This window comes from Rubricella aquisinus (assembly GCF_014199445.1).
In the GTDB taxonomy this organism is placed as follows: domain Bacteria; phylum Pseudomonadota; class Alphaproteobacteria; order Rhodobacterales; family Rhodobacteraceae; genus Rubricella; species Rubricella aquisinus.
Genome location: NZ_JACIJS010000010.1, coordinates 1 through 55,420, shown reverse-complemented (window position 1 = coordinate 55,420; position 55,420 = coordinate 1). Strand labels below are relative to the sequence as shown.

Sequence of the window (55,420 nt, the reverse complement as noted above, 5' to 3'; positions counted from 1 at the left end):
TTTCCAGATTTTCCTGCACGGTCAGGGAGGTGAACACATTCTGCGTCTGCGGGACAAAAGCCATGCCCTTGGCGACCCGCGCCTGAGGCGTCAGCGCCGTGATATCCTCGCCCTCCAGCCGCACGTGTCCGAGCCGCAAGGGCAGCATCCCGAACACGGCCTTCATCGCGGTGGATTTCCCGGCCCCGTTCGGCCCGACGATCACCGCGATCTCTCCCTTCTCCACTGCGATGGTGCAGTCATGCAGAATATCGGCACTGCCATAGCCGCCGGTCATGCCGTCGCCGATGAGGAAACTCATGCCCAATTCACTTTCTTCAAATATACCCCGCCGGAGGCATGTTTTGCCCGCAGGGGAAAACCAAGAATAATCATGCCGTAGGCTCCTTATTCTTCAATCCGGTCCCGAGATAGGCTTCGATCACGCGCTCGTCGGATTTCACGGCCTCTGCCGTGCCTTCGGCCAGAACCGCGCCTTCCGCCATCACGATCACCGGGTCACACAGTCGAGAGATGAAATCCATGTCATGCTCGATCATGCAGAACGTGTAGCCGCGCTCCTTGTTAAGCCGCAGGATCGCATCGCCGATGGTGTTTAACAGCGTCCGGTTCACACCCGCGCCGACCTCATCAAGAAACACGATCTTGGCGTCCACCATCATTGTGCGGCCAAGCTCCAGCAGCTTTTTCTGCCCGCCCGACAGGTTCCCGGCCAATTCGTCGGCCACATGGGAAATCTCCAGAAATTCGATCACCTCATCGGCTTTGCGCCGCAGATCAGCCTCTTGAGCGGCGACCTGACCGGGGCGCAGCCATGCGTTGAGCAGGCCCTCGCCCATCTGCCCGCCGGGCACCATCATCAGGTTGTCGCGTACCGTCAGGGTCGAAAACTCATGGGCGATCTGAAAGGTCCGCAACAGCCCCCGGTGGAACAGTTCATGCGGCGGCAGGCCGGTGATCTCCTGCCCGTCCAGATATACATGCCCGGATGTCGGCTGATAGTGACCGGCAATCACGTTGAACAATGTCGTCTTGCCCGCGCCATTCGGGCCGATCAGCCCGGTGATGGAGCCGCTCGCGATTTCGATGCTCGCACCGTTCACGGCACGGATCCCACCAAAATGCATATGCAGGTTTTCAACGCGGATCATGGGCACCCCCTTGCAAAGCGGCCCGGGAATTATCCCGGGCCGCCTGATTGGTAAAGTTGAAAACGGATCAGCGGTTGCCGATGGGCGTCAGAACGCCACCGATCACCTCATACTCGATATAGGCGCCAGCCGCTTCGCCCGGGCCGATCAGTTCCACGCCGGTCGCGCCCTGATAGTTGATGTTCACACCCGCTTCGAGCAGTTGCAGTGCAACACCAAGCTGGCCGGGGCCAATCGGAACACCCGGCGCGTTCGCGACGTTGAGGAGGTTCTGCGCCACGGCCTCACGGGTTGCTTCGCCACCCGCCTGCATCGCCAGAATGATCAATGCTGCCGCGTCATAGCTTTCACCACGATAGGGGCCATCGCCTTCGATCCCGTTCGCTTTTGCCATCGCGTCAAAGAAGGTGAACGCATCGCCCGTCGCACCTGGCGCGGTGCCATAGGTTCCGTCGATGTCGGAGCCAAGCGCCTCGGTCAGGCTGTCCCCGATCATGCCGTCGCCCAGCACGAACGTGTCGAACGCGCCGCTGTCGAGGGAGGATTGGATGATCCCGCGACCACCCTGATCGACATAGCCGAACACGGCCAACGTGTCGGACCCGGCGGCGGACAATGCACCCACTTCAGCGGAATAGTCGCCCTTGCCGTCCTCATGCGCCGCCGTGATCGACACGGAGCCGCCCGCAGCGGTGAACGCCGCCTCGAACGCATCGGCAAGACCCTTGCCGTAGTCATTGTTGGTGTAGGTCACCGCGATGTCGGTCACGCCACGCTCGCCCAGAATTTCCGCGATTACCTGACCCTGACGCGCGTCAGACGGTGCGGTGCGGAAGAAAAGGCCGTTATCGTCAATCTCCGACAGGGCAGGCGAAGTCGCGGATGGCGACACCATCACGACGCCATTCGGGATCGCCACGTTGTTCGCCACTGCCGTGGTCACGCCGGAGCAATCCGCGCCCATGATCGCCACAACTTCGCTCGCGGTGATCAGACGCTCTGCCGCGGCGGTCGCAGCGGAAGCATCGACGCAGGTGCTGTCCGCACGCTCGGTCAGGATTTCCTTGCCCATCAGGAAGTTGCCGGAGGCGTTCGCCTCAGCCACGGCAAGCTCTGCGCCTGCGGCCATGTCGGGGGTCAGCGATTCAATCGGGCCCGTGAACCCAAGGATCACACCGATCGTGACCGGTGCGCCATGGCCCATGCCGAATGCAGATGTCGCGGTGAGCGCGCTGATCGCGGCCCCTGCCAAAAGCTTCTTCATTGTCTTCTCCCATGTTGGTGCGGGTTGTCCGCACGAATTTGTCTGGCCGTATCAAATCCCTAAGACATTGACGGTTGCAAGCGCAAAACTGTGGGAAAACGCCCCATTTCGTTGCGTCATGCGACCAATCGGCGGCTCTTTCCACAGAATGGAGCAGGGTCGGGTTAGAGTGCCGCACCGCCCGCATAAAACGCCTCTGTCGGGCGGATATGGCCGGTCAGGATGCCGCGCCGGTTGCGTTCTTCTGCCGCCAGATAGCGTTGGATCACCGGATCATCCGCATGGGCAACACCGAGCCGCACCAGAAGGGCCGCGATAACACATTCGGAGGCACGGGTGGCACCATCCTCAATCTTGATCGCGATCCCGAAGCCATGCTCCGGCAGAATGGCAGAGAACACTGCCTCCGCCCCCGTTTTGATCGCGGCGCGCCCGGGCATCGCGCGCATCATCTGGGTGCAGGCGCGCCCTTCTCCGGCGACAAGCTCGGGATGCGCCATCATCGCCTCCACCAGCCGGGACGCCGCGCGCCCTCGGGTGGGGCCAAGGGTTTCGGGCCGCGCCATCTTGGCCAAGGCGGTCGCAAACCCTTTCATCGTCGTGGCGAAATTCGGGGCCGAGCATCCGTCGATCCCGTAACCGGGGGAGGTATCCTCCGTCATCTCATCATGGGCGGCGCGCACGGACTGCTGCACTGGGTGGTCCGCCTCGACATACTCCGCCCCGCCGCCAAGATGACGGTTGAGCGTCAAAAAGCCGGAATGCTTGCCCGAACAGTTGTTGTGAAACTGACACGGCTCCTCCCCGTCGATCCGCATCTCGGTCGCGCGGTCCGTGTCATAGGGATAATGGGCGCCACAGCGAAAATCCGCTTCCCGCAGGCCAAGGCTGCTGGTCCACTTCTCGACGCGTTCGGTATGGATCGCGCTGCCCTGATGGGACGCACAGGCCAAGGCCAACTGCTCTGACCCGAGCCCCGCCGCATCCGCCGCCCCACTTTCGACAAGGGGCAGGGCCTGAAGCATCTTGCAGGCGGATCGGGGCAGCATCACCGCGTTCTCATCACCCCATGACGCGACGACCTGCCCGGTCTCATCCACGATGACCGCATGGCCGCGATGGCTCGATTCAGGAAACTCCCCGCGCCATGTCTGCACCAACTCAACCGCGCGATCAGAACTCTCAGTCATCCCATAACTCCTCGACGATTCCATCGCCGAGGGTATCGCGTAGTTTGGCAAATGCCAGTCTGATCCGGGATTTCACGGTGCCAAGCGGCAGGGAAAGCCGCTCTGCGCATTCGCCATGGCTCAGCCCCTCATAGAAGGAGAGGCGCAAAAGATCGGCCTGTGCTGCGGGCAATTCATTGAGGGCCGCACGCACAAGGGCCGCGCGCTGCTCCACGCTCAGTATTTCGGCGCTGTCTGGCTCCGGGTCACGCTCCCAAAGGGGATCATCCGGGTCTAGCTCCCGGCGGGAGGCTTTGCGGATCATGTCGATCCGGCGGTTCCGGGCGATGGCAAAGATCCATGTGCTGACCGCTGCCTTGTCTGCGTCAAAGCTGCCCGCGCGGCGCCAGACGGACACCATGACCTCTTGCGCGGCTTCCTCGGCCTGATCGGCGGCCATGCCCCAGCGCATCAGGAATCCCTTCACCCGCCCGGCATATCGCCCGAACAGATCAGCAAAGGCCGCACGATCCTGCGCCGCCGCGATCCGCTGGATCAGGGCCGCATCGGACAGGTCCGCCCCATCGGGGCGTTCGTCCTGTGCATCTGTCATTTCGACCTGATCCAATTCGACACTCGCAGCTTCGCCAAATTCGCGCCAATCGCGCTGCGAAAGGGGGTAGCGAACACCCCTTAAGATTGGCTACATTATCAGGGTAAAATGAAAACAGAACAAGTCACAGCTTGGCTAAAATAGTTGTGATTCAAAATGTTAGCCGCGTGAGGCGGGCGATCCGAGCGGAGAGGCAAATGCAAACCAATATCTTGAAATCGCTTTATATGGCTGTGGGCATGGGTGTTGCGACACTCAGCCTGCCTTCAGCAGCCATCGCGCAACAGACCGTGCCGAGCGTGGCCGGTTTTGACGACTGGAGCGTTTTTGAAACCACAAGCGGCGCGAAAGAGTGCTGGATCGCGTCCGCACCCACCGAATCGACCGCATCCCGCGGCGGGCAAACGGTGACCGTGCGCCGGGGGGAGATTCGCATGATGGTGACCTTCCGCCCCGGCTCCAATGTCGAGGGTGAGGTGAGCTATACCGGCGGGTACACCTTTCAGGAGGACAGCCGCGTGCGCGTCGCCATTGGGGATACCAATTTCGATCTGTTCACAGAGGGCGAATGGGCATGGCCCGCCCGCCCCGCTGACGATCAGGCGCTGGTTGCCGCGATGCGCGCCGGCGCGCGGGCAATCGTGACCGGCACATCGAACCGCGGCACCCAGACCCGCGACGTAATCTCAGCCATCGGTTTCACCAACGCGTTCAACGACGCCCGGCGGCGCTGTAGCTAAGCACGCAGACCAAATGAAAAGGAGAGCGACCATGACCCGGACAAAGAGAACACAACTCGCAGCGGGGCTTGGGAGCGCCATGGTCGCCCTCTGCGCCACGGGTGCGGCTGCGCAGGATGCCGTGCCGCTTGGTGTTTGCGGTGTGACGAACGGTGCGATTGGCTGGGTTGGCGGCACCCGCGCGGCGTCTGATCCGGGGATGGTGGGCGATTATGTCGATACGATCCAAACCGTGTCAGAGCAGCGCACCTATACCGCCATTTTCGAGCTGTCCAATGCGGGCCTTGTCCGGCTCGAAGCCGCCGCGACCAATTTCGACGGCGATCCGGTGATCACTCTTTTTGATGAGGCCGGCGCCTTTCTGAACAGCGATGATGACGGCGGCGGGGCGCTCAATTCGCGGTTGGAGATGGACCTTGCCCCCGGCACCTATTGCGTTGAGGCCAGCGGCTTTGGCACGGAAGTGTTTGACGCAACCATCCGGGTCGGGCTGGCGGATATGGGCCATGCGGCCCTGACCGAAGGCACCTTCTTTGAGGATGAGGTGACCTGCACGCCAGAGACAGACGCGCTTTCCATCGGGGCGATTGGCAGCGATCTGTCGGATGCGCCCGTTATCCTGACGGCCAGTGCCGCGGACACGCCCTTTTATCGGTTCTCCTTGATGGAGCCGATGCCGATCACGCTGACCGCGCAGAATGAAGATGCCGATCCGGTATTGCGCGTGTTTGACAACACCGGTGCGCAATTGGCGGAGAATGACGATTCTGACGGGTTGAACTCCCGCATTGACCTTGCTGATCCGCTGCCAGCAGGCACCTATTGCGTCAATGTCGCGGCCCTCAGCGATACCAACGCACCGATCACCGTGTCCCTGAGCGCCTATGACGAGCAGGCTTATCTCAACAGCCTCTATGCGCGCGGCGAAACGACCCCGCCGCTTGATGGCAGCTATCCGGTGGCCGATCTTGGCCTCTTGGAGACGCGCCAGCGCAGCGAATTGCGGGTCACCAGTGACGCGCAATGGGTGGTGTTCGAAGTACCCGAGCCGGGACTTGTTCTGATCGAGGCCGTGTCGGTCACTGGCGGCGATCCCTATATCCGCCTGTTCGACGATTTCGGCCGCTCGGTCGGGGAGGATGATGACAGCGGTGGCGATCTGAATTCGCAACTCGCGGCCAAGGTTGGCGCGGGTCAGTACCTTCTGGCTGTCACCGACCTCAACAGCGACAGCCCCCAGCGCACGCGCATCGCCGTGCAACGGTACGTCGCCGCCCGCTGACCCATGACAGCCTGATCTGGCGCGTTGCCCGATCATCTGCTATAGGCTCCAAAAAACGCCCCTCGCATTCCGGGGGGCGTCTTTATTCGTGAGGAAGATGCCCATGACCGCGACCGCACCCGTGACGCAAGACATGCTGACCATTCCGCGCAAATTGCCGGAGGGGCTGAAACCGAACCTGATCGGCATGACCCGAGAAAAGCTCGCAGAGGCGCTGCGCGCTGCTGGCACGCCCGACAAACAGGTGAAGATGCGCACGGGCCAAGTCTGGGGCTGGCTCTATCAAAAGGGCGTGCAGGATTTCGAGGCGATGACGAACCTCGCCAAACCCTACCGTTCCATGCTGGAGGAGCATTTCCGCATCGCCCGGCCAGAGGTCGTGACCCGCCAAATCTCTGAGGATGGCACCCGCAAGTATCTGCTGCGCATTGATGGCGGGCATGAGGTGGAAACGGTCTATATCCCTGAAACGGATCGCGGCACGCTCTGTATCTCCTCCCAGGTGGGGTGCACGCTGACCTGCTCTTTCTGCCACACGGGCACGCAAAAACTGGTGCGCAACCTGACCCCGGCGGAGATCGTGGGCCAAATCCTCGTTGCCCGCGACGACCTTGAGGAATGGGGCAAACCCGCAGATGACAAGCGGCTGGTGTCCAATATCGTGCTGATGGGCATGGGGGAGCCGCTCTACAACACCGACAATGTGCGCGACGCGATGAAGATCGCGATGGACGGCGAAGGCATCTCCCTCAGCCGCCGCCGCATCACCCTGTCCACCTCCGGTGTCGTGCCAGAGATCATCCGCGCAGGTGAAGAGATCGGCTGTATGCTCGCTATTTCCTTCCACGCGACGACGGATGAGGTGCGCGACAAACTCGTCCCGATCAACAAGAAATGGAATATCGAGGCGTTGTTGCAGGCCTGCCGCGATTACCCGCGCCTGAGCAATTCGGAACGGATCACGTTTGAGTATGTGATGCTGAAAGATGTGAACGACAGCGATGAGGACGCCCGCCGCCTTGTGAAACTGATCGAAGGCATCCCGGCCAAGATCAACCTCATCCCGTTCAACCCATGGCCCGGCTCCCCCTATGAGCGGTCCACCCGCAAACGGATCGAGGCGTTTGGCGATATCGTGAACAATGCCGGCTATGCCAGCCCCGTGCGCCGCCCCCGTGGGGAGGACATCATGGCCGCCTGCGGACAGCTCAAATCGGCAACCGAGCGCGCCCGCAAATCCCGCGCCCAGATCGCGGCGGAAACCGGCAGCGCATGAATCCCGAAGTCTATGGCGTGAAATCTGACCTCACGGCATGGATCGTGAACGAAAAGGTCGCGATCACGGTTGGCTTTGTGCTGCTGGTTCTGCTGGTCCGCTGGGTGTCACTGCGGGTGATCCGGGGCAAGGGCGGCTATCTCAGCGACGCGCAGCGGCAGCGCATGTCCATCGCGCGCTCGTCGACGACGATTGCCATCGCGCTGGGATTGATCGGCTATTGGCTTCCTGAAATCGAGAATTTCGCTTTCTCCATCGCGGCCTTCGCCGTGGCCATCGTGATCGCGACAAAGGAACTGATCCTTTGCCTTGGCGGCGGGCTGGTGCGCGGCCTGTCGGGCGCGTTCGCCACGGGTGACTGGATCGAGATTGGTCCCCACACCGGGGAGGTCGTCGACCGCGATGCCTTCACCACCAAATTACAGGAATTCGACCGCGTCGAGTTTCAATATACCGGGCGGCTGATCACACTGCCCAATTCCCTGTTTCTGACCACGCCGGTGGTCAATCACACGTTCCGCAAACGCTATATCTATCACGAATTCACCATCCATTCCGAACCGGTGCCACGGGCGCTGGAGGCACAAGAAGTGATCCAATCCGCGATGGATGTCGCATGGGCTGATCTGAAGGACGTGGCCGAACGCTATGCCGCGATGATCGGGCAAAGGTCCGGCATCGTCCTGCCCGACCCCGCGCCAGAGGTGCACTTGCGCACCGCCGAATTCGGGAAGTTTCGTTACACGGTCAAGGTGTTCTGCCCGCGCGAGAAAGCGGCAGAAATGGAGCAGATCGCCATCGCCGCATGGATCGGCTGGGTGGAAGCCCAGCCTTGGCAATTCGCGGGCACCAACCCGGTGACGCCTGAATGACCCGCAAGGATCGGATTGATGCGACCGGCGCGGCCTTCCTGATCGGGATATCGGCGCTGCTCGGCCTGAACCAAGTGCTGATGAAGCTGATCAACGCGGGCATGTCGCCCGTATTTCAGGCCGGGATGCGGTCGGCCTGCGCGTTTCTGCCCGTGCTGCTCTTTGCGTGGATCATGCGCCGCCCGCTGACGCTCAAGGATGGCAGCCTGCCCGCCGGGATCATCGCAGGCGTGATTTTCGCGCTGGAGTTTATCCTTTTGTTTCAGGCGGTGGAGTTTACCAGCGTCGCGCGCGTGTCCGTCCTGTTCTACACCATGCCGGTGATCGTCGCCCTTGCCGCCCACTGGCTGATCCCGGGTGAGCGGCTGACGCCTCTGCGTGTCATGGGCCTTGTGATGGCGGTGCTTGGCGTCGGCGTCGCACTTCTGTCCCGCGACCCAGCAACCGGCAGCCTTAGGGGGGATATGATGGCCCTTGGCGCTGCGGCCTGCTGGGCAGCGATTGCGCTCTTGGCCCGCACGACCAAGCTTAGCCGCGCCTGCCCGGAGATGCAGCTTCTCTACCAGCTTGCGGTCTCCGCCCCGATCATGCTGGTCTTGGCCCCTCTTTTCGGCCCCCTGATCCGGGAAATGACCGGCACCATCGCCGCACTCTTTGCATTTCAGGTGCTCGTGGTGGTCGCTTTCGGCTTTGTCACATGGTTTTGGGTGCTGTCGATCTATCCCGCGTCAGATATGGCGAGCTTTAGCTTCCTCGCACCGGTCTTTGGCGTGATCTTTGCTTGGGCGATCCTGAATGAGCCGATTACGGCGGACATCCTGATCGCCCTCGCACTTGTCGGCACGGGCATCTATTGCGTGAACCGGCGCCGTAAGGCACGGCCCAAACCCGTTTCACTTTCCTGAAATATCCCCGCCGGAGGCATAAAAGTCAGCGCGCCCAGCGCGCCTCCGCCGCGTCATCCTCTTCGCGCGCATCGACCCATGCACCGCCATCGGCACCCGTTTCCTTCTTCCAGAACGGCGCGCGGGTCTTGAGGTAATCCATGATGAATTCCGCCGCCTCAAACGCCGCCTGACGGTGGGGGGAAGCGGTCAGCACCAGTACGATCTGCGCGCCGGGGGCAAGCGGGCCAAAGCGGTGGATGACCCGCACGCCCTGTAGCGGCCAGCGCGCTTCTGCCTCAGCTACGATTGCGCTCAACGCCCGCTCGGTCATGCCGGGATAATGTTCCAGCTCCATCGCCGTGATCGGCCGTCCGCCCCCCATATCGCGCACAAGCCCGGTGAAGCTGACCACCGCACCGATATCCGTTCGTCCGTGGGTCAACGCGGCCATCTCCGCGCCAATGTCAAAATCCTCTGTCTGAACGGAGACGGACATTCAGCCCCCTGTCATCGGCGGGAAAAACGCGATTTCGCGCGCGCCGGTGATATCGGCGTCGAAATCCGTGACATCCTGATCTACCGCCACTTTCAGCGCGCGCAGATCGGCAAAGGCCGCGGCGTAGCGTTCCTCGCGCGCGCGCAATTCCTCGATCAGGTCCATCACCGTTTTGGCGGAGGTTTCGACCTCCTCGCGCGGTATCCCGATCCGCTCCCGCACCCATGCGAAATAGAGCACTTGCATCGCCTTACCCCTTGTCACGCTCGGTCAGCACCGGCAGCGCCTTGGCGAAATAGTCCCAGCCGGTCACTGCCGTCAGCACAGCGGCGAGCCACAAAAGCGCCAGACCGCCGCCCATGACCATCCCCGCCAGATCAGATCCCCCGGCATCAAGCGCCGATGCGCCAAGCAGCACCGACAGCGCCACCATCTGCGCGGTGGTTTTCCACTTGGCCAATTGTGTGACGTCGAGTTTCACCTCACCCAGAAATTCACGCAACCCGCTCACCAGTACTTCGCGCAGGAGGATGATCATCAGCGGCAGCACGATCCAGACCGTCAGGCCAAACAGGCCGAGCACCACAGCGCAGGTGATGATCACCATCGCCTTATCCGCAATCGGGTCGAGCATCTTGCCAAAAGCCGATCCCTGATTGAACCGGCGCGCGATATAGCCATCCACGAAGTCCGTCAGCGATGCCCCGATGAACAGCGCCAGCGCAATCCAGTCCGCAGCAGGGCGGTCGAACAGCACATAGATCAGCCCGATCATCGGGGCCGCGATCACTCGCGCGATGGTCAGGATATTCGGGATGGTCCAGCGCATCAGCTTCTCCGCTCTCACGTTGGGCTGCGCCCAACAGCGTCGGGTGAGGTGCTCCCGCATTAGCGGGGGCCCGATCCGACGCTTCCTCCTACACTGTCACCGCTCCCCATGGAAGAAGGCGTAGATCGTTTCCGCGAGCGCCTGCGATATGCCCGGCACGGCCTTCAGGTCGGCGAGCCCCGCGCGGCTCACCGCCTTGGCCGAGCCGAAATGCGCCAGCAGCGCGCGTTTGCGCCCTGCCCCCACGCCCGGTATCTCGTCAAGCGGCGTGCGCGTCGTGGCCTTCGCGCGTTTCGCACGGTGGGTGCCAATGGCAAATCGGTGCGCCTCGTCCCGCAGGCGTTGCAGGAAATAGAGCACCGGATCGCGGAACGGCAGCGCCTTTGGCGGCATACCGGGGCGGTGGAAAATTTCCTTGCCCGCGTCCCGCTGTTCCCCTTTCGCGACGCCGATGATCTCCACATCCTCGACGCCCAATTCACCAAGTGCTGCGACGGTCGCAGACACCTGCCCCGCACCACCGTCGATCAGGATCACGTCGGGCCATTGGTCGGTCTTGCGATCCGGGTCTTCCTTCATCAGCCGGGAAAAGCGGCGATCCAGCACTTCTTTCATCATCCCGAAATCATCGCCGGGCGTGATGCTGTCACCCTTGATGTTGAACTTGCGATAGCTCGATTTCAGAAACCCGTCCGGCCCCGCCACGATCATGCCGCCCACCGCATCGGTGCCCTGAATATGCGAGTTGTCATAGACCTCGATCCGCTGTGGCGGACCATCAAGGTCGAACGCATCGGCCAGCCCCTGCAACAGCTTGGCCTGTGTCGCACTTTCCGACATCCGCCGCGCCAGCGCCTCCCGCGCGTTGCGGGCCGCCTGCTCGACCAGAAAATGCCGCTCCCCGCGCAAGGGAACGGCGATATCGACCTTGCGGCCCAGCTTTTCCGTCAAAGCCTCGGCCATCAGCTCTGGCGTTTCCAAGGGATGAGACATCAGGATCAGGCGCGCAGGCTCCTTCGTGCCGTAAAACTGGCCCATGAATGCCTCCAGCACCTCCGCCGGATCCTCCGCCCCGCCGGTGCGCGGGAAATAGGCGCGGTTGCCCCAGTTCTGGTTCGCGCGAATGAAGAACACCTCGACGCAGGCCTGCCCGTCCTGCTGGTGGAGCGCGATCACGTCCGCCTCCGTCACCGTGCGCGGGTTGATGTTCTGCGTGCCCTGCACATGGGCCATGGCGCGGATGCGGTCGCGCAGGGCGGCGGCGCGTTCAAACTCCATCGCGGCGGATGCCTCGGCCATCTGCTGCTGTAACTGCTCCTGCACCTTGGTGGATTTGCCGGTCAGAAAGCGCGTCGCGTCCTTGACCAGCGCGCCATACTCCTCCTCGCTGATCTTGCCGACACAGGGCGCGCTGCACCGTTTGATCTGGTGCAACAGGCAGGGGCGCGTCCGGCTGTCAAACATCGCGTCAGAGCAGTTGCGCAGCAAAAACGCCTTTTGCAACTGATTGAGCGTGCGGTTCACCGCCCCGGCACTCGCGAAGGGGCCGAAATAGAGCGCCTTATCCTTGCGCGCCCCGCGATGTTTCTTGATCTGGGGGAAGCCATGCGCGGTCGTGACCATGATGTCGGGGAAACTTTTGTCGTCCCTCAGCAGCACGTTGTATTTCGGCTTGAGCTGTTTGATGAGGTTCTGCTCTAGCAGAAGCGCCTCTGTCTCCGTCTCCGTTGTCAGGAACATCATCGAGGCGGTTGCGTCGATCATCCGGGCGATCCGGCCCGAATGCCCGGTCAGCTTCGCGTAATTCGCCACCCGTTTGCGCAGCGACCGCGCCTTCCCGACATAGAGCACCTCCGACTTCTCATTGAGCATCCGGTAGACGCCGGGCCGATCATCCAAAGATTTCAGATAGCTACGGATCACCTCCACGCCTGTCGGGACGGCCTGCGCTGTGGCGGCACTTTTGCCCTCTTCATCATAGGTCGGTGGTGATGGCGTTTCGGTCATTGTGACAGTCTCGTGATTCTCTGTCTTGGCTGCAACGGTGTGCTGTGGTGTTCAAGGAAAAAGGCATCCACGGAATCTGTGGATAACTCTGTGAGGAAAACCGCGCCCCTTGGAAAAAAGCCTTATCGACAAAGGGTTCATACGGATTGCCTATTTTTTGAACAGCACTAGCAGGGCATTGATTTTATTGGATAAAAAAGTTTTCCGGGGCTAGGCGATTGGAATCCTTAAGAGAATCTTAACAGGAATGTGAAGGAAAAGTGTCAAGTGGAAAAGTGTTGGTTGGACTCGTAATTTTCTTACTCAACGCCCAACACATCAGGGGTTTCCCAGCCCAGATGCTGGCCTCCATCCATACATAAGAGTTGCCCTGTAAAACCATCAACAGACAGGATAAATCGCAGCGCCGCGCAGATCTCAGACGGGTCGGATCCACGCTCCAAAATGGTCGCGGCACGTTGCTTTTTGAAGTGTTCAGCGGTCTGGCGTTCACCTTGCATCGTCGGGCCGGGGCCAATGGCATTCACGCGGATATGGGGCGCGAGACCCTGCGCCGTCATCTCTGTCAGGGCCCAAAGTCCGCGTTTCGCCACAGAATAGGTCAGGAATTCCGGCGTTGGCTTTTTGACACGCATGTCGATCAGATTGACGATTGCGGCTTGCGCCACCGGCTCTCCCGCGTCGTCGATCCGCGCCTGCGGTGCCTGCGCGGCGAAGGCTTGGGTCAATTGCAGCGGCGCGCGCAGGTTGGAGCCGATATGCCGATCCCAGCTTTCCTGTGTCGCGGTGTCGATCCGGTCATATTCGAAAATGGAGGCGTTGTTGATCAGCAGTGTCAGCGGGCCGAGGGAGGCCGTCACCTTTGGGATCAGCGCCTCCGTCTCTGCCCAGTCGAGCAGATTGGCCCCGACCGCAATCGCCTGCACGCCATGGGTGCGGGCCTCTGCCGCGACGGCCTGCGCCTCATCCTCACTGGAGTTGTAGTGGATCGCGACGTTCCACCCCTGAGCCGCAAGGTCGAGCGCCATGGCGCGGCCAACCCGCCGCCCTGCCCCGGTGATCAGCGCGTTTCCCGGTGTCATACGATATTCCTTTGATCAGACCAGCAACCAGACATACCCGGCATATAGCGCGACAAATCCAATTCCCCACAGCCGGGTCACATTCGTCCAGTGCAACACAAATGGGATCAGGATCAACGAGGCCGCCAACATCACCCACAGATCGAAAGTGAGGAATTCGAGCGGCACATCCAGCGGGCCGAAAAAGGAGGCCACGCCCATGATTGCCAACAGGTTAAAGAGGTTGGAGCCGACGACATTGCCCAACACCACATCCGCCTTGCCCCGGATCGTGGCCATCACGGTCGTTGCAAGCTCCGGCAAGGACGTGCCAATCGCCACCAGCGTCAGCCCGATCACCGCATCCGACACGCCAAAGGCCACCGCCACACCCCGCGCGCCATCAATAAGCAGGTTCGCACCCAGCGGCAGACCAATGAGGCCCAGCACAAGGAACAGCGCGATCTTCCAAACCGGCATGTCGGGATCGGCATCGTCCAACTCGTCGATGCTGTCCCCCTCCCCACTCAGGCGCGCCTTGCGATACGCGTCAAACAGGATCAGGCACAGCACGACGAGCATCAGCACGCCATGCCAATAGGTGAGCGGGCCAAGGAAACAAAGCGCGATAAACAGGACGGAGGCGCCAATCATCAGCGCATAATTGCGCCCGATGTGACACTCCTTGGTGCGGATCGTGGCAATCAGCGCGGGCAACCCGATCACCAAAAGCACATTGGCGATGTTGGACCCAACAACATTCCCGAACGCAATGCCATCGGCATCGGCAAGGGCCGCCTCAATCGCGATCAAAAGCTCAGGGGCGGAGGTTCCAAAGGCCACGACCGTCAGGCTGACGACAAGCGCGGAAATCCCGAGCTTCAGCGCAAGTGCCACAGCGCCGCGCACCAGCACGTCACCCGCAAAGACAAGCAGCAAAAGGCCCGCGCCAGCCAATATCAAATCCATGGACCTGCCTTTTCCTGCCCTGTCACAGCTTCGCCATATAGGGATGCGCCCGCGATTTCAAAAGGGGATACGTTTTCACCTGTCGGAACACGCGCAGGGCGTATCGCCAATCAGATAGGCTTGGCAGTGGGGGCATTTGCGCGCCTCGGCAACGCGGGTGCGCTTCCAGCGCGGCAGCTTGCCAAAGCCACCCACGCGCAATTTGCCAAACATGCCCAGCACGAGCATTCCGATCAGGAAAAGGCTGATAATCTTGAGGATCATTTACAGTCCGTATCGTTGCCAAAGGGCGCGCTCTTCCACCGCGCTCACCACCGCATCCGCCCCCGGCAATCCGAGTTTCTGGAACAACCCTTTCTTTGGGGCCGACGTGATGATGCGCACCTTGTCGCCATAGCGGTCTTTTAGCACGGGAACGAGATGGCCGATACCATCCGCGATGCCATTATCCACCGCCGCCTGTCCGATCCAGACCTGCGCGTTGAACAGATCCTCCTCATCGCCCTTGAGCCGATCACCCCGCCGGGCGCGAACATGGGCCTTGAAATTCTCATGGATGGTGGACTGCATACCAAGGAGCCAGTCCACATCCTCCGCCTGTTCAGGCAGGAACGGGTCCAGCTTGTTCTTTTGCTTGCCCGATGTGTGCACCCGCCGTTCGATCCCGTATTGCGCGATCAATTCCTGAAACCCAAAGCCGGAGGAGATCACCCCGATGGAGCCGATCATCGTGCTTGGGTCCACATGAATGTCATCCCCCGCACAGGCGAGCCAATACCCGCCCGAGGCCGCAATATCTTCGCAAAAGGCATGGACCGGCATGTCCAGCTCATCAGCCAGCCTGCGAATACGCGCTGCGATCAGCGCGCTTTGCACCGGGGAGCCGCCGGGCGAGTTGATGTTGAGCGCCACTGCGGCAGGTTTTCCCTTGCGAAAGGCCCGCTCGATCACGGGGGCCAATCGCGCATCACTCAGCCCCGCACGCCCCATGGCACCGATCGCGCCTTGCAGTCGGATCACGGGAACAACGGGTTTGCGCACATGGCGCAGGCGGGCAGGTATCGGAAACTGTTTCATGCCTGCACAGGTAGGGTTTCACATACCATAGAACAAGCACGCGGCTTCCGCTGGCCCAACGGATTTGCTAGCATCCCCCCGTCACAGGCGGAGAGGACACCCCATGAACGATATGAGCCGGATGGAACGTCGGGAAATCCTGCGCGTGAAACGGGATGCGCTCATGCAAGATCACCGCGATCTGGACGAAGCGATTGCCGCCCTTGAGGAAAAAGGCACCGCCGATCCCTTCACCATCCGCCGCCTGAAAAAGCAGAAACTCGCGCTGAAGGACCGGATTTCAGCGCTTGAGGATCAGATGACCCCGGACATCATCGCCTGACCTTGCCTGAGGGGCGCGCGTGGCTATAGTGCGCGCCAAATGACCCCAGCGCTCGGAGGGCCGCGCATGACATCTCCTCTCGTCGGTATCATCATGGGCAGCCAGTCTGATTGGCCCACGATGAAAGAGGCCGCAGCGATCCTTGACGAATTGGGCGTGCCCCATGAGGCCAAGATCGTATCGGCGCATCGCACGCCGGATCGGCTCTGGGAATATGGCCGCGCTGCTGCCGGGCGGGGCCTGAAAGCGATCATCGCGGGCGCGGGCGGGGCGGCACATCTGCCCGGCATGATGGCCTCGAAAACTCGCGTGCCGGTGATCGGCGTGCCGGTGCAGACAAAGGCGCTCTCTGGTGTTGATAGCCTCTATTCCATCGTGCAGATGCCCAAAGGCTTCCCTGTGGCGACCATGGCCATCGGGGCGGCGGGGGCGGCGAATGCGGGCCTGATGGCCGTCGCGATCCTCGCCAATGAGGACGCAGCCCTAGCCGCCCGGCTGGACGCATGGCGCGCGGCCCTGTCCGTGTCGATCCCTGATGAGCCGTCCGATGCTTAAACCCGGCGCCACGATTGGCATTCTCGGCGGGGGGCAGTTGGGCCGGATGCTGTCTGTCGCCGCCGCGCGCCTTGGCTTCAAGACCTGCGTGTATGAGCCGGGCGGCGATTGCCCGGCCTCCCATGTCGCGAATTTCCACCTGCAAGCGGCTTATGACGACGCGGACGCGCTCCGCCGGTTTGCCCAGAGCGTGGATGTCATCACCTATGAGTTCGAGAATATCCCGACCGACGCGCTCGATATCCTTGAGGCGATCCGCCCCGTCCGCCCGGGGCGAGAGGCGTTGCGGATCAGTCAGGACCGGATGACGGAAAAGGATTTCCTGTCTGGCCTTGGCCTTACCCCTGCGCCCTATGCACAGATCGACACGCTCGACGATCTTACCGCGGCATTGGCACAGATCGGCACGCCCGCGATCCTCAAAACCCGCCGCTTTGGCTATGACGGCAAAGGACAGGCCCGGATCACTGATCCAGCACAGGCGGAGGAGGCATTCGCCGCGATGGCGGGCGCGCCTGCCGTGCTTGAGGGCTTCGTGACCTTCACCCATGAGGTGAGCGTGATCGCCGCGCGTGGGCCCGATGGCCAGATCGCCTGTTTCGACCCGGGCGAGAACGTCCATAAGGACGGCATCCTGCACACGACCACGATCCCTGCCCGCATCCCGCGTAGCCGCCAGACGGATGCTGTTCTGCTCGCGGGCCGGATCCTCAACGCGCTCGACTATGTTGGCGTGATGGGGGTGGAATTATTTGTCACACCGCAGGGCCTGATCGTGAACGAGATCGCGCCGCGCGTGCACAATTCCGGCCACTGGACCCAGAACGCCTGCCCCGTCGATCAGTTTGAGCAGCATATCCGCGCCGTCGCCGGATGGCCGCTCGGGGATGGGCAGCGGCATTCGGATGTGGTGATGGAAAACCTGATCGGCACGGATGCGGATACCTGGGAAGCCCTTGCGAAAGAACCCGGCACCGCGATCCACCTCTATGGCAAGGCTGACGCCAAACCGGGCCGCAAAATGGGCCATGTGAACCGGATCACCCCGCGCGCCTGATCGTTTCTTTTTTCCCTAAATACCTCCCGCCGGAGGCAAAAACGCCCGGCGCAGGCCGGGCGTCTCTCTGCGTTTGGTCTTGATTAGCCCGTATATCCCTGACGCGCGGCATTGGCCTCTGCGTCGGATTTCTTCTTGTAGCCTTCGGAGGATGCGCCGACGATCTGGCCATTGCTGGCCTTCCGCCGCCAGCGGTATTCGCCGCGCTTATCCTCGTAGAATTCCCATTTGTCGCTGTCTTTCGGGCCACGGTTCATGTTGGCCTCGCAATCGGATTTGGATTTGTATCCTTCGGACGCCGCACCGACGATCTGCCCATTGGACGCCTTGCGCCGCCAGCGCCATTCGCCCTTTTTATCCTGATAGACTTCAAACTTGTCGTTCTCGCCTGCCATCTGCTCCACCCCTCTTGGTTGATTGTGCACAGTAATCCCGCGAAATACTGCACAAGGTGGGCCAAGCTGGCAACAGTTTTAGGACGGCTGGCGAAGCTCATTCGTGCGCCAGATACGCAAATTGAGCGCAGCCGCATAGCTGACCCACACAAGATATGGCGCAAGCAGCCATGCCGCGATGCTGTCGATCATCACTGCCAGCAGCAGGGTGAGCGCAACGCTGATCCAGAGCCCAACGATAACGCCAAAAGCAGCCCCGAGCCTCTGCAATCCGAAAAACACTGGCGACCAGAGCGCGTTGAATGTCATTTGTGCCGCCCACAGCGCCACACCAAGCGGGGCCAAAGGATGCCCGGACAGGGCCATGCGCCACGCCGCCACCACCATCGCGATATAGAGGACCATCCACGCCACCGGGAACAGCCAGTTCGGGGGCGTCCAGCTTGGCTTATCGAGCGCCTCATACCAATCGCCGGGCTGAAACAGCGCACCGGTCGATGCCGCCGCCATCGCAGCCGCGCCAAATCCAGCCATTACAAGCCATTCAAACATCATTCACCCGTCGCTTGGTCCACCCCATCAAGTGGGGTCTGCGCAAGGAAGGTCAATGGCAGCGGGTGGGGGCCTATTCAGCGGGCGTCTGCTCGCGCGGGTCGGGATAGCCCCGGTCGCGGCGTTCGAGTTCCGCAAACAGGTCCATCATCCGGTCCACCCGGTCGGCAACGGTTTGGCGATCCGCGCGCCGCGCGGCCGCTTCGACCAGGAAGGCGACTTCGGGCAGGGGATTGGCATAAAGCGTGGCCTGCCGACCAAGCAGCACAGTCGCCCCCGCATTCACCCCCGATTGCGCGAGCAACGCAAGTTTGCGCCCCGTAGAGGTATGAGCGCGGGTCGAAATACTGTCATATCCTGCCCGCGCGACCTCCGCCCCGATGGCAGCATAGATGTGGCGGCAGGCATAAATCGCGGGGCGGCAGCGCACGGGAAGGGCCGCAATCCCAGCCTCCGACCGCAGATAAAGCCGCTCTGCCTCCCGCAAAAGGCGGGCAACGAGGCGGCGAATGGCGGGTGTTGCCACGGGATCGGCAAGAAAGGCCGCCTTGTCGATCCCCTCCTCCGCAAGCCAGTCAAGCGGCAGATAAACCCGGCCCATGCGCGCATCCTCCCCCACATCGCGGGCGATATTGGTCAGTTGCATCGCGACACCCATGTCGCAGGCCCGCGCAAGCGCATCGCCATTGCGCACCTTCATGATCACGCACATCATCGCCCCAACGGCAGAGGCCACGCGCGCGGAATAGGCGCGTAGATCGGACAGGGTTTCATATTCACGCTCGGTCGCGTCCCAAGCGAGCCCTTCGATCAGGGCATCGGGAAGCGCCTTTGGCATTTCATATTGATGCACCACGCGGGAAAACGCCCGATCCGCCGCCGCATCAATCGGCGTGCCGTCATAAATATGATCCAACCGGTCACGCAGGCGCAGGACAGCCGCCGCCTTGTCATCGCGCAGGTCCACCGCGTCATCCGCGAGGCGGCAGAACGCATAAAGTGCAAGGGCTGCTTCGCGCACATCTTTTGGCAAGAGATGCGAGGCCGCGTGGAAACTGCGTGAGCCATGGCGGATCGCCTCCCGGCACTCGGCGATGTCACGATGCGGCATGGGTGGCTCCTAGAATGTGCTGCGCACAAACCGCGCGGGGCGCGGTGCCTCCGGCGGGAGGTATTTTTAGAAAAAAGAAATCAGGGGCGCACATGGGCGGCCTCTGGCACGAGTTTGTCGAGAACCTCAGCACTCGATACGACACCGGGAAGGCCCGCGCCGGGATGGCTGCCAGCGCCCACTTGGTAGAGGTTTTTGACCGTTTCATTCACGTTATGGGGGCGGAACCACGCGGATTGCAGGATGCGCGGCTCAATGGAGAAGCCCGCGCCATAAGGCGAATGGTAGCGATCCCGGAAATCCTCCGGCGTCATCACATGGGACTGCTCCACCTGATTTGCGAAACCGGGGATGTGTTCCTCAAGCGCTGCGATCATCTTGGCATGGTAGGCCGGTGCCTCTGCCGCCCAATCGACCGGACTGTCATGCCCCAGATGCGGCACCGGGCTGAGCGCATACCACGCATCGCACCCATCCGGCGCGCAGCTTGGATCGGTCTGGCTCGGGCGGTGGAGGTAGATCGACATATCATCGGCAAGTTTGCCATTGATGAAGATATCCTTCACCAACCCCTCATAGCGCGGGCCGTTGATGATCGTATGGTGGCCGATATCGGGCCACATGTCGGCTGTGCCCTTGGTTCCGAAATACCAGACATAAAGGCTCATGGACCAGCGTGCGCGTTTGAGCTTTGCGTCCGTCCAGCGTTTCTTGTGATGGTTGCGCAAAAGGTGCGAGTGGGTGAAACCAGCGTCAGCATTGGACACGACAATAGCGGCGGGAATGCTGCTGCTATCGGAGAGTTTCACGCCCGTGGCCGTGTCGTTCTCAACGATGATCTGATCCACATCCGTTTTGTAGCGGATGAGGCCGCCCTGTCCTTCGATCACGTCCGCCATGCCCTGCGCGATCGCGGCTGCCCCGCCCATCGCGTAATGAACGCCAAACGCCTTCTCAAGGTAGCTGACCAGCGCGTAAATCGACGTCACGTTGAACGGATCGCCCCCGATAAACAGCGGATGGAAGCTGAACGCCATGCGTAACCGCTCATCCTTGAACCGTTTTGCCGCGCGCTGATAGATGGACGTATCCGCCCGGAACCACGCGAAAGTTGGCAGCACCTTGATCAGTTCCCACAACTGATGCATCGGGCGGCGGCCTAGATTTTCGAACCCGAACCAATAGCGTTTCTCGCTATCGGCCATGAATTTGTCATAGCCCGCCACATCGCCGGGGGAGAGTTTCGCGACCTCCGCCCGCATCTGATCCTGATCGCCCGTGACCGTGAAATCGGACCCATCGGGAAAGCGGATCGTGTAATAGTCTTTCAGGTGGCGCAGATCGACATCAGCGTGAAAGTCGCGGCCCGCGGCGCGCCAAAGCTCCTCAAACGCTTGCGGGACCGTCACAATTGTCGGCCCCAGATCGAATCGATAGCCGCCCTGATGATGCGCCGTGCCGCGCCCGCCGGGGCTGTCGAGCTTATCGAGCACAACGCAGCGATACCCCTTTGCGCCAAGGCGAATCGCTGAAGCAAGGCCGCCAAAGCCTGCCCCGATGATGATCGCGACCGGGCGGGTATCCCCATCCTCAGCGATCAAAGTGGCTATATCTGTGCGTGTCAGCATGTCCTGACCATCATATGTCAGATTTTTCTGACAACAAGCGTTACATTTCACAATGGACACTGTAAGTTGTTTGAAAGGACTGCCGAAGGAACGACCATGTCTATCGTGAGCCTCAGTTATTTCAGGTTTGAGCCGGGGACGGCGCGGGTCTGGGCGTTTGCACAGATGGCATTGGCCCGCCGGCCGTTGCGGGAAACGACCTCTATCGGGTTTCACAAAATGTTCGGCACTGGCACGGGCGAGGGGTTCACCTTAAAGCCCAATCCGGGGCTTTGGGCGCTGCTGGCCACATGGCCCGATCTGGAAACGGCGCGCGCCCAGGTGAATGGATCAAAAGTGTTTGTGGGATACAGGCGGCGCGCGGCGGAGGATTTCTCACTGTTCCTGCGGCCCTATTCCAGCCGCGGGGAATGGGACGGGCAATCGCCCTTCACTGTGACCGCAGAGGACGCAAGCCCCACCCCCATCGCCGTGCTCACCCGTGCCACGATCAAGCCGCGCCGGGCGCGCGCGTTCTGGCGGCACGCGCCCCATGTGTCCAACACAATCGGGGAGAATGAGGACGTCCTGTTCAAAGCGGGCATGGGCGAATTGCCGGGCCTGCAACAGGTTACCTTCTCCGTCTGGCCGGACATGCAATCCATGAGCCGCTTCGCCTATCGCTCTGCTGATCATAGCAACGCGATCCGCAATGTCCGGGACGGGGGCTTCTTCAAGGAGGAGCTATATGCCCGGTTCCGCGTTATGGGGACCGAAGGCACATGGCAGGGCGGCGATCCGATCGCCATGCACCTGTTGACGACCGCAGCCCTGAACGGCGCGGACAAATCCCATATGGAAGGAGCCTGACCATGGCCCATGCCTTTCCGTTTTCCGCCATCGTCGGACAGGAAGAGATGAAGCGCGCGCTGATGATCACGGCGATTGATCCCAGCATTGGCGGTGTTCTCGCGTTTGGTGACCGGGGCACCGGCAAAAGCACCGCCGTGCGGGCATTGGCCGGGTTGTTGCCGGAGATCGCCGTGGTTGACGGCTGCCCCTATAATTGCGCGCCCGACCGGATCAATCCCGACTGCCCCCATTGCAAAGCGCAGGACCACCACACGGTGGCCCAGCGCCCGACACCCGTGATCGACCTGCCCCTTGGTGCGACGGAGGATCGCGTCGTTGGCGCGCTCGATCTGGAACGCGCGTTGACCAAGGGCGAAAAGGCGTTTGAGCCGGGGCTGCTTGCGCGCGCGCATCGCGGATTTCTCTACATTGATGAGGTGAACCTGCTGGAGGATTACCTCGTGGATTTGCTGCTGGATGTCGCGGCCTCTGGTGAGAATGTGGTGGAGCGGGAGGGGCTCTCTGTGCGGCATCCCGCGCGCTTCGTGCTTGTCGGCTCCGGCAACCCGGAGGAGGGCGAATTGCGCCCGCAGCTCTTGGATCGGTTCGGCCTGTCGGTCGAGATTGCATCGCCCAAAGTGGTCGCGGACCGGATCGAAGTGATCCGCCGACGCGACGCGTATGAGCGGGACCGCGCGGCCTTCCTTGCCACCTGGGCGGAGGCCGAAGCGGCAGAGCAGGCGCGCATCACCACCGCGCGCGATCTGTTGCCGGAGGTCATCGTGCCCGACGCGCTGTTGGTGCATGTGGCCGAACTCTGCCTTGCGCTGGGGGCCGATGGTTTGCGCGGGGAATTGACGCTGATGCGGGCGGCCCGTGCGCTTGCCGCCCTTGATGGCGCGCGCGAAGTGACCGACCACCACCTGCGCGAGGTTGCCCCAAGCGCGCTGCGCCACCGTTTGCGCCGCGATCCGCTGGATGAGGCGGGCAGCACCACGCGTGTCACCCGCGCGATGGATACGGTTCTGGCATGACCCATGCCGCCCGCCATGCCTGATGGAAGCCGGATAGAGGGCCTCACCCGCCCCCCGGCGGAGGTCTGGGAGGAAGCGGGGTTGGCTGCCGCGCTTCTGGCCGTCGATCCTGTTGGTTTGGGAGGTGCGATGCTGCGCGCGCGCCCCGGCCCAGCCCGTGACAGGTGGCTCAGCGATTATCGGACCCTGATCGGGGACCAGCCCGCGCCATTGCGGATGCCTCCGGCGATTGGGGATGAGCGGCTGCTTGGCGGGCTGGACCTGTCCGCGACCCTGACCGCTGGCCGCCCGGTGCATCTGCCCGGATTGCTGGAAATGGCTGCCGGGCGTGGCCTGATCCTGCCAATGGCCGAGCGCGCGACAGCCGGGCTTGCCGCCCGGATCGGGGCTGCATGGGATGGGCCATGGCCGGGCTATCTGATCGGGCTGGATGAGGGTGCCTCGACCGAGGAAGCCCCCCCTGCCGCCCTGATGGACCGCATGGCCTTTCGCCCGATGCTGGACGGGATCGCGATGGCAGCCCTTGCCCCATCGGCCTTCACGCCGGAGGAGGTTACGGCCGCCCGCGCGCGCTTGCCCGATGTGACGGTGCCGCCAGATGTGGTCGATGCGCTGATCGCGACGGCAGCGGCCCTTGGCATCCCATCGCTGCGCGCGCCACTGCTCGCCGTCCGGGCGGCACGGGCCGCAACCGCGCTGTCAGAGAGCGACACGGCAGGGGAGATTGAGGCGCGCTTGGCCACGCAATTGGTGCTCGCATGGCGCGCCCGGCAGATGCCCGAACAGGTGGAGGAGGACACGCCGGATGACCGGGCGCAGGACGATCCGCCCCCCCCCGATCCCGACACACCGCCGCAAGACAGTCCCGAGACCGACACCGAAACCCCGACAGAGGCCGACATCCCGCCCGATCTGCTGTTAGAGGCCGCGCGCGCCGTTCTGCCACCGGACCTGCTGGCGAAGCTGCTGGCCGGGAACAGCCGCGCGACGTCCCAGGGCAGCACCGGCGCTGGGGAGGAAAGTGTCAGCCTGCGGCGCGGGCGGCCCCTTGCCTCACGCCCCGGAAGGCTGGGCGGGGAAGCGCGGCTCGACCTGATCGCCACCTTGCGCGCGGCGGCCCCGTGGCAGCCGCTCCGCCGTCGTCAGACGGGTAAGGCGGGCCTCCTGATCCGGCCTGACGATTTCCGCATCCGCCGGTTCCGCCGCACGAAGGAAAGCGCGCTGATCTTTGTGGTCGATGCCTCCGGCTCTTCTGCAATGGCCCGGCTGGCGGAGGCGAAGGGCGCGGTCGAGTTGATGCTCGCGGATGCCTATAAGCGACGTGAACAGGTGGGCCTGATCGCGTTTCGGGGCGACGGGGCAGAGGTGATCCTGCCGCTCACCAAATCGCTGGTGCAGGCCAAGCGGCGGCTGGGCGGATTGCCGGGTGGCGGGGGCACGCCGCTGGCTTCCGGCCTGTTGATGGGGGCGGAAATGGCGCTGTCCGCGCGGCGCGCGGGGCTGACGCCCTTCCTTGCCGTGCTCACAGATGGCCGCGCGAATATCGGGCGGGACGGCCAGCCCGGTCGCCCGCAGGCGATGGAGGATGCGACCGCCGCCGCCCGCGCCCTGCGCGCGACGGGTATCCCGGCGGTGCTGATCGACACGGCAAACCGCCCGCAACGCAGCGCCGAAAGCCTGAGCGCGGAGATGGGCGCGCGCTATGTCGCCCTGCCGCGCGCGGGTGCGCAGGAACTCTCCGCCCTCGTGCAGAACGTTTCCAAGGACAGCGCGCCATGACAGGGGCCACACCCGGTTTGACGGAGTGGCGCCGGATGACCGGCGGAAGCACGCTTGACTGGGATCGGGACGGCGCGGATTGGCCAAACCGGACAGCGAGCCGGTTCGTTGAGGCCGCTCACCTGCGCTGGCATGTGCAACGGGCGGGGACAGGCCCGGCGATCCTGCTGATCCATGGCACCGGTGCGTCCGGGCATAGCTGGCGCGATGTCTTTCCGCTGCTGGCCGCGCGGGCAGATGTGATCTCGGTTGATCTGCCGGGGCATGGGTTTACCGCCCGCCCGGCCTCTGCCCGGTTGACGCTCCCGGCGATTGCGGCGGATCTGGCTCGGCTCATGGAAGCGCTGGAGGCGCGCCCGGCGCTGATCGTGGGCCATTCAGCAGGCGCGGCGATTGCGCTGCGCATGGCGCTTGACGGTGCAGCCGAAGGGGCGGGTCTGATCGGGATCAATGGCGCGCTGACCCCGTTTCGCGGGCTGGCGGGCATGCTGTTTCCGCAGATGGCGCGGCTTTTGGCGCTCAACCCGCTGACACCGCATCTCGTCGCGCGCACGGCGAGCGATCCGGCCTCCGTCGCGCGGATCATCGGCAGCACCGGCAGTCAGATTGATCCTTTGGGTTTGGACCTCTACCAGCGGCTGGTCGCCAGCCCGACCCATGTGGCCGCAACACTCGACATGATGGCGCGTTGGCAGTTGGAGCCTTTGTTGGCCGCGCTGCCCCGGATTGCCCATGACGTGACCCTCATGCGAGGGTTGCGCGATCGCGCGGTCCCCCCCGATGAGACGGCCCGAGCCGCGCGCCGCCTGCCCGCCGCGACGCTGGAGGATTATCCCGAGGGCGGCCACCTCCTGCACGAAGAAATGCCGCAGCAGATCAGCGCCGCGATCCTTGATCGCCTTCCCGCGTCCAGCCCGGTTCAGAGCACATAGCGACTGATATCGACCGACGCGGCCAAATCCGACAGCCGCTCCTCCACATAAGCGGCATCGACACTGACGGTCACGCCACCCTGATCGGGCGCGGTAAAGCTCAGATCCTCAAACACCTTTTCCATCACGGTATAAAGCCGCCGCGCGCCGATATTCTCGACACTGCGGTTCACCTCCGCCGCGAGGCGCGCAAGGGCGGCGATGCCGTCCTCCGTGAAGGTGACGGTCACGTCCTCCGTTCCCATGAGGGCGGTGTATTGCAAGGTCAGCGCGTTGTCCGTCTCCGTCAGGATACGCACGAAATCGCCCTCCGTCAGGGCGTCTAACTCCACCCGGATCGGCAACCGCCCCTGCAATTCCGGCAACAGATCGGACGGTTTCGCAACATGGAACGCGCCCGAAGCGATGAACAGGATATGGTCGGTTTTGATCGGCCCATGCTTCGTGGATACGGTGGTGCCTTCGATCAGGGGCAGCAAATCGCGCTGCACCCCTTCCCGGCTGACATCGCCGCCCCGGTCGTTGGATTTCGCCACCTTGTCGATCTCATCGAGAAACACGATCCCGGCCTGCTCCACCGCTTCAACAGCTTCTTTGGTCACGGTGTCCTGATCGACGAGCTTATCGGCCTCCTCCGCCAAAAGGACTGCATAGCTGTCGGCCACTTTCATCCGGCGGCGCACAGTACGCCCGGAGAACGCCTTGCCAAACAGATCGCCCAGATTGGCCATGCCCATATTGCCCTGCATCCCCGGCAGATCGAGCATCGGCATTTGCGGCGGGGTGTCCGCAACCTCCAACTCAATCTCTGTGTCATCGAGCAGACCATCGCGGAGTTTCTTGCGGAACATCTCCCGAGTCTGTTCGCGCGCGCCCTCCCCGGCGAGAGCCTCGATCACGCGCTCTTCAGCCATTTCATGCGCCTTGGCTTCCACATCCTCGCGTTTATGTTCGCGCACCATGACGATGGCGGCATCCACGAGATCACGGATGATCTGCTCCACATCGCGCCCGACATAGCCGACTTCGGTGAATTTCGTGGCCTCCACCTTGATGAAGGGCGCGCGGGCGAGTTTCGCAAGGCGGCGGGAGATTTCGGTCTTACCCACGCCGGTCGGGCCGATCATCAGGATGTTTTTGGGATACACTTCCTCAGCCATGGCGGCATCCAACCGCTGCCGCCGCCAACGATTGCGCAGGGCCACGGCCACGGCCCGCTTTGCCTTGGCCTGTCCGATGATGAAGCGATCCAGTTCGGAGACGATTTCGCGGGGGGTGAGGTCGGTCATAACATATCCTTCGTCGGAGGAAGTTTGTCGGCAAGAGCGCCAAGCGGCAGGAGGCCCATCAGGCCCCTGCGTAAATCGGCCCATTTCGCGCCAAGGAGCGTCAGAACGATCCCCAGCAGGAGCACGAAGTACGGCGCGCCGTCGTCGGAAAAAAGAGTGAAACTCAATGCGATCACATACCCGATCCCGGCCATTATGAAGCTGCGGCGGTCAACAACGATTGCCACGGTCGCCATGAAAACCAGAAAAAGCGCGAGCAGGCCGTACGCAACCCAACCCCCCGATTGCATCAGACTGACGGCAATTGTGCTCACAATGAATGTGGCGGCCACGGTATGCAGCCAGAACGCGTTTGCGGTGTTGCGCGTCACCCGAAACCGGTCTTTCAAGTCAAATCGCATAGCCATTGCAAACGTGCCGATCCCAAACAACAAGGTCAGGACGCCGACATAGCTGCGCCCGGTAAGCAGGAACAAGCCGCCTGGATCGTTCAGGACATCCCATCCGGGGGACAGGATCGCGACAGCAAAGCCATATAGCAGCAGCGCAATTGCACCCAATGCGATCGGCACGCGGAATTGCCACCAATGAATACCTGACACGGCAAGCCCAATCCCAAAGAGCAGCAACAGATCACGCTGACCCAGCGGGTCCTCCATATCGTTCCAGATGTAGATGACGCTTGATGACAGGAGCAGGCCCGACACAACAACGCTGACAGTCAACAAGAGGGCAGGCCCGACCATGCGGCGGCGTTTGATGAAGTAATGCGAAAGCACAAAGAGGACAGCGACGCTAAGAATGGTCGAAAACACAGCAAGCAAAGGCTCATCATCCACTGAAAAGGCACCAAGTGCCAGCGCCAGCCAGCCACCGAGCAAGACGCAAAGCCCCACCACAACGAACACTTCGTTAAAGCCACGAAATAGCTCAAAGGGTTCTTCCGCATCCCGCAAACCGCTGCGCGCACCGGATCGTGCCTGTGCGAGGGCTATAAGCGACGCGGCCTGCGCTTCACTGATCCGGCCTGCCTCAACGGCAGCGCGCAGGTCATCTTGGCTGATATCGGTCACGCTTTGATCGTCTCCACGGTCATGTTGCCGTTGGTATAGACGCAGATTTCTGCGGCGATGGTCAGCGCGCGGCGGGCGATGGTTTCGGCGTCAAGATCGGTCTCTGCCAATGCGCGGGCAGCAGCGAGCGCATAATTGCCCCCCGATCCGACTGCCGCGATGTCATGCTCTGGCTCCAGCACGTCGCCAGCACCTGTGACGATGAACAGATCCGCGCCATCGGTGACGATCAGCATCGCCTCAAGGTTTTTGAGGTATTTGTCGGTGCGCCAATCCTTCGCCAGATCGACGCAGGCACGGGCAAGCTGACCGGGGGCGGATTCGAGCTTTGCCTCCAACCGCTCCAGCAGGGTGAACGCGTCCGCAGTGGAGCCGGCAAAGCCGCAGACCACATCGCGCCCGCCGGGGCTGAGCCGCCGAACCTTCTTGGCGGAGCCCTTGATGACCGTCTGGCCAAGGCTAACCTGCCCGTCACCCGCGACGGTCACCTGCCCGCCCTTGCGAACGGCAACGATGGTTGTCCCGTGCCAGCCGGGGAATTGCGTGCTCTCGCTCATAAGAAACCCTTTATCTGTGTTGAGGGCGATATAGGAACCCACCCTGCGATGCGCAAATTATCGGCGCAAGGTCGGGGCAAGGAGCCAGCCAAGGACAAAGCCGCCCAGATGCGCCTCCCATGCGATCGACGGCATAAAAATCACCAACGCGATGTTGATCGCGAGAAAACCTAGCAGGAACCGATATTGCGGCGTGAGACTCAGACCGCGCGCGCGCACCATATCCCATTCCCACCGCTTCCACGCGGCAATCAGCCCAAACAATCCGCCCGACGCACCCACCATCGGCACCGGATCGGACGGGCCAAGGAAAACAAACGCGACAGCACCCGCAAGGACCGACAGGAAAAACAGGATGAGCGTGCGCCGCTCGCCAACAGCCAAAACCCCTAGCCTGCCAAGACTCAACAGGATCGTAACATTCATCGCCAGATGCAAAAGCCCGCCATGAAGGAAGGCGTGGCTGAGGAACATGACGTATTTCTGCCCCTGATAAAGCGGCACGACATCCCCCAGAAGCGGGGACCAGAACGCGCCATAAGCAAATGCCATGCGATGCCCAACCGGCCCAAGGCCGATATCGCCGAGGTAAAGCACCCCTTCAACAATCGCCATCAGGATGGCTAGGCCCCAGATAACAGGCATGCGAACAAGCGCCGGACGGGGACGAGACGTTTCCATATTTTGGGACATAATACGCCTAGCGCCCCGCGAACAGGGCAGATCGCCTATATTCACAATGGGGAGCTCTCCCGCCCGTCGTTCCGTCGCTTGCGCTCCGTCCTCCCGTTTGGCTGGGCGCCACGCCTGTCGGCGCGGCGGTGCCTCCGGCGGGGTATATTTGAAGAAAGTGAATTGGACTTGGTGTTGCCAGAGAAGCTCCCGCGATTCGGCCGTGGGTCAAGGTCCGAGGCACGAGCGGCCTTGACGCGCGGGCGAACCGTAGCCGCACAATCGGAAGCGTGATTTGAGGAACACACCTGTTCCTCAAACACCTCAGCGCAATCTTTCCCCCTCGCGGCGCAGCCGCGCCACGCCAAACGGGAGGAAGGAGCGTCAGCGACGGAACGACGGGCGGGAGGGCTACCCTTGATCTGTCAGCAACCTTGTCAGTGTCAGGGCCATCACCTGCGCGCTGTCCAGCATATCCTGCACGCCGATCCATTCATCGGGTTGGTGGGCAAGGTCCAGCACGCCCGGCCCGTACGCGATACAGTTCTTCAGCCGGCCAATCCGGTCGATATGTTTCTGGTCATAAGTCCCGGGGGAGGCCACATATTCCGGCGCGGCCCCCAGCACATCACTGATCGCGCCTGACACCGCCTGCACGACCGGCGCGTCCTTGGCCGTCATCGACGGCAGGACTTCGAACAGGTCTTTCACCGCGTAGTCAAAGCCCACCCGGTCTTTTTTGACCCGCTCCAGCAGGGCGTGGAACTCGGCCTTCACCTCATCCAGTGGCTCTTCCGCGATGAAGCGGCGGTCGATCACCATGCGGGCGCGGTCAGGCACGCAGGCAGAAGGCAAGCCGGTGTAATCCGCCTCCTGCACCGGCTCCCCGCCATGGATCGCGTTGATGTTGAGCGTGGGATTGCGCGCGCCCTCGGGGATCACTGGCATCGCGGTCTCTCGGGTTGCAAGCGCGGGCCAAAGGCTCTCTTCCATCTCCGTGATCAGGGCGGACATATGGCGCACCGCGCAATCGCCCAGAAACGGCATCGAGCCATGAGCGATATGGCCTTTCGTCTCGACCTCCGCCCACCAGACACCGCGATGGCCCAAACAGATGCGATCCTTGTGCAACGGCTCTGGGATGATGACGTGCTGCACCCGGTCCGGTGCGAAAACGCCCTGTTCCGCCAGATAGGCCACACCGCCATAGCCGCCCGATTCCTCATCCGCCGTGGCGCTGATTTCCACAGCCCCGCTGAAATCGGGAAACGTGTCGATAAACGCCTCTGCCGCGATGATGCTGGCGGCGATCCCGCCTTTCATGTCGCAGGTGCCGCGGCCATAGATGCGCCCGTCGCGCAATTCCGCGCCGAATGGATCGACTGTCCAGCCTTGCCCTACCTCCACCACATCATGATGCCCGTTGAAATGCACGCACTCCCCCGGATGCGCGCCCTCGCGCCGCGCGACGACATTCCAGCGCGGATATTTGTCGCTATCCCCCGGCGCGCCCTTGGCCCGTATCAGCTGCACGTCGAAGCCACGTTTGGCCAACCGATTGCCGAGATATTCGCAAATCTCCAGATAGCCCCGACCCGGCGGGTTGAGCGTTGGCATCCGCACCATGTCCTGTGTCAGCGCGATCAGATCGGCCTCCCGCGCTGAGATTTCGGCCATAAGTCTTGCGATGGTCATCCGCACGCCTCCCCTGTTGCGCGCAGCATGCCGGGAAAGGGCGCGGGGCGGAAGGGGGCCATGGCCTACTTTCGCAGTACCCACCGCATCGCGGCGGGAAAGAGCCGATGGGCCATGATCGTCGCGGTCAGCATCGGGGGATGACTGATCTGATGGCGCGGATTGATCATCGCCGCGTGCAACACCTCAGCCGCCTCATCCACCGTCAACACGCGGATCAGGCGACCAGCCTTGGGCAAGCGGGCCACATCCACCGCGTTGGTCTCAAAATAGGGGCTGTCGATCTGGCCCATATAAACATTGGTCGTGGTCACCCCGGTGCCGACCAAATCCTGCGCCAAGGCTTCATGAAAGGACCGCAGCGCGCCCCGCGCCGCTGCATATCCCGCACTTGATGGCCACGCGGCGATGGCCGCGGGGGAGTTCATGTGAATGAGCGTGCCGCTGCCGCGCGCAAGCATCTCCGCCAAAAAGGCTTGGGTGACATTGAACGCCGCGAAATAAGGCGCGCCCATCATCTCCACGGCCTCAATGGGCGTGGTGTCCTGCACCGGTTTCCAATGCCCGGCCCCTGCGGAATTGATGATCACATCCGGAACGCCCATCGCGGCGCGGACCTGATCGGCCATAAGGGCCACGGCCTCGCCATCCGACGCATCGCAGGGAAAAGGAAGCGCTTGGGCACCAAGCTCATCCGCCAGCGTTTGCAAGACATCGCCGGATCGGGCGACGAGTGCTACCCGGTGCCCGGCTTTCACAAACCGCCGCGCGGCAGCCATGCCGACACCGCTTGAAGCGCCAGTGATGAGTATGCGTTTCATGCGTGCGGCTCCCTTTTGCCTGAGCGTTGCGCAGGAGCCGCCCCATGGTCAAGCATCGGGTGCGACAGCCGAATTGCACTTTGCAACAAGATCGGGCCAAGTGAGCGGCATGATACGGATCTTGGAATGGGTGGGCGCGCGGGCGCGGTGGGTGCTGGCGGTGGGTGTGCTGCTGGCCTTTCTGCTGCCAGACGCATCGCGGGTGCTGCGCCCCGTTCTGCCCGCGCTGGTTGCTGGCATCCTTGCTTTGGCGATGATGCGGATCGACATGATGGCCACCGCGCGACAGGCGCTGCGCCCGCGCCAGATGGCCGGATCGCTGGTGCTGCTGGCGCTGCTGATGCCCGGCATGATGGGTCTGATGCTGGGGTTGCACGCGCTTCTCGGCCTGCCGACGGGGGACCGGGCGTTTCTGATCGCATTTTGCGTGGCCCCGCCGATTGCGTCCTCTGGCGCGCTCGCGCTGATCTTGCGGTTTGACGCGGCCCGCGCGGTGCAGATCACGGTGATTGCCACGCTCCTGACCCCGGTGATCGGGCCAGTGACCGTGGCCATGCTTGCGCCCGGCGCGCTCGACATTCCGGCGCTGGATATGGCGCAGCGACTGGCCGCGATCATCCTTGGCGCGGTGGGGCTGGCGCTGATCCTGCGCCGCGTGATCGGGACAGAGCGGATCCAGAGGCGGGCAAAGGCGCTTGATGGGATTGCGGCGCTGGCACTTTTAACCTTCGTGATCCCGCTCTTTGACGGGGTGACAGACACGATCCGCACCGACCCGGCAGAGGCCGCGCGCGTCATGCTGCTGGTCACCTGCGTGAACCTCGGTACGCTATTCGCGGTGCGCCCACTGGCCGGTCGGATCACCGCGCCCGAAACCGCCGGGACGCTCGGCTTGATCTGGGGCAATCGCAACGTGGCGCTTTATTTCGCGGCCCTTCCCTATGATCCGGCCTTTAGCCTTGCTGTGGCGCTCTACCAGATACCGATGCTGGCCACGCCCCTGATCCTGAGCGCATTGCCCCTTGCGCGCCGCTGAGCGCATGTCATCCTGCCCGCCAAAACGAGGGAGGATAAGATGCGCGTTCTGATCACCGGAGCACAGGGATTTCTGGGGCGTTTGATCGTGGGCCGACTGGTCGCGACAGGCTCCATATCGGGCCAATCCATCACCGCGATGACCCTGATCGACATGGTGGAGCCGACACCCCCCGACGCCCCGTTTCCCGTCACCTGCCACGCGGGCGATCTGATGGCCGCATCGTTGGAGCCGCATGACGCGGTGATCCACCTCGCCGCTGTGGTGAGCGCGGAGGCGGAGGCCGATCTCGACAAGGGGCTCGCCGTGAACCTTGACGCGACGCGCCGCCTTTTGATGGCCGCGCGCGATTGGGGGACGGTGCCGATTTTCCTGTTCGCCAGTTCCGTCGCCGTGTTCGCCGCCCAATCGAATGAGCGGCTGACCGACCGGACGGAGCCGACGCCCCGCTCCTCCTATGGTGCGCAAAAGCTGATCGGGGAAATCCTCGTCCGCGATCTGTCGCGCAAGGGGATCATCCGGGGGCGGTCGCTGCGCTTTCCAACCATCGCGATCCGGCCGGGCAAACCGAACAAGGCGGCAAGCTCTTTCGCCTCGTCCATCATTCGCGAACCGCTGAATGGGGAGGAGGCGATCCTGCCGGTCTCCCCCGATCTGCGGCTGCATCTGATGTCCCCCGATGGGGCGGTGGCGGCGATGGCTCATGCGCTTGATCTGCCGCAGGACGCGCTCGATGGAGCCACGACGATCACCCTGCCGGGGATCAGTGTTGCGGTGTCTGACATGCTCGCCGCCCTCACGCCCGATCAGCGCGCCCTGGTCAAGGAGGTGCCGGATGCCGCGATCGCGAAGGTCGTGGAAAGCTGGCCCGGCGGGATCGACACGCCCCGGGCAGAGGCGCTCGGCTTTACCGCCGATGCGGATTTTGCCGAGTTGCTCACCCTCTCGAAAGCGCATCTTTGATGGGATGGGAGGCATTCCGCGCGGGCTTTCCCATGCTGGCGGAGGGCGCTTACCTCGCCACGGCTGGGGGCGCACCGATATCGGATCGCGCGGCCGCAGCGGGCCGTGCCTATTTCGACGACACGCTGCGGGAAGGCGACGCGCCTTTCGCCCGCTGGCTGGGGGAGGTGGACGCGGTGCGCGCTCAGGTCGCAAAACTGATCCACGCAAGCCCCAATGACATCGCCTTTGTCGGCTCCGCCTCGGCGGGGATGAACATCCTTGCGGGCTATGTCGCGCCGGGGGCGCATATCGTGAGCGTGGTGGACGAGTTTCCTTCCGTCACCCAGCCGTTTCTGACGCGCCGGGATGAGGTGACATTCGCGGAGCCTACGCCTGACGCGATTGCCGATGCGATGCGCGCCAACACTGGCGCGATTGTCGTCAGCCATGTGCAATTCCGCTCCGGTCGGCGGCTGGACCTTGCCGCTTTGGCCCGGATCGCCCATGCGCGCGGCGCGCTTCTTTTGGTCGATGCGACGCAAAGCATGGGGGCCGTGCCGCTGGATGTGGGCTGCGGGGCGGATGCGGTTGTGGCGAGTTGCTACAAATGGTTATGCGCGGGATATGGCGCGGGGGTGGTGTACCTCTCGCCCCGGCTGCGCGACCGCCCCTCCCCCGTGTTCGGCTGGCGCAGCGCGGTGGAGCCATACGGGCTGGACGAAACCCGCGTAGACGCAACGCCCAGTGCCGTCCGGCTAGAGATGGGGCATCCGCCCTTCGCGCCGATCCTGTGCCTTGGCGGTGCCTTGACGCATCTGGAGGAGACGCTGGGTTTTGACGGCGTGTGGCCCCGGATCGCGGCCCTTGATGCGCATTTGCGGGCCGAAATAGCACGGCTTGACCTGCCCGCGCCCATCACACCGCCGGGCCAGTCCGGCATCGCGGTATTCCCGCGCGCTGATGCAGCGGACGTTAAGGCCGCCCTTGCCGCGCAGGGCATCCGCGTGACGGCTTCGGGAGGATACCTGCGGCTTTCCTTTCACGCCTATTGCAGTGAGGCGGACATCACAGCCGCGCTCACGGCATTGGCCCAGCTAGATATGTGAGGATGACACCCATGGATGACCTCTGGTTCGACCCATCGCAGACCTTCATCGCGGGCGCATGGCACCCTGCCCCCGCCACGCTGCCGCTGATCGACCCGTCTGATGGCACGGAGATTTGCCAGATCGCCCGCGGCGGACGGGCGGAGATTGACGCGGCAGTGACAGCGGCGGAGGACGCGCTGAGTGGCCCATGGGGCGATATGCCCGCATTCGAGCGGGGCCGCATCCTCAACCGGATCGGTGCATTGGTGATGGAGCGGGTGGAGCTGCTCGCCCGGATCGAAGCGCGCGATGTGGGCAAACCCCTCACCCAAGCCCGCGCGGATGCCATCGCACTGGCCCGCTACATGGAGTTCTACGCAGGTGCCGCGGATAAACTGCATGGGGAGACGATCCCGTTTCTGGCTGGATACACCGTTTATACCTTGCGGGAACCGCATGGCGTGACCGGGCATATCATCCCATGGAATTATCCGATGCAGATCATCGGGCGGTCCGTGGGCGCGGCGCTCGCCACCGGAAACGCCTGCGTCCTGAAACCGGCGGAGGAAGCGTGCCTGACTGCGCTCGCCTTTGCCGATATCGCGCGGGAGGCGGGATTGCCGCCGGGTGCGCTGAACGTCGTGCCGGGGCTTGGGGCGGAGGCAGGCGCGGCGCTGACCGCCCATCCCGGGGTTCATCATGTCAGCTTCACCGGTTCTGTCGGAACCGGCAAGCTGGTGCAATCGGCGGCGGCGGACAACACGATCCCGGTGACATTGGAATTGGGCGGAAAATCCCCGCAGCTTGTGTTTGAGGATGCGGATGTGGACGCCGCCCTGCCATTTTTGGTCAATGCGGGCATCCAGAACGCGGGGCAGACCTGCTCCGCCGCGTCGCGCATACTTGTGCACCGCTCCCGCCTTGCCGAGGTGACAGACAGGATGGCAGACCGCTACGCCGCGCTGCGCGTTGGCCCGGCGATGGCCGATTTGAATGTCGGGCCGCTGATTTCTGCCCGGCAGAAAGAGATCGTGGAGGGCTTCCTCGCCAAGGCTGATGGGCTTGAGATGGTGCGCGGGCAGATCGTGGCGGACGCCCCGGCGGGCGGCGCCTATGTCGCCCCAGCGCTGATTTCGGGGGCGACGCCCGATCATACACTGGCGCAGGACGAAATTTTCGGGCCGGTTCAGGTAATCCTGCCCTTTGACGATGACGCAGAGGCTGTGCGGATCGCCAATGGCACAGCTTACGGCCTTGTCGCCGGGGTCTGGACCCGCGATGCGGGCCGACAGATGCGGATGGTCCGGCGGCTACGCGCGGGGCAGGTGTTTCTTAACAATTACGGCGCTGCGGGCGGGGTCGAATTGCCCTTTGGCGGGGTTGGTGCCTCTGGTCACGGGCGGGAGAAAGGCTTTGAAGCCATGTATGGCTTCACCACCCTAAAGACTGTTGCGGCACTGCATGGCTGACAAGACGGCGTTCATCCGGCTCACATCTGACGCGGACCACTCTCGTGTGCGTGACCTGATGGACCGGGCGGCGGATTATGTGCGGCTTGAAACCGGGCGCGCGCCGGATGATGCCTATGTCACCGAAACGCTGACGGATCGCCCGCCACAGATACCCGCTGATCAGGTCCACCTGATCGGGATAGAGCGGAGGGGCGGCACGCTTGCCGGGATCATCTGTGCGCTGGACGGGTATTATGACGCTGGTGAGTGGTATATCGGCCTTCTGCTGATTGACCCTTTGGCGCGCGGGCGCGGGCTGGGTGCACGGGCGGTGGATCATATCCGCCGCCTTGCCCGCAAGGAGGGCGGTCATACCCTGCGCATCGCGGTGCTGGAGGCGAACCCGGCAGGCCGCCGATTTTGGGCGCGCGAAGGCTTTGCCCTTGAAAAAACCGTGCCATCCCCGCCTGATGGGGACGGGCATACCCGCCATGTGATGCGGCACGATTTGAACGGGAGGACAGCATGAGGCTTGAGGGCAAAACGGCGATTGTCACGGGGGGCGCGTCGGGCTTCGGCCTTGGCATCGCGCGCAAATTCGCGGCCGAGGGCGCGCGCGTCATGGTGGCCGATATCAATGGCGATGCGGCTACGACAGCGGCAAGTGACCTAAACGCCATGGCCTGTCAGGTCGATGTGTCAAACGGTGACAGCGTGACCGCGATGGCGCATGCGGCCATCGATACCTTCGGGCAAGTCGATATCCTGATCAACAACGCGGGCATCACCCATCTGCCGAGCCTGATGGAGGACGTGTCGGAGGAGGATTTCGACCGGGTGCTTGCCGTGAATGTGAAGTCCGTCTACCTCACCGCCCGGGCGCTGGTCCCGCATATGAAGGGGCGCGGCACCGGGGCGATCCTGAACGTCGCCTCCACCGCTGGGGTCAGCCCCCGGCCCCGGCTCAATTGGTACAATGCCTCCAAAGGCTGGATGATCACCGCGACCAAGGCGATGGCGGTGGAACTCGCCCCGTTCGGCATCCGCGTCAACGCGATCAACCCCGTGGCAGGGGAGACCCCGCTTCTCAAAAGCTTCATGGGGGAGGACACGCCGGAAATCCGCGCGAAATTCCTGTCCACAATCCCGCTGGGCCGTTTCTCCACGCCCGAGGATATGGGCAACGCGGCCTGTTTCCTATGCTCGGACGAGGCGAGCATGGTTACGGGTGTCGCGATGGAGGTCGATGGCGGGCGGTGTATCTAAAGACGGGGAGCCGGTCCAGCGGTCGCCCGAGGGGGCCGCACGACCGGGCGACGCTATGCGATTTATCTCAGCGCATCATCCCCCGCAGCCCGCGGCTTGAAACGTCAAAAAGCGGCCGCCTGGGGGCGGGCGGCCGCTGGACCGGCGGCTTCGCCTTGATTCCGGTCCAAAGTCTTGGACAGTATCTGTTGCAACTGGAAAGGACGCGACAATGACCGCCATCAACCTAGCGGAAAAGCTAAGCAGCTTCACCGAACATTGGTCGCCCCGCATCATCGGGCGGTATAACGACAACGATATCATGGTGGTGAAGGTTGAGGGCGAATTCGTCTGGCATGACCACCCGGAAACGGATGATTTCTTTTTGTGCCTCGCTGGCTCCGTCGATATCGAATTGCGCGATGAGGTGATCCATCTAGACGCGGGGGAGCTTTACGTCGTGCCCGCGGGCGTCGAGCATCGGCCCGTCGCACGCGGGGAGGCGCATCTTTTGCTGATTGAGCCGCGCGGCACACCCAACACGGGCGATGCGGATACCGCCGTGCATAAGCCGGAGATTTGAGATGACACCGGGCGCGCGCAACCTCATCACCGATGTCGCCGGGCTGCGTGTCGGCAATGCGGAGGACCATGCCATCAAGACGGGCGTCACCGTCCTGACCGCAGACAGCCCGCTGACCTGCGGCGCGCATGTGATGGGCGGCGCGCCCGGCACGCGGGAGACGGACCTTTTGGCACCGGACAAAAGCGTGCAGGCAGTGGATGCGCTGGTGCTGTCGGGCGGGTCTGCCTTTGGGCTGGATGCCGCGTCAGGCGTGATGGATGCGCTCGCGGCACAGGGGCGCGGGTTTCAGGTCGGCCCGCACCGGGTGCCGATTGTGCCTGCGGCGATCCTGTTCGATCTCATCAATGGCGGGGACAAGGCATGGGGCGTGAACCCCTACCGCGCCTTGGGGGTAGAGGCGGTTGCCGCCGCCGGAGAGGTGTTCGCGCTTGGCACTGCCGGGGCGGGGACGGGCGCGATTGCGGGGCGGCTGAAGGGCGGGCTTGGCTCTGCCTCTTTGGTCGTTGGCGGCATCACGGTCGGGGCGCTTGTCGCGGTCAACAGCCTTGGCAACACCACGATGGGGGACGGGCCGGAATTCTGGGCCAATCCCTTTGAGGTGGACGGCGAGTTCGGCCATTGCGGGGCGGGCCACGCGACCCTGAGTGACACGTTCCAGACCAAACTTGACGCGATGGAGCGGGGCAACACCACCATCGCCATTGTCGCCACCGACGCCAAACTCGACAAAGCGGGCTGCACCCGTCTGGCCACCGCCGCGCATGACGGGTTGGCGCGCGCGATTGTGCCGAGCCATACGCCAATGGATGGCGATCTGACCTTTGCCATCAGCACCGGCACAGGCGAAGCGGGGCCGGAGGCCCTCATGACCCTGGGCCACGCCGCCGCGATCTGCCTTGCGCGGGCCACCGCGCGAGCGGTCTATCTGGCGGACAGCGCGCCGGGCGATCTGGTGCCGACATGGAAAGGACAGTTCGATGCCAACGCATAAAGCCTCCTGCCTCTGCGGTGCGGTGCAGATCACGGTGGAGGGCGATTTGCCCCGGCCATCCGTCTGCCATTGCCGGGAATGCCGTAAACACTCGGGCCATCTGGAAGCCTCCGTCGATGTGCCAGAAAGCTGGGTGACGGTGACGGGCGCGGAGGCCGTCGGCTGGTTCCAATCGTCAGAAAAAGTCCGGCGTGGGTTCTGCAAAACATGCGGCTCGACCCTGTTCTGGGATCCGATCTTTCGCGACTGGACGGCGATTGCGATGGGAGCGTTCGACACGCCCACCGGCACCCAGATTGCCGGGCATATCTTCGTCGAGGAAAAGGGCGATTATTACGAGATCAATGACGGGCTGCCGCAGAACGCCCGGTGAGCAAGGCAAAGCGCGGAGGTTCCGGCCCGCGCCGGAACAGCGCGCGGTCGGGCGACCGTTTTTGGGCCAAGGCTCATGTTGGTCGGCAAATGACAGGTGCAGCACCTCCCGCGCATGCAAATGGCCCGGAGCAAAGGAAAGCAATTCAGGCGGAACAACGCCATCCTTTACCGGGCCGGATTCAAGCCGAAGGCGCCGGCCCAGCGGCCGCCCGCCCCCAGGCGGCCGCTTTACGCCGGTTACGCTGAGCACGGCAGGTCTCATATATTGAACCATAAACCGCGATAGCACATGCCGGTCCGCGGCCCCCTCGGGCGACCGCTGGGTCGGCTCAGGTCGGGCCAAGCGGGGCCGCGCCGATAAACTCACCACATCCCTTTACACCGCGCGCGCCACATCGCTAAATCACCGCGAGTTATGGGGAGGCGGCGATGCAGGGGATTTTGCCCGGGGCGGAGGCCCGCGCAGGCGCAATTCTGAAAACCGGGGCAAAATTGTTGGCGCTGTTTGGCGGCGTTCTGCTCGCCGCGATCGCGCTGGTCACGGTCGTGTCGGTGGTGGGCCGCGCGCTGGTCGCCTATGGCTTTAGCCCCGTGAAGGGTGATTTTGAGTTGGTCCAATTGGGCTGCGCCATTGCGGTGTTCAGCTTTCTGCCATGGTGTCAGATCAACCGTGGCCATGTGACGGTGGACCTGCTGGCCGATCAATTCTCCCCCCGTGTGAAATCCGCCCTTGGCTTTTTGGGCAATGTCCTTTTGGCCATCGTATCCGTGATCGTGGCGCGAATGCTGTGGTTCGGGATGCTCGACAAATTTTGCGCCGATCCGAAAGACCCGGTTGTGGGCTGGCTTTGGTCCGCACTCGGGATCGCGGATCAGTATTGCTGGGTCGAGGCGACCTATGAATTGCAAATCCCTGCATGGTGGGGCTATGCGCTCGCTACCGTGGGGGCGTGGGTGTTCGCGCTCGTATGCCTCTACACCGTGTGGCGCAGCCTGAACGAGACGATCCGGGGGGATGGCCTGTGAGTGGAATTGAACTGACCCTCTACGGTTTTGCCGGGATGCTAACGATGATCGCGCTGCGCGTGCCGATCGCGGTGGCGATGGCCGTCACAGGGTTCATTGGTGTCTGGGTCACGCTGGGGCGACCCGATCCGGCGCTCAACCAACTGAAATCCGTAACCTTCGACACATTCTCCAGCTATTCGCTGTCGATCATTCCGCTGTTCCTGCTGATGGGGCAATTCGCATCGAAATCGGGCATGTCGGCCAAGCTGTTTCGCGCGGCGGCTGACTGGATGGGCCACCGCAAGGGTGGCATCGCGATGGCGTCCGTGGGGGCCTGCGCCGGGTTTGGCGCTGTCTCCGGCTCATCGCTGGCCACCGCATCGACGATGGGTCAGGTCGCCCTGCCGGAGATGAAGAAATATGGCTATTCTGATGCGCTCTCCACCGGTGCGCTGGCGGCAGGCGGGACGCTGGGCATCCTCATCCCGCCTTCGGTGATCCTTGTGATCTATGCGATCCAGACCGAGCAGAATATCGAAAAGATGTTCGCCGCCGCGATCATCCCCGGCATTATTGCAGCCCTTGGTTATATGCTTGTCGTGGCGCTGTATGTCCGGCTCAAGCCCGATGCCGCGACCGCGCAGCCCAAGGTCGCCCTTGCCCAGCGGATGCGCAGCCTTGGCGGGGTGTGGCCGGTTGTGATGATCTTTGTCCTTGTGATTGGCGGGATCGCGGGGGACTGGAACTGGTTTCGTGATGGGCGTCAGGCCCTGTTCACCCCGATTGAGGGCGCGGCTGTCGGGGCCGTTGCCACCGGGCTCTACGGGCTTGCGACCCGGAGCCTCGGGCGCCGGGCCATTGTCGATTGCGTGCTGGAAACCGCCAAGGCGACGGCGATGATCTATTTCATCCTGTTTGGGGCCGCATTGTTCAACATGTTCCTTGCCTTCACCCAGACGCCGCAATTGCTGGCGGATTGGGTCACGACCCAAGGTTTTGCGCCGATGACGGTGCTTTTGCTGATGCTGGTCACTTATCTGATTTTCGGCTGCGTGATGGACAGCCTGTCGATGATCCTTTTGACCATTCCCATCTTCTTTCCCATCGTCATGGCGCTCGATTTCGGGCTAACGCCTGAGGAAACCGCGATTTGGTTCGGGATCATTGTCCTGATCGTGGTCGAAGTGGGGCTGATCACGCCGCCCGTGGGAATGAACCTTTTTATCATCAACGCGTTAGCCAAAGGGGTGCCGATCCAGACGACCTATCGCGGGGTGGCCCCTTTCGTGCTGAGCGATCTGGTGCGGGTGATCGTTCTGATCGCCGCGCCCGGTTTGTCACTGTGGCTGGTGCGGGTAACGTTTTGAGCGGAGGTGGCGGATAGCCGCCGATCTCTTGGTTGGATCATGACACCCGATGCTCCGGCGGCTTGGAAACCGGTGATCCGGTTGATGCAGAGGATGGGCCATGCGATCAAGAGTGGCACCACATGTGGGACGTATGATGTCACTTAGGAAACCTGCCGCGATCTGTGCGCTCTTCATGCTTGCGGCATGTGGGGAGGAGGCCGCGTTTCTGACCGTGCCCGACGTGACCACCCCCGTCCGCTATGACATTGAGATCGTCGGTGCCCCGGATGAACGCGTCGAGGAGGTGGCAGAGGATAGCCTCGCCCTATTTGTCGAGCAGGAAGATGGCGCGCCGTCGCTTGCCTTCTTGCGGCGGCGGGCGGAAGGTGACGTGGACGTGCTGGAAAGCGTGCTGCGCGCCGATGGTTATATCCTGCCCGAGATCACGGTTCTGGTGACACCTCCGACCGAGGATGACCCTGACAGCCGCGCGAATGTGCGGCTCCAGATCGAACCGGGGCGGCAGTTCATCCTAGAAACGCATCAGATCGAATTGCTCAATTCATCGCCCGTGCGGGATGATATCAGCGGGGCGGTTTATGGCTCGCCCGTGGGGAAGGCCGCACTTGCCAGCCCGATCATCTCAGCCGAAGACGCGGCCGTCGCGTCACTTCAGCGGGACGGCTATGCTTATGCCCGCTTTTTGCGGCGCGATGTGCTGGCCAATCCTGAACAGGCCACGCTGACGGTCACATCGCAGATTGATGCAGGCACCCAATACACATTCGGAGAAACTCTGTTCGAGGGGGTGGAAACGGTCGAGTTGGATTACCTGCGCACCTATATCGACTGGGACCGGGGGGAGATTTTCGACGGGGCCAAAATCCGCGCGCTCCAGCAGGATCTGGCGCGGACGGAGCTTTTCACCTCCGTCTCCGTTGACCGCCCGGAGGACGCGCCCGAGGGCGGCGAATTGCCCGTTCTGGTCCGGGTTGAAGAGCGCAAACCGCGTACGTTCTCCGTCGGTGTGCGGCTCAATACCGACCTTGGGCTTGAGGTCGGCTCATCGGTCGTTCACCGCAACCTTCTGGGACAAAACGAGACGGTGGGCATTCGTGGTGAGGTGAATGAGCGCAACACCGTCGTTGGCTTTGACGGAAAAATCCCGCAATACCGCCGCTCCGGTCAGGATCTGGTGGCCTCCATCGAATTTCGGGACACGTCGGAGGACGCGTTTGACGGCCAAACCGCCTCTGCCGAGATCGGGTTGGAACGGCAGATTGACGACCGCTGGCGCGGCGGGGTTGGCCTGTCACTGGAAACGGCAAATCTGGTGGACAGTGGCGTCACCCAAAACTCACTGGTTTATGGCCTGCCCATCACCGCAAGCTATGACAGCGTGCGGGACAAGTTCGACCCGCGCAATGGCGCGCGCCTGACGGCTGAGGTCACGCCCTATATCGGGGAGGTCAACAATCGCGACGTGCAGTTCCTGCGCTCGGATGCCAAGATTTCGTTCTACCGGCGGCTGGATGATGATGGCGGGTTTATCTTTGCCACCCGGTTCCGCGTCGGCTCCATCCTTGCCGATGACGTGAACAATGTGCCAGCGCCCTTGCGCCTGTTTGCGGGGGGCGGCGGGTCCGTGCGCGGCTTTGTCAGTGATGGGATCGGCCCTCGGGACGCACAGGGTGATCCGCGCGGCGGCCTTTCGGTCCTGGAGGCGGGCGCGGAAGTCCGCCTGCGCTTTACCGACACAATCGGTGGCGTCGGATTTGCCGAAGCGGGCATCGTGAACGATTCGCCCATTCCGGACGCTGTTGGCGATGTGCGGGAGGCTGCGGGCCTTGGCCTGCGGTATTTCTCCCCCGTGGGGCCGATCCGCGCGGATATCGCCGTGCCGCTGGACCGTCGCCCCAATGAGGACCGCTATCAATTCTACCTTTCTATCGGTCAGGCCTTTTGATGCGTGCTCTGGCACTCATAACGCTGATCCTGACGCTGTTGGCAGGACCATCGCAGGCGCAAACGTCGATTTTCAATCTGCGCAGCGGGATTGTTCAATTCGCGTTGGAGCAAGTCTCCACCCCCGGCTCGTTTGAAGTGACCGCCGATGAGGTGGATGAACCGACCGAAGGGGAAACCCGCCTTCGCGGCGTGCGCGTGTCCGATGGGCGTGGCACTTGGATCGAGATTGACGCGCTCTCCGTCAGATGGAACGCAGCGCGGCTTTTGCGCGGTCAGTTGGAGATCGAGGCGCTGCAAATCACCGGGATGCGCATGACGCGCCTGCCCGATCCTGCCGCCGAAGCGCCAGAGATCGCGGATGATGCGGCTGTGTCCGGCTCCTTTTCGCCCTTCGCATGGCCACGCAGCCCCATTGGGCTGATCGTCAACGATCTGACGCTGCGCGATATTTTCATCGCGGATACGGTGCTGGCGCAGGCCATTCGCTTTGACGCTACGGGGCAGGTGCGGGACGAGGGCGATGTGCAGCGGGTTTCCCTTCAAATCAACCGCCGCGACGGGGTGGAGGGCAATATCGCGCTATTCCTTGAACGGCTGTTCGACAGCAACACCCTGACGCTCGACATTGACGCGGCAGAGGCACCCGGCGGGATGGTTGCGGCCTATACTGGCCTGCCGGAGGACAGCCCCGTGCGGCTGGACCTTTCCGGGCGCGGGCCACAGGACGACTGGCTTTTGGAACTGGAGGCCGAGGCGGAAAACGTCGTGCTGGCCCAAGGCTCCGCCGGGATTTCCTATGTCGCGCCGCTCTCCGTTCAGGCGGATTTCGCGCTCTTTCCCGGCGCGCAGATGGGAGAGGCCGCGCGCACCGTGTTGGGGGACGCAGCCATTCTGGAGGTCGCGATCAGCGAAAATGCCGATGGCCTGATTGCGATTGACGCGGCAGAACTGACCTCCCCCGCGTTGCAGATGACCGCCGATGGCACGGTGGATCGGGCCAGCGGGGCGCTTGACCTGCGGCTGAACCTGAATGGGGAGGCGACCCTTGCCGCGCTCTCGCCTGCGGTGGATTTCGACGGCTTTTCCTTTGATGCGACGATGCGCGGTGCGACCCGAGATTTCGAACTGGACGGGTTCGGCACCCTGCGCGCGCTTGAGACCGCATTCGTGGGAGCGGAGGCGTTCAACCTCACGCTCGAAGGCGGATATGACGGCACCACCGGGCGCGGCGTGATACAAGGCGCGGCCACGGACCTGCGGCTTGACCGGTTTTTGATCCCCAACGCGACCCTGTCGCTTGACGGATCAGCCACGGCGGAGCGGCTGACGCTTGATCGGCTGGCGTTGCGGTCGAATATCCTTGTCGCGGATGCGTCCGGCTCTGTCGCGATGGATTTCCAGAACGGCACCATGACGGCAGAGGCCGCTGTCGCTGATCTGGGCCAATTGGCGCGCACCTACGGACAGGAGGCCGATGGGGCCGCACGGCTGACCCTGAATGCCACATTGGACGCTGGTTTTCTGGACGCCACGGCGGAGACGACGCTTCAGGGCATCGAAACCCCGCTTGCCGATGTTGGACGTGCCGTTCTGTCGGGCCGCATGACCCGCGATCCCGAAACCCAACAGATCGAAGTGACCGCCGGGGGCCGCGCGGATCGCCTGCGGCTGGACCGGATCGGGCCGGAGATATTGGATCAGGTCGATCTGCGCATCGCGCTGATGCAAGAGCCGGGTCGGCTGTTGCTGCGTGAGGTGTTCCTCGACGCGCCCCTGCTGACCCTTGAAGCGAGCGGTGAGATCGGCGCGGGCGCGGATGACCTTGTCTACCGGGTGGAGACGCCGGGACTGCGCCCGGTGGCGCGCGCCTATGGGCTTGACCTGTCGGGCCGCTTGTTCGCCGAAGGACGGCTAGAGACCACCGGCCCGGAGGAGCGGCGCCTGACGGGCTATGCCCAGCTTGCGAATGCAGCGGGCTTTGGCCAGACTTTCGGCACGGTGACGGTGGATCATACCGTCCTGCTGGCGGAAGAGATCACGGGCCGAGTGCGCGTCGATGGCGAGGGCGGGCTGCTCAATAACAGCAATTTCGCGCTTGGCTTTGGGTTCGGGAATGAGCGTGGGCGGATCACCGGGCTTACGGGCAATATCCTCGGGCTGGAATTGAGCGGTGATGCGGATATCGCACTGCCTGCGGGCGGGCAGCCCTTGGCCACCGGTCAGTTTCAGGTTTCCCAATCCAACCTTGCGCCATTGGGCCGACAATTCATCCCGGCGGCCGGCCTACAGGGTGGGGCGAATGGCGTTCTGAGCTTTGACGCGCGGACGGGCCAACAGGGCGTGCGGCTTGATTTCGACGTGCGCGACCTGACCGCGTCAGGGGTTTATGTGGAAAGCGGCGTGCTTGATCTGGTGATTGAGGATGCGTTCGGCGCGCGGGGCGTGACGCTTGATCTGGGGATGGACACGGTGGCGATTGCCAATGGCACCGAGCTTGACCGGCTTGACCTCTCCGCCAATGGCCCGCTCACGGCGCTGCGGTTCACGACCAATGCGCAAGGCACGGTGCTGCGCGATCCGTTGGTGTTCAACGCAGGCGGGGTGATGGCGCTCCAGAATGGTGTTGAGGTGCAAATGAGCTCCCTTGATGCGGTGGTGTCGGGAGAGGTGTTCGCCATTGCGCAGCCCTTCACGCTGCGCTCTGGCGCGGGGGGGCAGGCGGTATCGGGCCTGTCGCTCAACCTGCCGCGCGACGGGCAACTGACGGCGGATGCTACGGTCACTGAACGTGGCGCGCAGGGTCAGGTGGCTGTAACGGGTCTGGACCTCGCTTTTGTTGGCGAACTGGCCGATATTCCGTTCCGTGCGGGCCGGATCACCACGGTCGCGGATTTCGACACGACCCCCGGCAGCGCATCGGCGCGTGTGGATTTTGTCGGCAGTGGCATCGTGGCGCAGAATGTCCCGCCAGAGACGGGCGCGCTCGACATCACCGCCAGCAGCCTCTGGGACGGGACCAACCTGCGCACAGAGGCAACCGTGCTGGGCGGGTTCGAGCGCCCATTGCGCGCGCGCGTCGTCCTGCCCCTGCGGCCAAACCGCAATGGTCCCATTCCCCTGATCGAGCAGGGCGCCCCGATCGACGGGGAAATCAACTGGGACGGCGATATCGGGCGCATCTGGGAGGCCCTACCGATCCCCGATCAAGTATTGTCCGGTGAAACAGTCATCGCGCTGCGGGTCGCGGGCACGGTTGGCGCACCCGAATTTTCGGGGGCCGCAACGCTGGAGAATGGCCGATACGAAAACCTGCCCGCCGGTGTGATCCTGCGGGATGTGAGCCTGCGCGCCTCTGCCGAGAGCCTGACGGAGCTAAGCATCGTCGCGAACAGCAGCGATGGTGGGGCGGGCACGGTCGCCGCGCGCGTTTCCCTCAGGGCGGGGGATGGCGCGCTCAATATTGATGGCACGATCACGGCGCGGGATGCGGTGCTGATCCGGCGGGATGACATCACGGCCCAAATCTCTGCCGATCTGGTGTTGGACGGCACGCAGGCCGATCTGTTGGCCTCTGGCGACATCACGATTGACCGGGCCGAAGTGCGGCTCGTCACGGCAGGCGCGGCGGATGTGGAAACGCTTGGGCCCATTCGCATCGTGGGGCAGCCCACCATCGTGCAGGCGCGCGATGATCCGTCTAACATCACGCTGGATATTCGGGTGACGGCACCGGGGCGGATTTATGCGCGCGGACGCGGGTTGGATTCCGAATGGGGCGCGGATTTGCAAATCTCCGGCACCACGCGCACGCCGCGTGTGCTTGGCACCGTGACGGAGCAGCGCGGCAGCTTCACCCTGATCGGTAAGCGGTTCGAGATCACCGAAGGGGTCGCCACGTTCAACGGTGGGCTGGTCATTGATCCGATCATCCGGGTCGTCCTGCAACGCGAAACCAATGACCTGACCGGTCTTATCATCATCGAAGGCACGGCATCAGCCCCGACCATCAGCCTGTCCTCGGTCCCGGTTTTGCCGGAAGAAGAAGTGCTGCCGCAGCTGTTATTCGGGCGCTCGCAGCAATCACTGACCGCCGGGCAGACACTGACGCTTGCCTCTGGTCTTGCGACGCTGTTATCGGGCAATGCCGGGCCGCTGGATGTGGCCCGCTCGGCCCTTGGCGTTGACGTGTTGCAGATTGATCCGGGCGAAGATGGCGACGCCACCGTCACTGTCGGACGGACGATTGCCGATGGCGTCTTTATCGCAGCAGAACAGGGATTGGCCGGATCGGAAACCGGCGCCGTGCGGGTGGAGATCGACATTTTCGACAATGTCGTCATTGACGGTGAGGCCAGCCAGACCGAAGGCAACTCCGTCGGTGTGACCTATAGCATCGACTTCTGATCCTCTGGCCCCGCGCGCGCGGCTCGGATATGCTCCGCGCAATTGTGATTGATGGAGGCCCCATGCTGTTTGCCCTGATCTGTACCGACAAACCCGGCGCCCTGCCCGTGCGGCAGGAAAACCGTCCGGCCCATGTGGCTTATCTCAAGGAAAGCGGCGTGGTGCAGCAGGCTGGCCCGTTCCTGAATGACGCGGGCGACATGCGCGGATCGCTCGTGATCCTCGACGTGGCGGACCGTGCCGCAGCAGAAGCATGGGCCGCGAATGATCCCTACGCCAAGGCGGGCCTCTTTTCCGATGTGCGGATCGAGGCGTGGAACCGGGTGATCGGCTGATGCGCTACTGGCTGTTCAAGAGCGAGCCGGAAACATGGGGCTGGGACAAACAGGTCGCCAAGGGCGATGCTGGTGAGGAATGGGACGGCGTGCGCAACTATCAGGCCCGCAATTTCATGCGGGAGATGCGCGTGGGCGACCGGGGCTTTTTCTATCATTCGGTCAAGGAAAAGCGGATCGTGGGGATCGTCGAAGTGATCGCGGAGGCCCATCCCGACAGCACAACCGATGACCCGCGCTGGGAATGCGTCGATATCAAAGCGATTGAGCCGGTGCCAAACCCCGTCACCCTCGATCAGATCAAGGCGACACCGGATTTGTCGGACATGGCGCTGGTGAAATCCTCCCGCCTGTCGGTGCAGCCCGTGACGGACGCGGAATGGGCCATCATCTGCAAAATGGCCGGGCTTTAGCCGCCCGTTAGCGCAGCCGGGCTGAACAACACGCCGAACTGCTCACACCAGATCACGACCGATTGGTAGGCGGAGAGGTCCGCGTCGTCGGGGATGATATAGGTCTGATCCCCGATATTGCCCTTGAGCTGCCCAAGCGACAGCCACGCTGCCCCGGCCACATCCGCTGAGCGGACAGGATCAGGATGCGCGGAAAGCCACACTTCAAGGTCTGGGCCATTGGTCACCTGAAATTCCGTCAGGCGCAGCAGCTTTGCCCCGCCCCCGGTTTCCAGGATTTGCGCGATGCCCGTGCCCTGATGGCTGCGATCAGCGTCGCGGAATTGCCCGCGCGCGACCTCTTGCACCATCAATTCATCCGGCAGGGCCTCTGACACCACATCGTCGATCCAAAGCGGGGAGGCCAGATACCAAAACGCGTTCCCGGCCACAAACCCGACCAGAAACACCGGTATCGCGATTTTGAGAAACCTGCCCATGATCCGCCTCATCTTTCAAATCTGTGGATTTCAAACCTAGCATCGCGCATCCTTTCCACCTAGCAGAAATGGGAGCGAGATAATGGACTTCATTGCGGTCATCGCGGCGGCGGTCGCATCATACATCTTTGGTGCCATCTGGTATGGCGTCTTGGCCAAGCCGTGGCAGGCGGCAGCGGGCCTGACGGTGGAAAAGCTCAAACAACCCGGCGGACCGCAAAGCGGCTCTGCCATGCCCTATGTCATCACCTTCGCGGCCACGCTGATTGCGGCAGGGATGGTTCGGCATATCATGGTGGCCTCCGGCGTGGAGGGGGCGGTCAGCGGGCTGATCACGGGGCTCGGACTTGGCCTGTTTATCGCAACACCGTGGCTGTTGACGAATTACACCTTCGCCATGCGTCCGATACGACTAACGGTGATTGACGGCGGCTATGCCACCATCGGCAGCGGGCTGATGGGGTTGGTGCTGGCGCTGTTCGGGGTCTAGCGGCAGGTGCCCCAGCCGACATTCTGCAAATGGAAATGATCGGCATGGAGCCTGTTATACTCAGGGCCAAGCACGGTCCTGAACCAGTCACAGGCCCCGTCCCGCGCCGCGCGCAGAAACGCGGCTTCATCGGGCGTGCCGCTCCAGCCTTCGAGCAGCGTGATACGGCGCCCTGACTGGGTGACGAACCCTGCGATGTCGATGGCGTCGGCTGTGGAATGGGTGCTCATCCGCTGTCCCTTGCCACCCGTGGTTCGAATGGGGCGGCAGGAATAGCTCGACATATGGTCGATCCGGGAAAGCGGCTCTCCCAGATGCGCAAGGGCGGCGGGCTGGAGGCTATGGACCTCCCACATCGCCATGCGCAGCGCGATCTGGCAGCGGGTCTCCACCGGGGTGATCTGACTATCGCCGACTGCGGAAAGCGACACCCGATCCACGATCCCGCATTGATCGCTGACCACCCTGTCCTCCAACTGCGTCAACTGCGCGGCGGGGGCGGTCACCGTTGCGCACAGCGCCCCATCGGTGAGCGCGCCGCGCAATTTCATGCCCGTAAACGGCGTCACCGGAGCTGCGACGTTCAGCGGTGTCAGCGGGTTCCAGTGATCGGGCAAGGGGGTCTTGGGATGGGTCAACCCTTGCCATCCGGCAAACCCGACGGCACCCAAAACGCAAAGTGTTAAGATGGCACGGCGCATGATCCTCTCCCCTTCGCTTCCGTCCTAGGATCAATGGGTTGAGAGGGCCAGCCGCAGGCACGAAAAACCCCCGGCGCAGCGCACCGGGGGTGAAGGTCATCCGTCTTTTGAGCGGATTAGTACCGATAGGTGTCCGGCTTGAACGGGCCTTCGGTGGTCACGCCGATATAGTCGGCCTGATCCTTGGACAGTTCGGTCAGTTTCACGCCGATCTTGGCGAGGTGCAGACGCGCCACTTTCTCATCAAGATGCTTGGGCAGAACGTAGACTTCGTTCTTGTACTGCTCGCCCCGCTCCCACAGTTCCATCTGCGCCAGCACCTGATTGGTGAAGGACGCGGACATCACAAAGGACGGGTGCCCGGTGGCGTTGCCAAGGTTGAGCAAACGGCCCTGGGACAGAAGGATCATGCGGTTGCCCGAGGGCATCTCGATCATATCGACCTGATCCTTGATGTTGGTCCATTTGTGGTTCTTGAGGGCTGCGACCTGAATTTCGTTGTCGAAATGGCCGATATTGCCAACAATCGCCATGTCCTTCATCTCGCGCATATGCTCGATGCGGATCACGTCCTTGTTGCCGGTGGTGGTGATGAAGATATCCGCGTCCTTCACGGTGTCCTCAAGGGTGGTCACCTCAAAACCGTCCATCGCGGCCTGAAGCGCGCAGATCGGATCGACTTCGGTCACCTTCACACGCGCGCCCGCGCCACGCAGGGACGCGGCGGAGCCTTTGCCCACATCGCCATAGCCACAGACAACGGCGGTTTTGCCGGCCATCATCGTGTCGGTCGCGCGGCGGATACCGTCAACGAGGCTCTCTTTACAGCCGTATTTGTTGTCGAATTTCGACTTGGTGACAGAATCGTTCACGTTGATCGCGGGGAAGGGCAGTGCACCCTCACGCTGCAATTCATAAAGGCGGTGAACACCGGTCGTCGTTTCCTCCGACACGCCCTTGATCTGGGCTTTCATCTTGGTGAACCAACCGGGGGAGGCTTCCATCCGCTTTTGGATCTGCTTCTGGATCACTTCCTCTTCTTCGGAGGTCGGGACGCCGAACGCCTCACCCCCTTCGATGCGTGCACCCAGAAGGATATAGAGCGTCGCGTCGCCGCCATCGTCGAGGATCAGGTTCGGCCCCTCGGGGAACTGGAACGACCGGTCGAGGTAGTCCCAATGCTCTTCAAGCGTTTGGCCTTTGATCGCGAAAACGGGCGTGCCGCCCGCAGCGATTGCGGCAGCGGCGTGATCCTGTGTGGAGTAGATGTTGCAGGACGCCCAGCGCACATCCGCGCCCAACGCATTCAGCGTCTCAATCAGAACGGCAGTCTGGATCGTCATATGCAGGGAGCCCACGATGCGCGCGCCCTTGAGCGGCTTTGCCGCGCCAAACTCCTCGCGCAGCGCCATCAGGCCCGGCATTTCCGTTTCCGCGATATCCAGTTCCTTGCGTCCGAATTCAGCAAGGTTGATATCCTTCACGATATAGTCGGTTGTCATGGTTTAACCCTTAAGAATGCTCATTGCTTGCTGCGCACATAGCACCACTGGTCCCGTCCGGCAATGTATGGCAGGGATTGACGGACACGGATTAATCCTCGGTAAACAAAGCGATGTATGGCTGATATCTAAACCGACGGTTTCTCTTATGACCCGTTATTTCCACAATCAGCCCAAGACCAAGCAACTTTTCGGTTAACTTGTTGGCAGCCTGAGGCGTTATCGATAATATCTCAGCAACATCAGCAACGGCAAAGATTGGGCGCTGGTACAGTGACTCGAGCAATTTTAAGCCGTTTGCCGCGCCGCGATCCAAATGGGACACAATCAGATCGCGATGGGCCTCTCTCAGATCAACGATACGGCGTGCGGTCTCCGTCGCTTCGTTCGCGACTTCCGCAACACCACATAGAAAGAACTTGATCCACTCTTCCCAATGTCCGCTATGCCGGATTGCCTGTAAGAGATCATAGTATTGCTGGCGATTACGCTTCAGATAGTAAGACAAGTATAAAACAGGCTTGATGAGCGTTTCCCTCTCACAAAGAAGTAATGTAATGAGAAGGCGCCCAGTCCTTCCATTTCCGTCTATAAATGGATGCAGAGTTTCGAATTGCGCATGTGCTATGCCGATCTTAATCAATAATGGAATGGTGTCTTTTTGGTGAATATATCGCTCCAAATTGGTCAGAAGATCTGGGAGCGCATCGGGTGGCGGTGGTATAAAAGTCGCAGTCTTTAGCGTAGCCCCTGAAGGACCAATCCAGTTTTGTGTTTGTCGAAACTCACCTGGCGTCGCATGTTGTCCTCGCACCCCTTGCATCAGATGCGCATGAATTTCACGGATAAGCCGCATCGATAGTGGGAGCGTATCCAGCCGTTCCAGACCATAGTTTAGGGCGTTTACGTAGTTGAGCACTTCCCCAACATCATCGGGTCGCTCGGGATCAAAAACTTGCGCTTCGACTTCGAGCACATCGCCTATTGACGCTTGCGTTCCTTCGATTTGCGACGAGAGAACCGCCTCTTTGCGGACATACATAAACACAAACAGATCGGCATTTGGCAGCGATTGCACTGATCCATCAAGCCGCCCCAGAGCGCGATCTGCCCGCGACAACAGCATTTGCATTTCACTATCGATGTTAAGCGGCGGATCAACAGGGAGATGACTAGGAAGAAAAGCCTTATAGCCTTGTAGTTGCGTGATAAATCTTCCAGCAGAACGTTGCATGACATGGTCCATGGCTTATGTATGTCAAATTACACATAGAGCTCAAACTGCCCCCATAATCAACTGACAGTTTACTATGGATCGGAATTGGCGCCTTATGTTCCAGCGCTTTAATACCGAGAAGGAGCCACGAAATGCCCCCTCCCCCCCGCGCATGGCAGCGGATGTTGTCTGGCCGGCGGCTTGATCTGCTGGACCCATCCCCGCTGGATGTCGAGATCGAGGACATCGCCCATGGCCTCGCCTTTGTCGCGCGCTGGAATGGGCAGACCTATGGCGCCTATCCTTATTCGGTGGCGGAGCATTCCTTGCTGGTGGAGGGCCTGTTCGGCCAGATCGCCCCGAACGCGCCGGTGAAATGGCGATTGGCCGCCCTTTTGCATGATGCGCCGGAATACGTCATCGGGGACATGATTTCGCCGGTCAAGGCGGCGGTCGGGCCGGGCTATCGGGCGCTGGATGACCGGCTGATGGCCGCGGTACATCTGCGGTTTGGCCTGCCCGCGACGATCCCCGCGCATGTGAAGAAACAGATCAAGCGGGCGGATCGGATTTCCGCATGGCTTGAGGCGACACAGATCGCCGGGTTTTCAGTGACAGAGGCGAACAAGCTCTTTGGCGCGCCACGCCATGACGGGGCAGGCGCGATCCGCCTGTCCCCCCGCCCGCCGATGGAGGTAAAGGCCGACTTCATCGCCCGGTTCGAGACATTGCTCAATGAGCACGCACCATGACGCGCCCGATCCGGGTCGAACTCTCCGCCGTGTTGGTGGGGCTTGCTGGAGCCGGGCGGGAGACGACGCCCTATGTGCTGACCCAGCCGGGGCCAGACCTGCCCACCCGCGCCTTTGACCCCGATGAGCACCGCACGCTGGAACTGTCCCTGCGCGACTGGGTGGAAGGAACGACCGGGCTGCGCCTTGGCTTTGTCGAACAGCTCTATACCTTTGGCGACAGCGCGCGGGAGGCTCGGATTGCGGCACGGGCGGCGCATACCGTGTCCATCGGATATTTGGCGATCGTGTCGATGCAGGCAGAGCGCAAACCCGGCTCCGACTGGCGGCCATGGGGGCAATTCTTCCCATGGGAGGATCGGCGCGATGGCATCCCACAGATGCTGGAGGACGACCTGCTGCCGCGCCTGCGCAAGGTGAACCGTGGAGCGTCATTTCAGGATCGCGTGCGCCTTGCCTTCGGGCTGGACGGGTATCCGTGGCGCGACGAGTTGGTGCTTGAACGGTATGAACTGCTTTATGGCGCGGGGCTGGTGGCGGAACATTTCACGGATCGCGGCGCGGATATCCCTGAGGAGCTGCCCGCCTTTGGCCGCGCATTGCCGGTAGATCATCGCCGGATTTTGGCCACGGGTATCGGGCGGTTGCGGGCCAAGCTGAAATATCGCCCGGTTCTGTTTGAATTGATGGCAGATACATTCACGCTGGGCGATTTGCAGGACGCGGCGGAGGCAGTGACCGGCCAATCGCTTCACAAGCAAAACTTCCGCCGGATGATCACGAAATCCGGGTTGATCGAGCCGACAGGATCGCTCTCACAACGCCATGCCGGACGCCCTGCTGCGGAATACCGCTTTGCCCGAGAAGCCGAATGGGACAGACGCTTGGCCACTGTCCGCTTTGGTGGTGCAAGACGCTAGGGCGCGCTCCCGCACGTCGCTGGCCCTTCGGGCCGCTCCCTTTGGGCCGGGCGCCGCGCCTTGCGGCGCGGCGGTGCCTCCGGCGGGGACTATTTGAAGAAAGTGAACCACTACCGACTTACGTCGGTAGCATCTGGGCTGTGCGTCGCGAGGTACTGAAGTACCAGGTC

The 55,420-nt window shown here is 62.6% G+C and carries 57 protein-coding genes (1 of these 57 cut by a window edge); 30 read left to right on the top strand and 27 right to left on the bottom strand.

Annotated elements, in window-relative coordinates:
* The 5 genes from FHS89_RS14685 to FHS89_RS14665 all read right to left on the bottom strand — a co-directional run.
* A protein-coding gene (locus tag FHS89_RS14685) for an ABC transporter ATP-binding protein (protein ID WP_221229454.1) crosses the window boundary here: on the bottom strand, nucleotides 1-307 show its 5' portion. Its footprint begins 404 nt before the window's first position; the window shows 307 of its 711 coding nt (coding positions 1-307); the start codon lies at nucleotides 305-307; its stop codon lies off the left edge, out of view.
* A 64-nt stretch (nucleotides 308-371) separates the two neighbouring features.
* Complete coding sequence (locus FHS89_RS14680) at nucleotides 372-1,151, bottom strand: ABC transporter ATP-binding protein (protein WP_184012877.1); 780 nt, start codon at nucleotides 1,149-1,151, stop codon at nucleotides 372-374.
* Nucleotides 1,152-1,218: 67 nt separating this feature from the next.
* The gene (locus FHS89_RS14675; RefSeq protein WP_184012876.1) at nucleotides 1,219-2,415 is read right to left on the bottom strand and encodes an ABC transporter substrate-binding protein; all 1,197 of its coding nucleotides are present in this window, start codon (nucleotides 2,413-2,415) and stop codon (nucleotides 1,219-1,221) included.
* Between the two features lie 164 nt (nucleotides 2,416-2,579).
* Entirely contained in the window at nucleotides 2,580-3,605 is a 1,026-nt protein-coding gene (locus FHS89_RS14670; RefSeq protein ID WP_184012875.1) for an asparaginase, read from the bottom strand.
* Nucleotides 3,598-4,197, bottom strand: coding sequence for a sigma-70 family RNA polymerase sigma factor (locus FHS89_RS14665; RefSeq protein WP_184012874.1), 600 nt, complete (start codon nucleotides 4,195-4,197; stop codon nucleotides 3,598-3,600). Before FHS89_RS14665 ends, FHS89_RS14670 begins: the two co-directional genes overlap by 8 nt.
* A gap of 197 nt (nucleotides 4,198-4,394) precedes the next feature.
* Between FHS89_RS14665 and FHS89_RS14660 the strand changes: the two genes are divergently transcribed.
* The 5 genes from FHS89_RS14660 to FHS89_RS14640 all read left to right on the top strand — a co-directional run bounded on the left by FHS89_RS14660 (nucleotide 4,395) and on the right by FHS89_RS14640 (nucleotide 9,272).
* Nucleotides 4,395-4,937: an invasion associated locus B family protein gene (locus FHS89_RS14660; protein ID WP_246413946.1), complete on the top strand. Its 543-nt coding sequence runs from the start codon at nucleotides 4,395-4,397 to the stop codon at nucleotides 4,935-4,937.
* Nucleotides 4,938-4,968: 31 nt separating this feature from the next.
* The gene (locus FHS89_RS14655) at nucleotides 4,969-6,219 is read left to right on the top strand and encodes an ABC transporter substrate-binding protein (protein ID WP_184012873.1); all 1,251 of its coding nucleotides are present in this window, start codon (nucleotides 4,969-4,971) and stop codon (nucleotides 6,217-6,219) included.
* A gap of 103 nt (nucleotides 6,220-6,322) precedes the next feature.
* Nucleotides 6,323-7,495 (top strand): dual-specificity RNA methyltransferase RlmN, encoded by a 1,173-nt coding sequence (gene rlmN / locus FHS89_RS14650; RefSeq protein ID WP_184012872.1) that lies wholly within the window; start codon nucleotides 6,323-6,325, stop codon nucleotides 7,493-7,495.
* Nucleotides 7,492-8,367, top strand: a complete 876-nt coding sequence (locus FHS89_RS14645; protein ID WP_184012871.1) for a mechanosensitive ion channel domain-containing protein — start codon at nucleotides 7,492-7,494, stop codon at nucleotides 8,365-8,367. Before rlmN ends, FHS89_RS14645 begins: the two co-directional genes overlap by 4 nt.
* The gene (locus tag FHS89_RS14640; RefSeq protein ID WP_184012870.1) at nucleotides 8,364-9,272 is read left to right on the top strand and encodes a DMT family transporter; all 909 of its coding nucleotides are present in this window, start codon (nucleotides 8,364-8,366) and stop codon (nucleotides 9,270-9,272) included. The genes FHS89_RS14645 and FHS89_RS14640 overlap by 4 nt, the downstream gene beginning before the upstream one ends.
* Nucleotides 9,273-9,297: 25 nt before the next feature.
* Here FHS89_RS14640 and moaE read toward each other — a convergent pair whose 3' ends face one another.
* The 8 genes from moaE to FHS89_RS14600 form a co-directional block, all read right to left on the bottom strand.
* Entirely contained in the window at nucleotides 9,298-9,750 is a 453-nt protein-coding gene (moaE, locus tag FHS89_RS14635) for a molybdopterin synthase catalytic subunit MoaE (RefSeq protein ID WP_184012869.1), read from the bottom strand.
* Nucleotides 9,751-9,996 (bottom strand): molybdopterin converting factor subunit 1, encoded by a 246-nt coding sequence (gene moaD / locus FHS89_RS14630; protein ID WP_184012868.1) that lies wholly within the window; start codon nucleotides 9,994-9,996, stop codon nucleotides 9,751-9,753.
* Nucleotides 9,997-10,000: 4 nt separating this feature from the next.
* Nucleotides 10,001-10,579: a CDP-diacylglycerol--glycerol-3-phosphate 3-phosphatidyltransferase gene (gene pgsA / locus FHS89_RS14625; protein WP_184012867.1), complete on the bottom strand. Its 579-nt coding sequence runs from the start codon at nucleotides 10,577-10,579 to the stop codon at nucleotides 10,001-10,003.
* A gap of 96 nt (nucleotides 10,580-10,675) precedes the next feature.
* A complete protein-coding gene (uvrC, locus tag FHS89_RS14620) occupies nucleotides 10,676-12,586 on the bottom strand; it encodes an excinuclease ABC subunit UvrC (protein WP_184012866.1) in 1,911 nt (636 codons plus the stop codon).
* 299 nt (nucleotides 12,587-12,885) lie between these two features.
* On the bottom strand, nucleotides 12,886-13,668 hold the full coding sequence (locus FHS89_RS14615) for an SDR family oxidoreductase (protein WP_184012865.1): 783 nt from the start codon (nucleotides 13,666-13,668) through the stop codon (nucleotides 12,886-12,888).
* A 15-nt stretch (nucleotides 13,669-13,683) separates the two neighbouring features.
* Complete coding sequence (locus FHS89_RS14610; RefSeq protein WP_184012864.1) at nucleotides 13,684-14,616, bottom strand: calcium/sodium antiporter; 933 nt, start codon at nucleotides 14,614-14,616, stop codon at nucleotides 13,684-13,686.
* A 75-nt stretch (nucleotides 14,617-14,691) separates the two neighbouring features.
* Nucleotides 14,692-14,880 (bottom strand): hypothetical protein, encoded by a 189-nt coding sequence (locus FHS89_RS14605; RefSeq protein ID WP_184012863.1) that lies wholly within the window; start codon nucleotides 14,878-14,880, stop codon nucleotides 14,692-14,694.
* Complete coding sequence (locus FHS89_RS14600) at nucleotides 14,881-15,693, bottom strand: S49 family peptidase (RefSeq protein ID WP_184012862.1); 813 nt, start codon at nucleotides 15,691-15,693, stop codon at nucleotides 14,881-14,883.
* Between the two features lie 103 nt (nucleotides 15,694-15,796).
* On the opposite strand from FHS89_RS14600, the gene FHS89_RS14595 reads away from it, so the two are divergent.
* The 3 genes from FHS89_RS14595 to FHS89_RS14585 all read left to right on the top strand — a co-directional run bounded on the left by FHS89_RS14595 (nucleotide 15,797) and on the right by FHS89_RS14585 (nucleotide 17,627).
* Complete coding sequence (locus FHS89_RS14595; RefSeq protein WP_184012861.1) at nucleotides 15,797-16,015, top strand: YdcH family protein; 219 nt, start codon at nucleotides 15,797-15,799, stop codon at nucleotides 16,013-16,015.
* 66 nt (nucleotides 16,016-16,081) lie between these two features.
* Entirely contained in the window at nucleotides 16,082-16,570 is a 489-nt protein-coding gene (gene purE / locus FHS89_RS14590) for a 5-(carboxyamino)imidazole ribonucleotide mutase (protein WP_184012860.1), read from the top strand.
* Nucleotides 16,563-17,627: a 5-(carboxyamino)imidazole ribonucleotide synthase gene (locus FHS89_RS14585; RefSeq protein WP_425502809.1), complete on the top strand. Its 1,065-nt coding sequence runs from the start codon at nucleotides 16,563-16,565 to the stop codon at nucleotides 17,625-17,627. Before purE ends, FHS89_RS14585 begins: the two co-directional genes overlap by 8 nt.
* 83 nt (nucleotides 17,628-17,710) lie before the next feature.
* On the opposite strand, the gene FHS89_RS14580 is transcribed toward FHS89_RS14585, so the two are convergent.
* The 4 genes from FHS89_RS14580 to FHS89_RS14565 form a co-directional block, all read right to left on the bottom strand.
* Nucleotides 17,711-18,022, bottom strand: a complete 312-nt coding sequence (locus FHS89_RS14580; RefSeq protein WP_184012858.1) for a YegP family protein — start codon at nucleotides 18,020-18,022, stop codon at nucleotides 17,711-17,713.
* 78 nt (nucleotides 18,023-18,100) lie between these two features.
* Nucleotides 18,101-18,574, bottom strand: a complete 474-nt coding sequence (gene tspO / locus FHS89_RS14575; protein WP_343051501.1) for a tryptophan-rich sensory protein TspO — start codon at nucleotides 18,572-18,574, stop codon at nucleotides 18,101-18,103.
* A gap of 73 nt (nucleotides 18,575-18,647) precedes the next feature.
* Complete coding sequence (crtB, locus tag FHS89_RS14570) at nucleotides 18,648-19,685, bottom strand: 15-cis-phytoene synthase (RefSeq protein ID WP_184012856.1); 1,038 nt, start codon at nucleotides 19,683-19,685, stop codon at nucleotides 18,648-18,650.
* An 80-nt stretch (nucleotides 19,686-19,765) separates the two neighbouring features.
* Nucleotides 19,766-21,313 carry a phytoene desaturase gene (locus FHS89_RS14565; RefSeq protein ID WP_184012855.1) on the bottom strand — a complete coding sequence of 516 codons (1,548 nt, stop codon included), beginning with the start codon at nucleotides 21,311-21,313 and terminating at the stop codon, nucleotides 19,766-19,768.
* 96 nt (nucleotides 21,314-21,409) lie between these two features.
* On the opposite strand from FHS89_RS14565, the gene crtA reads away from it, so the two are divergent.
* The 4 genes from crtA to bchO are packed head-to-tail and all read left to right on the top strand — an operon-like array spanning nucleotide 21,410 to nucleotide 25,889.
* The gene (gene crtA / locus FHS89_RS14560; RefSeq protein ID WP_184012854.1) at nucleotides 21,410-22,162 is read left to right on the top strand and encodes a spheroidene monooxygenase; all 753 of its coding nucleotides are present in this window, start codon (nucleotides 21,410-21,412) and stop codon (nucleotides 22,160-22,162) included.
* A 2-nt stretch (nucleotides 22,163-22,164) separates the two neighbouring features.
* The gene (gene bchI, locus FHS89_RS14555; protein WP_184012853.1) at nucleotides 22,165-23,178 is read left to right on the top strand and encodes a magnesium chelatase ATPase subunit I; all 1,014 of its coding nucleotides are present in this window, start codon (nucleotides 22,165-22,167) and stop codon (nucleotides 23,176-23,178) included.
* 15 nt (nucleotides 23,179-23,193) lie between these two features.
* The gene (locus FHS89_RS14550) at nucleotides 23,194-24,957 is read left to right on the top strand and encodes a magnesium chelatase subunit D (RefSeq protein ID WP_184012852.1); all 1,764 of its coding nucleotides are present in this window, start codon (nucleotides 23,194-23,196) and stop codon (nucleotides 24,955-24,957) included.
* Nucleotides 24,954-25,889: an alpha/beta fold hydrolase BchO gene (bchO, locus tag FHS89_RS14545; RefSeq protein WP_246413944.1), complete on the top strand. Its 936-nt coding sequence runs from the start codon at nucleotides 24,954-24,956 to the stop codon at nucleotides 25,887-25,889. Before FHS89_RS14550 ends, bchO begins: the two co-directional genes overlap by 4 nt.
* Here the strand turns inward: bchO and hslU are convergent.
* The 6 genes from hslU to FHS89_RS14515 all read right to left on the bottom strand — a co-directional run bounded on the left by hslU (nucleotide 25,877) and on the right by FHS89_RS14515 (nucleotide 31,996).
* Nucleotides 25,877-27,178 carry an ATP-dependent protease ATPase subunit HslU gene (gene hslU, locus FHS89_RS14540; protein ID WP_184012851.1) on the bottom strand — a complete coding sequence of 434 codons (1,302 nt, stop codon included), beginning with the start codon at nucleotides 27,176-27,178 and terminating at the stop codon, nucleotides 25,877-25,879. The two genes, bchO and hslU, sit on opposite strands and share 13 nt — an antisense overlap.
* Nucleotides 27,175-28,251 (bottom strand): hypothetical protein, encoded by a 1,077-nt coding sequence (locus tag FHS89_RS14535; RefSeq protein WP_184012850.1) that lies wholly within the window; start codon nucleotides 28,249-28,251, stop codon nucleotides 27,175-27,177. The genes hslU and FHS89_RS14535 overlap by 4 nt, the downstream gene beginning before the upstream one ends.
* Entirely contained in the window at nucleotides 28,248-28,808 is a 561-nt protein-coding gene (gene hslV / locus FHS89_RS14530; protein ID WP_184012849.1) for an ATP-dependent protease subunit HslV, read from the bottom strand. The genes FHS89_RS14535 and hslV overlap by 4 nt, the downstream gene beginning before the upstream one ends.
* A gap of 57 nt (nucleotides 28,809-28,865) precedes the next feature.
* The gene (locus tag FHS89_RS14525) at nucleotides 28,866-29,453 is read right to left on the bottom strand and encodes a rhomboid family intramembrane serine protease (RefSeq protein WP_184012848.1); all 588 of its coding nucleotides are present in this window, start codon (nucleotides 29,451-29,453) and stop codon (nucleotides 28,866-28,868) included.
* Between the two features lie 438 nt (nucleotides 29,454-29,891).
* Nucleotides 29,892-31,175, bottom strand: coding sequence for an acetylornithine deacetylase/succinyl-diaminopimelate desuccinylase family protein (locus FHS89_RS14520; protein WP_184012847.1), 1,284 nt, complete (start codon nucleotides 31,173-31,175; stop codon nucleotides 29,892-29,894).
* Nucleotides 31,176-31,240: 65 nt separating this feature from the next.
* A complete protein-coding gene (locus tag FHS89_RS14515; protein WP_184012846.1) occupies nucleotides 31,241-31,996 on the bottom strand; it encodes an SDR family NAD(P)-dependent oxidoreductase in 756 nt (251 codons plus the stop codon).
* A gap of 109 nt (nucleotides 31,997-32,105) precedes the next feature.
* On the opposite strand from FHS89_RS14515, the gene FHS89_RS14510 reads away from it, so the two are divergent.
* From FHS89_RS14510 to FHS89_RS14440, 15 genes are all read left to right on the top strand, one after another.
* The gene (locus FHS89_RS14510) at nucleotides 32,106-33,032 is read left to right on the top strand and encodes a hypothetical protein (protein WP_184012845.1); all 927 of its coding nucleotides are present in this window, start codon (nucleotides 32,106-32,108) and stop codon (nucleotides 33,030-33,032) included.
* 39 nt (nucleotides 33,033-33,071) lie between these two features.
* Nucleotides 33,072-33,995, top strand: a complete 924-nt coding sequence (denD, locus tag FHS89_RS14505; RefSeq protein ID WP_184012844.1) for a D-erythronate dehydrogenase — start codon at nucleotides 33,072-33,074, stop codon at nucleotides 33,993-33,995.
* A complete protein-coding gene (locus FHS89_RS14500; protein WP_184012843.1) occupies nucleotides 33,995-35,083 on the top strand; it encodes an aminotransferase class V-fold PLP-dependent enzyme in 1,089 nt (362 codons plus the stop codon). Before denD ends, FHS89_RS14500 begins: the two co-directional genes overlap by 1 nt.
* Before the next feature lie 2 nt (nucleotides 35,084-35,085).
* A complete protein-coding gene (locus tag FHS89_RS14495) occupies nucleotides 35,086-36,534 on the top strand; it encodes an aldehyde dehydrogenase family protein (protein ID WP_184012842.1) in 1,449 nt (482 codons plus the stop codon).
* Complete coding sequence (locus FHS89_RS14490) at nucleotides 36,527-37,045, top strand: GNAT family N-acetyltransferase (RefSeq protein ID WP_184012841.1); 519 nt, start codon at nucleotides 36,527-36,529, stop codon at nucleotides 37,043-37,045. Before FHS89_RS14495 ends, FHS89_RS14490 begins: the two co-directional genes overlap by 8 nt.
* Nucleotides 37,042-37,782 (top strand): SDR family oxidoreductase, encoded by a 741-nt coding sequence (locus FHS89_RS14485; RefSeq protein ID WP_184012840.1) that lies wholly within the window; start codon nucleotides 37,042-37,044, stop codon nucleotides 37,780-37,782. Before FHS89_RS14490 ends, FHS89_RS14485 begins: the two co-directional genes overlap by 4 nt.
* Nucleotides 37,783-37,993: 211 nt before the next feature.
* Nucleotides 37,994-38,344, top strand: a complete 351-nt coding sequence (locus FHS89_RS14480; protein WP_184012839.1) for a cupin domain-containing protein — start codon at nucleotides 37,994-37,996, stop codon at nucleotides 38,342-38,344.
* A gap of 1 nt (nucleotide 38,345) precedes the next feature.
* Complete coding sequence (locus FHS89_RS14475) at nucleotides 38,346-39,338, top strand: P1 family peptidase (RefSeq protein WP_184012838.1); 993 nt, start codon at nucleotides 38,346-38,348, stop codon at nucleotides 39,336-39,338.
* The gene (locus FHS89_RS14470) at nucleotides 39,325-39,711 is read left to right on the top strand and encodes a GFA family protein (RefSeq protein ID WP_184012837.1); all 387 of its coding nucleotides are present in this window, start codon (nucleotides 39,325-39,327) and stop codon (nucleotides 39,709-39,711) included. Before FHS89_RS14475 ends, FHS89_RS14470 begins: the two co-directional genes overlap by 14 nt.
* 431 nt (nucleotides 39,712-40,142) lie before the next feature.
* Nucleotides 40,143-40,739 (top strand): TRAP transporter small permease, encoded by a 597-nt coding sequence (locus FHS89_RS14465; RefSeq protein ID WP_184012836.1) that lies wholly within the window; start codon nucleotides 40,143-40,145, stop codon nucleotides 40,737-40,739.
* Nucleotides 40,736-42,088 (top strand): TRAP transporter large permease subunit, encoded by a 1,353-nt coding sequence (locus FHS89_RS14460; protein ID WP_184012835.1) that lies wholly within the window; start codon nucleotides 40,736-40,738, stop codon nucleotides 42,086-42,088. The genes FHS89_RS14465 and FHS89_RS14460 overlap by 4 nt, the downstream gene beginning before the upstream one ends.
* 136 nt (nucleotides 42,089-42,224) lie before the next feature.
* Nucleotides 42,225-44,036, top strand: a complete 1,812-nt coding sequence (locus FHS89_RS14455) for an autotransporter assembly complex protein TamA (RefSeq protein WP_184012834.1) — start codon at nucleotides 42,225-42,227, stop codon at nucleotides 44,034-44,036.
* Nucleotides 44,036-48,442 carry a translocation/assembly module TamB domain-containing protein gene (locus FHS89_RS14450; RefSeq protein ID WP_184012833.1) on the top strand — a complete coding sequence of 1,469 codons (4,407 nt, stop codon included), beginning with the start codon at nucleotides 44,036-44,038 and terminating at the stop codon, nucleotides 48,440-48,442. Before FHS89_RS14455 ends, FHS89_RS14450 begins: the two co-directional genes overlap by 1 nt.
* Before the next feature lie 62 nt (nucleotides 48,443-48,504).
* Entirely contained in the window at nucleotides 48,505-48,777 is a 273-nt protein-coding gene (locus FHS89_RS14445; protein ID WP_184012832.1) for a YciI family protein, read from the top strand.
* Complete coding sequence (locus FHS89_RS14440) at nucleotides 48,777-49,190, top strand: EVE domain-containing protein (protein WP_184012901.1); 414 nt, start codon at nucleotides 48,777-48,779, stop codon at nucleotides 49,188-49,190. The genes FHS89_RS14445 and FHS89_RS14440 overlap by 1 nt, the downstream gene beginning before the upstream one ends.
* Here the strand turns inward: FHS89_RS14440 and FHS89_RS14435 are convergent.
* On the bottom strand, nucleotides 49,187-49,669 hold the full coding sequence (locus FHS89_RS14435) for a DM13 domain-containing protein (protein WP_184012831.1): 483 nt from the start codon (nucleotides 49,667-49,669) through the stop codon (nucleotides 49,187-49,189). The two genes, FHS89_RS14440 and FHS89_RS14435, sit on opposite strands and share 4 nt — an antisense overlap.
* A gap of 82 nt (nucleotides 49,670-49,751) precedes the next feature.
* Between FHS89_RS14435 and FHS89_RS14430 the strand changes: the two genes are divergently transcribed.
* Nucleotides 49,752-50,159: a DUF1761 domain-containing protein gene (locus FHS89_RS14430; protein WP_184012830.1), complete on the top strand. Its 408-nt coding sequence runs from the start codon at nucleotides 49,752-49,754 to the stop codon at nucleotides 50,157-50,159.
* Here FHS89_RS14430 and FHS89_RS14425 read toward each other — a convergent pair.
* The 3 genes from FHS89_RS14425 to FHS89_RS14415 form a co-directional block, all read right to left on the bottom strand.
* The gene (locus FHS89_RS14425) at nucleotides 50,156-50,860 is read right to left on the bottom strand and encodes an extensin-like domain-containing protein (protein ID WP_184012829.1); all 705 of its coding nucleotides are present in this window, start codon (nucleotides 50,858-50,860) and stop codon (nucleotides 50,156-50,158) included. The genes FHS89_RS14430 and FHS89_RS14425 overlap by 4 nt on opposite strands.
* A gap of 116 nt (nucleotides 50,861-50,976) precedes the next feature.
* Nucleotides 50,977-52,362, bottom strand: a complete 1,386-nt coding sequence (ahcY, locus tag FHS89_RS14420; protein WP_184012828.1) for an adenosylhomocysteinase — start codon at nucleotides 52,360-52,362, stop codon at nucleotides 50,977-50,979.
* Between the two features lie 91 nt (nucleotides 52,363-52,453).
* Entirely contained in the window at nucleotides 52,454-53,608 is a 1,155-nt protein-coding gene (locus FHS89_RS14415) for a Fic family protein (protein ID WP_221229452.1), read from the bottom strand.
* Nucleotides 53,609-53,730: 122 nt separating this feature from the next.
* Between FHS89_RS14415 and FHS89_RS14410 the strand changes: the two genes are divergently transcribed.
* A complete protein-coding gene (locus FHS89_RS14410; protein WP_184012827.1) occupies nucleotides 53,731-54,330 on the top strand; it encodes an HD domain-containing protein in 600 nt (199 codons plus the stop codon).
* Nucleotides 54,327-55,250, top strand: a complete 924-nt coding sequence (locus tag FHS89_RS14405) for an NrtR DNA-binding winged helix domain-containing protein (protein WP_184012826.1) — start codon at nucleotides 54,327-54,329, stop codon at nucleotides 55,248-55,250. Before FHS89_RS14410 ends, FHS89_RS14405 begins: the two co-directional genes overlap by 4 nt.
* The last annotated feature ends 170 nt before the right edge of the window (nucleotides 55,251-55,420 follow it).

Excerpts from the sequence above, each read along its gene's own strand:
- FHS89_RS14680 (WP_184012877.1), bottom strand. The coding sequence starts at position 1,151 with ATGATCCGCGTTGAAAACCTGCATATGCATTTTGGTGGGATCCGTGCC.
- FHS89_RS14675 (WP_184012876.1), bottom strand. The coding sequence starts at position 2,415 with ATGAAGAAGCTTTTGGCAGGGGCCGCGATCAGCGCGCTCACCGCGACA.
- FHS89_RS14670 (WP_184012875.1), bottom strand. The coding sequence starts at position 3,605 with ATGACTGAGAGTTCTGATCGCGCGGTTGAGTTGGTGCAGACATGGCGC.
- FHS89_RS14665 (WP_184012874.1), bottom strand. The coding sequence starts at position 4,197 with ATGACAGATGCACAGGACGAACGCCCCGATGGGGCGGACCTGTCCGAT.
- FHS89_RS14660 (WP_246413946.1), top strand. The coding sequence starts at position 4,395 with ATGCAAACCAATATCTTGAAATCGCTTTATATGGCTGTGGGCATGGGT.
- FHS89_RS14655 (WP_184012873.1), top strand. The coding sequence starts at position 4,969 with ATGACCCGGACAAAGAGAACACAACTCGCAGCGGGGCTTGGGAGCGCC.
- rlmN (WP_184012872.1), top strand. The coding sequence starts at position 6,323 with ATGACCGCGACCGCACCCGTGACGCAAGACATGCTGACCATTCCGCGC.
- FHS89_RS14645 (WP_184012871.1), top strand. The coding sequence starts at position 7,492 with ATGAATCCCGAAGTCTATGGCGTGAAATCTGACCTCACGGCATGGATC.
- FHS89_RS14640 (WP_184012870.1), top strand. The coding sequence starts at position 8,364 with ATGACCCGCAAGGATCGGATTGATGCGACCGGCGCGGCCTTCCTGATC.
- moaE (WP_184012869.1), bottom strand. The coding sequence starts at position 9,750 with ATGTCCGTCTCCGTTCAGACAGAGGATTTTGACATTGGCGCGGAGATG.
- moaD (WP_184012868.1), bottom strand. The coding sequence starts at position 9,996 with ATGCAAGTGCTCTATTTCGCATGGGTGCGGGAGCGGATCGGGATACCG.
- pgsA (WP_184012867.1), bottom strand. The coding sequence starts at position 10,579 with ATGCGCTGGACCATCCCGAATATCCTGACCATCGCGCGAGTGATCGCG.
- uvrC (WP_184012866.1), bottom strand. The coding sequence starts at position 12,586 with ATGACCGAAACGCCATCACCACCGACCTATGATGAAGAGGGCAAAAGT.
- FHS89_RS14615 (WP_184012865.1), bottom strand. The coding sequence starts at position 13,668 with ATGACACCGGGAAACGCGCTGATCACCGGGGCAGGGCGGCGGGTTGGC.
- FHS89_RS14610 (WP_184012864.1), bottom strand. The coding sequence starts at position 14,616 with ATGGATTTGATATTGGCTGGCGCGGGCCTTTTGCTGCTTGTCTTTGCG.
- FHS89_RS14605 (WP_184012863.1), bottom strand. The coding sequence starts at position 14,880 with ATGATCCTCAAGATTATCAGCCTTTTCCTGATCGGAATGCTCGTGCTG.
- FHS89_RS14600 (WP_184012862.1), bottom strand. The coding sequence starts at position 15,693 with ATGAAACAGTTTCCGATACCTGCCCGCCTGCGCCATGTGCGCAAACCC.
- FHS89_RS14595 (WP_184012861.1), top strand. The coding sequence starts at position 15,797 with ATGAACGATATGAGCCGGATGGAACGTCGGGAAATCCTGCGCGTGAAA.
- purE (WP_184012860.1), top strand. The coding sequence starts at position 16,082 with ATGACATCTCCTCTCGTCGGTATCATCATGGGCAGCCAGTCTGATTGG.
- FHS89_RS14585 (WP_425502809.1), top strand. The coding sequence starts at position 16,563 with ATGCTTAAACCCGGCGCCACGATTGGCATTCTCGGCGGGGGGCAGTTG.
- FHS89_RS14580 (WP_184012858.1), bottom strand. The coding sequence starts at position 18,022 with ATGGCAGGCGAGAACGACAAGTTTGAAGTCTATCAGGATAAAAAGGGC.
- tspO (WP_343051501.1), bottom strand. The coding sequence starts at position 18,574 with ATGTTTGAATGGCTTGTAATGGCTGGATTTGGCGCGGCTGCGATGGCG.
- crtB (WP_184012856.1), bottom strand. The coding sequence starts at position 19,685 with ATGCCGCATCGTGACATCGCCGAGTGCCGGGAGGCGATCCGCCATGGC.
- FHS89_RS14565 (WP_184012855.1), bottom strand. The coding sequence starts at position 21,313 with ATGCTGACACGCACAGATATAGCCACTTTGATCGCTGAGGATGGGGAT.
- crtA (WP_184012854.1), top strand. The coding sequence starts at position 21,410 with ATGTCTATCGTGAGCCTCAGTTATTTCAGGTTTGAGCCGGGGACGGCG.
- bchI (WP_184012853.1), top strand. The coding sequence starts at position 22,165 with ATGGCCCATGCCTTTCCGTTTTCCGCCATCGTCGGACAGGAAGAGATG.
- FHS89_RS14550 (WP_184012852.1), top strand. The coding sequence starts at position 23,194 with ATGCCTGATGGAAGCCGGATAGAGGGCCTCACCCGCCCCCCGGCGGAG.
- bchO (WP_246413944.1), top strand. The coding sequence starts at position 24,954 with ATGACAGGGGCCACACCCGGTTTGACGGAGTGGCGCCGGATGACCGGC.
- hslU (WP_184012851.1), bottom strand. The coding sequence starts at position 27,178 with ATGACCGACCTCACCCCCCGCGAAATCGTCTCCGAACTGGATCGCTTC.
- hslV (WP_184012849.1), bottom strand. The coding sequence starts at position 28,808 with ATGAGCGAGAGCACGCAATTCCCCGGCTGGCACGGGACAACCATCGTT.
- FHS89_RS14525 (WP_184012848.1), bottom strand. The coding sequence starts at position 29,453 with ATGCCTGTTATCTGGGGCCTAGCCATCCTGATGGCGATTGTTGAAGGG.
- FHS89_RS14520 (WP_184012847.1), bottom strand. The coding sequence starts at position 31,175 with ATGACCATCGCAAGACTTATGGCCGAAATCTCAGCGCGGGAGGCCGAT.
- FHS89_RS14515 (WP_184012846.1), bottom strand. The coding sequence starts at position 31,996 with ATGAAACGCATACTCATCACTGGCGCTTCAAGCGGTGTCGGCATGGCT.
- FHS89_RS14510 (WP_184012845.1), top strand. The coding sequence starts at position 32,106 with ATGATACGGATCTTGGAATGGGTGGGCGCGCGGGCGCGGTGGGTGCTG.
- denD (WP_184012844.1), top strand. The coding sequence starts at position 33,072 with ATGCGCGTTCTGATCACCGGAGCACAGGGATTTCTGGGGCGTTTGATC.
- FHS89_RS14500 (WP_184012843.1), top strand. The coding sequence starts at position 33,995 with ATGGGATGGGAGGCATTCCGCGCGGGCTTTCCCATGCTGGCGGAGGGC.
- FHS89_RS14495 (WP_184012842.1), top strand. The coding sequence starts at position 35,086 with ATGACACCCATGGATGACCTCTGGTTCGACCCATCGCAGACCTTCATC.
- FHS89_RS14490 (WP_184012841.1), top strand. The coding sequence starts at position 36,527 with ATGGCTGACAAGACGGCGTTCATCCGGCTCACATCTGACGCGGACCAC.
- FHS89_RS14485 (WP_184012840.1), top strand. The coding sequence starts at position 37,042 with ATGAGGCTTGAGGGCAAAACGGCGATTGTCACGGGGGGCGCGTCGGGC.
- FHS89_RS14480 (WP_184012839.1), top strand. The coding sequence starts at position 37,994 with ATGACCGCCATCAACCTAGCGGAAAAGCTAAGCAGCTTCACCGAACAT.
- FHS89_RS14475 (WP_184012838.1), top strand. The coding sequence starts at position 38,346 with ATGACACCGGGCGCGCGCAACCTCATCACCGATGTCGCCGGGCTGCGT.
- FHS89_RS14470 (WP_184012837.1), top strand. The coding sequence starts at position 39,325 with ATGCCAACGCATAAAGCCTCCTGCCTCTGCGGTGCGGTGCAGATCACG.
- FHS89_RS14465 (WP_184012836.1), top strand. The coding sequence starts at position 40,143 with ATGCAGGGGATTTTGCCCGGGGCGGAGGCCCGCGCAGGCGCAATTCTG.
- FHS89_RS14455 (WP_184012834.1), top strand. The coding sequence starts at position 42,225 with ATGTCACTTAGGAAACCTGCCGCGATCTGTGCGCTCTTCATGCTTGCG.
- FHS89_RS14450 (WP_184012833.1), top strand. The coding sequence starts at position 44,036 with ATGCGTGCTCTGGCACTCATAACGCTGATCCTGACGCTGTTGGCAGGA.
- FHS89_RS14445 (WP_184012832.1), top strand. The coding sequence starts at position 48,505 with ATGCTGTTTGCCCTGATCTGTACCGACAAACCCGGCGCCCTGCCCGTG.
- FHS89_RS14440 (WP_184012901.1), top strand. The coding sequence starts at position 48,777 with ATGCGCTACTGGCTGTTCAAGAGCGAGCCGGAAACATGGGGCTGGGAC.
- FHS89_RS14435 (WP_184012831.1), bottom strand. The coding sequence starts at position 49,669 with ATGGGCAGGTTTCTCAAAATCGCGATACCGGTGTTTCTGGTCGGGTTT.
- FHS89_RS14430 (WP_184012830.1), top strand. The coding sequence starts at position 49,752 with ATGGACTTCATTGCGGTCATCGCGGCGGCGGTCGCATCATACATCTTT.
- FHS89_RS14425 (WP_184012829.1), bottom strand. The coding sequence starts at position 50,860 with ATGCGCCGTGCCATCTTAACACTTTGCGTTTTGGGTGCCGTCGGGTTT.
- ahcY (WP_184012828.1), bottom strand. The coding sequence starts at position 52,362 with ATGACAACCGACTATATCGTGAAGGATATCAACCTTGCTGAATTCGGA.
- FHS89_RS14415 (WP_221229452.1), bottom strand. The coding sequence starts at position 53,608 with ATGGACCATGTCATGCAACGTTCTGCTGGAAGATTTATCACGCAACTA.
- FHS89_RS14410 (WP_184012827.1), top strand. The coding sequence starts at position 53,731 with ATGCCCCCTCCCCCCCGCGCATGGCAGCGGATGTTGTCTGGCCGGCGG.
- FHS89_RS14405 (WP_184012826.1), top strand. The coding sequence starts at position 54,327 with ATGACGCGCCCGATCCGGGTCGAACTCTCCGCCGTGTTGGTGGGGCTT.